Below are 57,671 nucleotides of genomic sequence, written 5' to 3'. Positions count from 1 at the left end.
TCGAAGCTGGTCAGCCGAGCGAGGATCGGTCCGCACGGCGTCTGCCGTGCCGCGCAGCAGCCACCGCAGTCCCCTGCGCGCCGCCGGGCATGCCCCGAGATCCGCGGCCGACCGACTAGCGTTCAGGACTATGAGCGAAAGCATCCTGCGGGTCGCCGTGATCGGTTACGGATTGGCCGGATCGGTCTTCCACGCACCGTTGATCGCCGCCGAACCACGGATGCGCGTCGCCACGGTGGTCACCTCGTCCGCAGAGCGCGTCGCGCAGGCCGAGCGGGAACACCCGGGCGTCCGGGTGCTCGCCACCGCCGACGAACTGTTCACCGACCCGGGCGAACTCGATCTGGTGGTCGTCGCCACGCCCAACCGGACGCACGCGCCCCTGGCCACCCGGGCCGTCGACGCGGGACTGCCGGTGGTGGTCGACAAACCCTTCGCGGTATCGGCCGCCGAAGCCGAGGCACTGGTGGAGCACGCGGCGCGGGCGCGGGTGCCGCTCACGGTGTTCCAGAACCGGCGCTGGGACGGGGATTTCCTGACGGTGCGCGCGCTCGTCGAGGCCGGCACGCTCGGCGCGGTGCGGCGGTTCGAGTCGCGGTTCGAGCGCTGGCGGCCGACACCGAAGGGCGGCTGGCGGGAGCTGGGCGGCCCGGCCGACGGCGCGGGACTGCTCTTCGACCTCGGCAGCCATCTCGTCGATCAAGCGCTCACCTTGTTCGGGCCCGCGGAATCGGTGTACTGCGAACTGGATCGGCGCCGCGCGGGCATCCAGACCGACGACGACGCCTTCCTCGCGCTGACCCATGCCGGCGGCGTCCGCTCGCACCTGTGGATGAGTGCCGTTGCGCCGCAACCGGGTCCGCGATTCCGGGTGCTCGGCGCGCGCGGCGGGTACGTCACCTACGGGCTCGATCCGCAAGAGGCCGCGCTCCGCGACGGACGCCGCCCGGGTGACGGCACCCCGTGGGGCACAGTCGAACCCGATCAGTGGGGCCTGCTCGGCGCCGCGCCCGATACCGCGCCCACACCTACCCACGCGGGCGACTATCCCGCCTTCTACACCGCGCTCGCCGACGCACTGCTCGACGGCGGCGAGCTACCCGTCGACCCGCGCGACGCGGTCGCCGTGTTGCGCGTGCTGGAACAAGCCCGCCGCTCGGCCGACGCGGGCGAGGCCGTCGCGGGCTGAGAATCCGGTTGGCCGGACGCCGCATCGATCGTTAACGTCGACACCCGTGCCGGTCGCGTTCGGACCGGTCGTTCGGTGGAGAGGAGATCCGGATGGGGTCGACGATTTTCGCGGTGTTCCTGCCGCTCGCCCTGGCCCTGGTGATGTTCGGGCTCGGATTGACCTTGACCGTGGACGATTTCGCCAGGGTGCTGCGCTATCCGAAGGCGGCGGTGATCGCGCTGGTCTGCCAGATGGTGCTGCTGCCCGCGGTGTGTTTCGGGCTGATCTATCTGTTCCGGCTCGAAGGCGCGCTCGCGGTCGGCATGCTGCTGCTCGCGGCCTCGCCCGGCGGGCCGTCGGCCAATCTGTTCAGCCACATCGCCGGCGGCAACGTGGCGTTGAACATCACGCTCACCGCGATCAATTCGGTGCTGGCGGTGTTCACCATGCCGCTGCTCGTCGCGCTGGCGTTCCATCAGTTCATGGACGGTGACGGGTCGTTCGGGCTGCGGCCGGACAAGTTCGCGCAGGTGTTCGCGATCGTGCTGATCCCCGTCGCGATCGGCATGCTGGTGCATCATCGGTTCACCGCGTGGTCGCAGCGGATGCGCGGCAACGTCAAGGTCCTCTCGATCGTGGTGCTCGCGCTGGTGGTGCTCGCCGCGGTGGCGAAGAACTTCGAGACGCTCACCGAGCACATCGGCAAGCTCGCCTCGCTGAGCCTGCTGTTCGCGGTGCTCAGCCTCGCCGTCGGCTATTTCGTGCCACGACTGTTCCAGGTGGACGCGGATCAGGCGATCGCCTCCGCGATGGAGATCGGCATCCACAACGGGGCGATCGCCATCGCCGTGGCGGGCTCGGTGCTGCACAACGACGCGATGGCCGTCCCCGGCGCGGTGTACGGCGTGCTGATGAACATCCCCGCCGCGATCGCCGCGTACCTGCTCGCCAAATACGTGCGCAAGGCCGAACCGGCCCCGGTGCCGAGCACCACTGGATAACGAAACCGCGCAACTGACCCGGACACCCGGCCCGCGGGTGGGTAGCCTTTCGCTGTTCGACTCTGGAAGGGAACAGCATCGCGATGCGACCGCTCGACGCGGACGATCCTGTGCGGATCGGTGAGTACCGGCTGCTCGGCGTGCTCGGTGCGGGCGGCATGGGCCGGGTGTATCTGGGCCGCAACGCCGGCGGCCGCACCGTCGCGGTCAAGGTGATCCGGCCGGACCTGGTCGGCGACAACGAGTTCCGGGTGCGGTTCGGGCGCGAGGTCGCCGCGGCGCGGCGGGTCGGCGGCAAGTTCACCGCGCCGGTGCTCGACGCCGACGTGCACGCGAACCCGCCGTGGCTGGCCACCGGCTACGTGGCCGGATTCTCGCTCACCGAGGCGGTCGAGACGTACGGGCCGTTCACCGAGAACCCACTGCTGGTGCTCGCGCACGGGCTGGCCGAGGCGTTGCTCGCGGTGCACGGGGCCGGGCTGGTGCACCGCGACCTCAAACCGTCCAACGTGCTGCTCGCGCTCGACGGACCCAAGGTGATCGATTTCGGCATCGCGCGCGCGATCGAGGACAGCAAGCTCACCACCACGGGCAAGGTCATCGGCTCCCCCGGCTTCATGTGCCCGGAGCAAGTGACGGGCGCGACGTTCGGCCCCGCGGGCGACGTGTTCGCGCTCGGCGGCGTGCTGGTGTTCGCGGCGACCGGCCAAGGGCCCTTCGGGGTCGGCGAAATGGTGCAAATGCTCTGGCGCGTGGTGTACGAAGAGCCGCATCTCGAGGGTGTGCCGGAGCGGCTGCGCCCGCTGATCGCGGCCTGCCTCACCAAGGATCCCGCCGCGCGCCCGACCCCCGAGCGACTCCTCGCGGAACTGACCGGCATCGGCTTGCCCGCGCGCGGCGGCTGGCTGCCCGGCCCCGCGCTGGAGGAGGTGAGCCGACGAGCCGTCGAACTGCTCGACCTCGATTCGGGCCCCTTCGACGTGCCGCACTCCCTCGCCGCACCCGCTACCGAGACCGCGCGGACCGCCGACACCCTCGTGCGTCCGGGCACCGGGCCGAACGCACGGACCGTCACCAGCGGTCCGGGCACCGAGCCACAGGAGGTCACGGCACGCTCCTGGTGGCAGGGCGCGCCGGACCCCGGGCCACCGCCACCGACGTACGCCCATGGGCCGCAGGACGACTCACGACTCCCCCACGCTCACCAGTCGGCCGTCGCCGCCTCGTCACCCGCTGCCCGGCGGCCTACCCGTCGCCGCATCGCGCTCGTTGCTGCGGCGGTCGCGGTATGCCTCGCGGTGGCGCTCGGCGCGTTCGCGATCACGACCTACGTCAACAAGGGCCCGGACGAGCCGAACGCCACCGCCACAGACGCACCGAGCGAGCCGGGCGCCGAACTGCCGGGCGACTACGTCGGCGAGTGGAAGGGCGTCGCGAAAGACACTCTGGGCACCTACGACATCGTCCTGACGTTGCAGGCGGGCGTGCTCGGCGATCAGGTCGGCAGTTCGTCCAACACGGGCCGGGTCGCCGGACTCACCTGTGGCCGCACCGAAACCCTCACGGCGGTGGAACCGGACAAGATCACCCTCACCGCGCAACTCGCCGCGGACAGCGGGCTCTGCAACGACGAAGGCGCCACCTCGGAGCTGACGGTACAGCCGGACGGGTCGCTGTCCTATCGCACCCGCGGCGTCCTCGGCGACATGGTGGGCAGCCTCACCCGAACGCCCTGACCGCGTTCGCGACTGTGAACCGCTGCGCCCGAGCCGGTCTCGACCAGCAGATATCGGCCGGATCCCGAGGGTATGAGACGTCATGTAGTGCCCGGATGGCAGACTGCGGTGCATGGAGGATGCTTCTGGCAGCAGTATGTCGACACCCACCATCACGTGTGCGGGACGCGTGCGAACACAGCCGGACGCGCACCAGCGCGCGGGGCGGCTCGCGGCAGCGCTCGTCGACGCGGGGGTGACGCCGGGGAGCCGGGTGGCGTTGATGCTGCGCAACGACATCGAGTTCCTCGAGGTGTCGCAGGCGGTCTCGGCGTGCGGGGCGAACGCGGTGCCGATCAACACCCGATGGCAGGTGCCCGAGGTCGCCCACGTGCTCGGCGACAGCGGCGCGCGACTGGTCGTCGCGCACACCGAGTTCCTCGATATCGTGGAGCAGGCTGCGCCGCACGAGGATACGACCTTCGTCGAGGTCGCCATGCCCGTCGAGTTGCTCGCCGCCCTCGGCCGCGACGCGGCCCTGGCGACGCCGACCGGCAGGCATCCCACCCTCGAGCAGTGGATCGACGCGCAGGCCGAGCCGCTGGGCCGGATCGAAGGCGCCCGCGACGACGCCACCGGCCTGATCTACACCTCCGGCACCACCGGCCGCCCCAAAGGCGTACTGCGCGAACGGATGACACCGCACCAGTGGCTGTCCATCGCGGGCAGCGCCGCGAAGCGGATGGGCCTCGCGCCGCGCGGGCAGGCCGTCATTCCCGGCCCGCTCTATCACGCCAGCCCGAACGGGATCGCGATGCTCGCGATGCGCATGGGCACCAACATCACGATCATGCCGCGCTGGGATGCCGAAAGCTTCCTGCGCCACGTGCACGAGCACCGCATCACCCAGGCAAAAGTGGTGCCCACCATGCTGTCTCGGCTGCTGTCGCTGCCCGAAGAGGTGCGCAAGCGCTACGACGTCTCCAGCCTGACCCACCTCATCCACTCCTCCGCGCCGTGCCCGCCCGCCGTGAAGCGCGCCGCGATCGAGTGGTTCGGCGACGCGGTGCTCGAGTTCTACGGGTGCGCGGAAGCGGGCACGATCACCTGGATTTCGGCGCAGGAGTGGCTGGCCCATCCGGGGAGCGTCGGGCGACCGGGCGACGGCGCCGCCGCCGTGGTGGTGGACGACGCGGGCGCGCCGCTGCCGGTGGGCGAGGTCGGGCGGGTCTTCGTGCGCGGCGCCGACTACTGGCCGAAGTTCCGCTACCTCAACACCGACGACGACCAGGCCCCCGTGCTGCCCGGCTTCTTCGAGGTCGGCGACCGCGGCTACCTCGACGAGGACGGATTCCTTTATCTCACCGGACGTTCCAGCGAGATCATCATCTCCGGCGGGGTGAACATCTATCCCGCCGAGGTGGAGAACGCGATCATGGCCCTCCCCGAGGTCGAGGACGTCGCGGTGTTCGGCGTGCCGCACCCCGGCGATCTCGGCGAAGCGGTGGCCGCGCAGGTACTACCGCGGCCGGGCACGAAGCTCACCGAAGACGATGTGCGCGCGGGGCTCGCCGGGCAACTGGCCGCCTACAAGGTGCCGAGCCTGCTGCGCATAGTGTCCGAACTCCCGCGCGACGATTCCGGCAAGATCTACAAACGCCGGCTCCGCGCGCAGATGACGCCGGGCGGTTAAGGTGCCCCGGTGGACAGAGCCGAATGGGTCGAGCGTGGCAGCTCCATCGCCGACCGCCTGACGACAACCCAAGCCCAGCCGCCGTGGTGGCTGGTCGCCGGCGCCGCCGTGGTGGCCCTGGTTCTGGTCGGCTACACGCCGCTATGGCGGTTCACCCGCAACATCGTCACCATCGCGCACGAGGGCGGGCACGCGCTCGTCGCGCTGCTCACCGGCCGCAAGCTGAACAGCATCCGATTGCATTCGGACACTTCGGGTCTCACCGTGTCCAGCGGAAAACCATACGGGCTCGGCATGATTCTGACGACGATGGCGGGCTATCCCGCGCCGCCGCTGCTCGGCCTCGGCTTCGCCGCGCTGCTCGGCGCCAGCCGGATCACCCTGATGCTGTGGACCGCGATCGTCCTGCTGGCCGGTGTGCTGATCATGACCCGCAACATCTACGGCATGCTCACCGTTTTCGCGGTGGGCGCCACCGTTTTCGCGGTGTCCTGGTTCGGAACCGACACGCTGCAAGCAGGTTTCGCATATCTCGGCGCGTGGTTCCTGTTGTTCGCCGGGGCGCGGCCGGTGCTCGAATTGCAGCGGGGCCGTTCGCGGCAGTTGCGCAGCCGGCATCAGCAGGACGTCGCCTCCGACGCCGACCAGCTCGCCCGGCTGACCCACCTGCCGGGGCTGCTGTGGGTGGGCTTGTTCGGGGTGATCGCGGTGGGCTCGCTGGTGCTCGGCGCGGGCCTGCTGATCTCCGACACCTCCGGCGTCTGCGTGCCGGTGCTGTCCGGCGGGACGTGTCCGGCGTCGCCGTAGCCGCCGTCCGATGTTTAGCTTTTCCGTTTCGCGGCACGCCTAGACGGGGGCCCGACGACGGAAGGAGTGTCAGATGCCGGACGACCTGAACGGAACGCGCGTACTGGTCATCACCTCGAACACCGGTGTGGAGCGGGACGAACTGCTCGTTCCGCTGGAGCAACTCAAAGGCAAGGGCGCGAGCGTGGTGCACGCGGCGCCGGAGACCGACGAGGTGCAGACCTTCCAGCACGACACGGAGAAGGACGAAACCGTGCGACCGGACGCCGCGCTGTCGGAGGTGTCGGCCGACGATTTCGATGTGCTGGTGGTGCCCGGCGGCACGGTCAACGCGGACAAACTGCGGGCCGAGGGCCGCGCGGTCGAACTGGCCAAGGAGTTCGCCGCGGCCGGCAAGCCGATCGCCGCGATCTGTCACGGGCCGTGGCTGCTCGTCGAGGCGGAACTCACGCCGGACAAAACGCTGACCTCGTACTCGTCCCTGCGCACCGATGTGACCAACGCGGGCGGCCGCTGGGTGGACGAGCCGGTGGTGCGCTCGCCGGAGAACGGCTGGCTGCTGATCACGTCGCGTAATCCGGGCGACCTCGATGATTTCTGCCGGGCGATCGCCGAGGAGCTCGTCGCGGTTTCCTGAGCGCGGCCCGTTCCGCTCCGCCGAACTGAAACATGTTCTACTTTGATGAGCATGGTCGGTTCGACGGATGGGACGGGGAGCGCCGTGGGGAAGGTACTGGAGCGCATCGAGCAGTACGCGGACGAGATCCGGGCGGCAGGCGCCGACGGCGACAAGCTCATGCGCTTGACCGATTCGTCGGCCAAGCGGCTGCGCGAGACCGGGGCGATCCGCATGCTGCAGCCGAAGCAGCACGGCGGACTGGAGGTGCACCCGCGCGAATTCGCCGAGACCACCATGGCGATCGGCGCGATGGACGGCGCGACCGGCTGGGTCACCGGCATCGTCGGTGTGCACCCGTGGGAACTCGCCTTCTTCGACCCCAAGGCGCAGGACGAGGTCTGGGCCAAGGATCCGGACACCTGGATGGCGTCGCCGTACGCGCCGATGGGGGTCGCGACGCCGACCGACGGCGGATACCGGCTCAGCGGCCGATGGTCGTTCTCCTCCGGCACCGATCACTGCCAGTGGGTGATGATCGGTGCCGCGGTCGGCGATCCGGACGGCAAGCGGGTGCTGCCGCCGCAGATACTGCACGTGCTGTTGCCCCGCAGCGATTACGACATCGACCAGGACAGTTGGGATGTCGTCGGGCTGCGCGGCACCGGCAGCAAAGACCTGATCGTCGAGGACGCGTTCGTCCCTGCCTACCGGACCATCGACGCCGCCAAGGTATTCGACGGCACCGCCCCCAAGGACGCGGGGCGCAGCGAGACGCTCTACAACTTCCCGTTCTCGTGCATTTTCCCGCTGGGCATCACCTCCTCGCTCATCGGCATCGCCGAGGGCGCGCTGGCCTGCCATATCGCCGCGCAGCAGTCTCGGGTGGCGATCACCGGCGTCCCGATCAAGGACGATCCGTACGTGCTGTACGCGATCGGCGACGCGGCCGCCGAGATCGCGGCGTCGCGGGCCGCGCTCCTGGAAACCGTGGACCGGTTCTGGGACATGGTCGAGCAGGGACGCGAGGTGAGCTTCGAACTGCGGGCGATCGGCCGCCGCACGCAGACCGCCGCGGCCTGGCGCGCGGTCCGGGCCGTCGACGAGATCTTCGCCCGCTCCGGCGGCGGTGCGCTACAGATGAAAACGCCCCTGCAACGTTTCTGGCGCGACGCGCACGCGGGCCTCGCCCACGCCATCCACGTCCCCGGCTCGATCTTCCACTCCTCCGCCCTCACCCAACTAGGCGGCGAACCCCAAGGCATCCACCGCGCCATGATCTGAGCCCACCCCATTCCCGCACCGATCCGGCGGAAAATTACTGTAGCCTTACCTAATATGAATGTGGGGTTTGCGCTGCAGGATCCGGGTCGTGCGGACCGAACCACGGTCTGGCACAACGCCATCGATCGGTTGATGGCGTTCGAGGTGCGCATGCTCGAGTCGCGGGTGGGCTTCGAGAATGCGAGCGTGGTCGCGGTGGAGCGGGTCGTGCGCGCGCTCGGGCTCGGCGCCGAGCCTGCCGTCACGGGACCGGCCGACCACGAATCCTCCAGTGCGCTCGGATATTTCGTGTCCAGTCAGGTTCAGGTGATCCGGGATATCGCGATCGCTCAGCACGACTACGCGAAGCGCTTGATGATCGCCGCACGCCCGCTGCTCACCGAGGAACTGTTCGCCGATCTCTGGCTCGGGTTCCGCAATTCCGGGAGAACGCCACGGGTGCGGGTCAGACGGGACAATCCGACCCGGGTGGAGCTGAGCGAACCCACTGAGCGGCAGGTCGCGAACCAAGACAGTTGATCGGCGGTCGCGGGGTGCCCACGCGGCATACCGGTCGGCTATGGTCGGACTCGATCTTGCCGACCACTCCCCTGCGACGGATCCCATGATTATCGAGCTCGTCCTCGCGGTTGTCGCCGCACTCGAAGCTGCCGGTCTGGTCGTGCTGTTCGTGCTGCTGCGGCGCAGGCAGCGCGAACTCGACGAACTGCACCGCAAGATCGAGGCCAGGCAGCTGCTGCGGATCAGCGGGCGCGAAGCCGTCAAGACGGTGTGGGACACGGCGAACCTGTTGCGCAAGAAGGGGTTCCGCGGCGCCGTCCTCACCTCGATCGAAGACCTGGCGGGGTGGGCGCAGGTCGAGCGACCGGATCTGGCGCGGCTGACGCCCGACGGGCACGTGGTGATCACCTTCTCCGATATCGAAGGATCCACCGCGCTCAACGAGCGCCTCGGCGACCAGGCGTGGGTGAAACTGCTCGACCGGCACGACCGGCTGATCCGCAAGTTCGTGAGCAAACACGACGGGCACATCGTGAAGAGCCAGGGCGACGGTTTCATGATCGCGTTCGCCGAGCCCGAACAAGCGGTGCGCTGCGGCTTGGACGTGCAGCACGCGCTCGGCAACGGCGGCAAACTCAGTGGGCGCGAACGTGTTCGAGTCCGCATCGGCATCCACATGGGCACCTCGGTGCGCCGCGGCGACGACCTCTTCGGCCGCAACGTCGCCATGGCGGCGCGCGTCGCCGGCCAAGCCGCCGGCGGCGAAATCCTCATCAGCGAACCCGTCCGCGACGCCGTCACCGACGAACCCGACATCACCGTCGTAGCCCACCGCGAAGTAGAACTGAAAGGCCTGCACGGCAAACACACCCTCTACGCCGTCGAACGCACGACCCCGTGAGCTCCCGCCCGCTCGCGGCCTGCGAAATATCCACGGACGCCTGATATCTGCTCGATTCTCCACCTCGGATACGAAAGGATGTCGATGTGCATCGGTCGGATATCTCGGAGCGGAAGTTCTTCGCCGAAGTCGCGAAACGACCTGGCATGTATGTCGGGCGCGTGACCGTGGAGGCGGTGTCGAACTTCCTCCTGGGATATGACCAGGGCGCGGTCCGACACGGCGGTCGCGGACTATCCGAGTGGCGGGACTGGCTGATCGCGAACTATCCGGTCGCACCGAACCTGGGTTGGAGCAGCCAGGTACGCCAAATCGCCCTCACTACAGAAGAATACGAGGCAACCCGAGCGACGGCCCGCACCGCGGACCAGGACGCCCGCGCCGTCAGAGTGCTGTTCGACCTGCTCGATCGTTACCTCGCTGAACGCGAAGGCGCGCAACCTGGTACGGAGTAGATGCGGACTGGGGCGCTTCAGGCGGACGTGTCGTCGCGCAGTGCTGCGGCACACGTTCGGGCCAGTTCGCCGGCGGGGCGGGTTGCGTCGACCACGGTGCCGCGCTCGTCGGCGCCCAAGGGTTCGAGGGTGGCGAGTTGGGAGTCGAGGAGGCTGGCGGGCATGAAATGTCCGCTGCGCTCGGTCATTCGGTGGGTGAGTTCCGCGCGGGAGGCGGACAGGTGCAGGAAGAATGCCGTGGGGGCGGCGGCGCGGAGGCGGTCGCGGTAGGCGCGTTTCAGGGCCGAGCAGGTGATGACGCCGCCGCGGTCGACATGCTCGGCCAGCCACGCCGCGACGGCGTCCAGCCACGGCGCTCGGTCCGCGTCGTCGAGCGGAATACCGGCCGCCATCTTGGCGACATTCGCGGCGGGATGGAATTCGTCGCCTTCGGCGTAGGGCACGTCCAGGGTCGCGGCGAGTTCCCGCCCGACGGTCGATTTGCCGGAACCCGACACCCCCATCACCACCACGATCGGCAATTCGGGTCGTTGCGGCACATCGGCTCCTCAGCGTCGAGTCCGCCGCCGTCGGCGCCGGAAATCCAGGCTCCGAGACTACCGTGGCCGCGGCGGCGGACTGCGCTTCACGGGTTGGCGGATTTGATGATCAGCACGTCGGAGTGCGCCCGGCGGGCGATCTCGGCGGGGAAGGCTCGCAGGAAACGCCCGAACGGCGAGGCGAAGTCGCCGCTGCCGACGACGATCAGGTCCGCGCTGACGTGGTTGGCGATCGAGAGCAGCGCCTCGGCCGGCCCGCCGCGCACCGCGTACTGGACGGCTGGTTCGCTGCCCTGGTCGTCGACGTGCGCGGCGGCGTGCTTCAGCAGTTCGTCGACGGCCGCGGCGGGCAGCACGCTGTAGCTGTCGGAGTCGAGCAGGTCGTTGATCATGGCCCGCTCGGTCGGCGGGAGTTCCGGGTAGGCGCAGGTCACCGTCAGGGTGGCGTGCGCGTCCCTGGCTAATCGGGCGGCGGTCTCCACGGTGCGTAAGGATCGTGGCGTGCCGTCGATGCCGACGATGATGGAACGGTAACTCGGGATCGAAGCGTATTCGGACACAACTGCTCCTCTGACGGGATCAATCGAGATCCCTGCGGACGAAACCGGCAGCGCCGAGCAGCGCGAGCAGTGCGCCGGCGGCTGTCAGCGCCAGCGACGATCGCGCATCGATCGACACTCCGGGAAGGTGCGAAACATGGTTGAACACAGAAACATTCATGGTTGACGCGGACAGCTTCATGGACGGACCGAGGATGGAGACCACCGCCGATTCGGCCAGCACCACCCAGGCGAGCCAGGTGATACGCGGCAGGAGCCCGACGAGGAACACGCCGAGTCCGGCCAGGAAAACACAGGCGGGCAGCTGCGCGAGCGCGGCGCCGAGCAGCCGGGACACCTGTCCCGGATCGCCGGTCCGCAGCGCGTGCGCGGCCCCGAGGCCCAGTCCGGTGACTGCCAGCAGCACGACCGCGGAGCCCAGCGCATAAGCCAGATGCATGGCGACGAAACGCCATTTCGGCAACGTGCCGGACAGCAGCAGGTCCGCGCGGCCCGCGAGCTCTTCGCTGCGGATCTGGAGCACGCCGACGACGGTCGATCCGGCGATCGCGAGGGTGAGCAGCAGCGTCGACATGGCGAGGAAGCCGTCGACGACGTCGACGTTGAATCCGGCGAGCAGGTTCAGCATGCCCTGCGTGCCCTGCGCCACCTCGCCGGCATCGTGTGCGGCCGCCCCGAAGCCGAGACCGAGGCCGAACAGCGCCGCGACCCACATGGCCAGCCCGGCCCGCTGGGCCCGCACCACCATGCCGAGCGCGGTGCGAGTCAGCGGACCGGCCGCGGGCGCACCGGGCGGCGCACGGAACAGTCCGGCGGCGTAGTCGCGGATCTGCTCGATCCGGATCGCCAGCAGGAACAGCGCACCGGAGACCAACGCGCACAACAGGATCGGCCACAGCTGCAGCTGACCGAACGGGTGGATGAACTGCGCCCAGCCCAGCGGGGACAGCAGCCGCAGCACATCGGAGTCGACGGTGTCGCCGAGAGCACGCAGCACGTAGGCCAGCCCCAGCACACCGCACGCGATACCGTAGGCGCCGCGGGCGTGCTCGGTCAGCTGGGCCGCGATGAGCGCGATCGCCGCGAAAACGATGCCGATACAGGCGAAAGCGACGCCGAACGCGACCGCTCCCCCGCTCGCGGCGCCGCCCGCGATCAGCGCGAGCGCGGAGCCGACGCCGACGATCAGGTTCGTGAGGACGGAAACAATCAGCACCGCAACGGAATTGGCGTGCGCACCGAATCGCCCCGCGCGCAACAACTCCAGCCGCCCCAGCGCCTCCTGCGCCCGGGTATTGCGCACGACCACGATGATGTTGACCAGCGCGACGGCGATCGACACGTACCAGCCAACCTCGAAGGCCGCGATACCGCCCAACGTGTTCAGCGCGGTCGGCGGGCCCTGCAGCGCTTGCTGCGAGGTGAGCGTGTTCGCGATCGAAGCGTAGGTCGCACGCTCCAGAGCCGTGGGATACATCTTGTCGAGCCCGCGCACGCCCGCGTACATGCAGCCGATCACGGCGACCATCGCGGCGAGCAGACCGCGATAGTTCAATCGTAGGTTCAGTCGCAGCGCGACGGTCAGGTTCGTCATTTCGCCGGCCCCACCTGCGCGGCGCCATAGTGGCGCAGGAACAAGTCCGCCAATTCCACTGCCTGCGCACCGGATTCGGCGCGCAACTCGGCCATGCCCACGGTCTGCACCGTCGATCCGCTGCGAATGATCGTCACCCGGGAGCAGAGCTTCTCGACCTCGCCGAGGATATGACTGGACAGCAGCACCGTTTTCCCGCTGTCGCGCGCCTCCTCGATGCAGTGGCTGAACTGCTGTTCCATCAGCGGATCCAGGCCGCTGGTCGGTTCGTCGAGGATGAACAGTTCGACGTCGGCGGCGAACGCCGCGATCAACGCGACCTTCTGCCGGTTGCCTTTCGAATACGTCGAGCAGCGCCGGCTCGGGTCGAGTTCGAACCGCTCGATCAGCGCGGCCCGGCGGGCGGGGTCGATGCCGCCGCGCAGCCTGCCGAGGATGTCGATCACCTCGCCACCGGTCAGGGACGGCCACAGATTGAGATCGCCGGGCACGTACGCGAGCCGGGCATGGATCGCCATCGCGTCCGCGCGCGGGTCCAACCCGAAGACCTTCGCCTCGCCCGCGTCGTGCCGGAGCAGACCGAGCAGCGTGCGGATGGTCGTCGTCTTGCCGGCGCCGTTCGGGCCGAGGAAGCCGTGTACCTCGCCCTCGGTCACCTCCAGATCGAGCCCCCGCAGCGCGGCCACTTTCCCATACCGCTTCACCAGCGACCGGACGTCGATAACTGCCGACATCGCAACCTCCCTCACTCGATAGCCCGTGCTACGGGTCGAGTGTGCGCGGGTCAGGGGTGGTGGCGCTTGCACAGATCGGCAGATCCGAAAAGATCTCGCGGGCCGGTGCCGAGGCCGCGGAGGTCATCGACGCGGCAGGTGGATCAGGCTAACCTAACTCCATGGAGACTACGTGGGCGGGCACGTGGAGCATTGCCCCGGACCGGCTCGTTCTCGCCGGCCGGTTCGGCACGACCAGCGCACACCACCACCCGGCCGTGCAGATCACCCTTGCGGTGCAGGGGGAGCTGATCGCCACGGGCGCGGGTGAAACGGTGCGTTGCCGCGGCGTCATCGTCCCCAGCGGCGTCTCCCATGCCCTGCAATCCGGCGGCGCCGATACCCGGGTGCTGTCGATCTACCTGCATCCGGCGAGCCGGGATGCCCGCGAGATCGCCGCCCGCGTGCCCAACGGGACCGGGCCGAACGATTGGGCGGCCGCCGCGGCACCGCTGACGTCCGTGGATGTCGAAGGATGTGCGGACTTGGACGCCGCCGCGGAACGGCTGCTCGCCACCGTGCGCGGCGAACCGGTCGCCGCCGACGGCGTGCACCCGAAACTGCGGGACGCCCTGGATCTGCTGACCGTGCTGATGCCGCGCAAACTGTATCTGCGCGACCTGGCCGAGGCGGTATCGATCTCGCAGCGCAGCCTCGGTCAGCTCTTCGTGAACGAGACCGGCGTGAACTTCCCCGGCGTAGTGCGGTGGGCACGACTGCAATACGCGCTGATCGAGACGCTGGCCGGGCGCAACATCACCGACGCGGCACACAGCGCCGGCTTCTCCGACAGCGCGCACGCGACCCGGGTATGCCGCGAGATGACCGGCGTGCCGCCGAGCGTGCTGCTGCGTGCCGTGCATTCCGGCTCCGAACCGCACTAGCGCGAAAGCGGCCCGGCGGCTTGCGGATTCGTACAAGCGACCACCGCATCGCCCGTGTCACGATCGCGGTATGGCAGCGCAACTGACGCCGGAGACCACCGAGGACGAGTTCAAAGAGTTCGTGCGCGACTCCAGCGACGCCGAGCTCGCGGCATTGATGAACGATCAGGAGCTGCGCCCGCAGATCGTGGCGCGCATCTTCGAAATCTGGTGTGCCGCAGTGCTCGAGCCGAAAACCAGGAAAACCGACGCGACGATCCACTGGCAGCTCGGCGACGGACCCGACCGGTGGGCCATGCACGTCTACCGCGGCACCTGCACCGCAACTCCCGGCCCATCCGAGAAACGCGCCGACGTCACCTTCACCCTCGGCGACGTCGCGTTCCTGCGCCTGGTCGCCCGCGAGGTCAGCGGCGTCCAACTCCTCGCGACCGGCAAACTCCGCCTCAAGGGCAACATGCTCACCGCCATGCGCATCGACAGCTGGTTCGACTAGACCTGCCTCGACGTCGAGGACAGCCACAGCCCGTCGTCCCTGACCGGGGCGAAGCACCCGCCGCGCACATCCCGTCGTCCCGCGCGCGTGTCAGTCGAGCAACACGCGCGCGGCGTACGAAACATCGCGCGGCGGCGACGGCTCCGCGCCGCCGCCACCGTTCACAATCTGTTGAGCACTCGGTCTACGAAGGCGGCGGCGGCACCGAGATAGGTTTCGGGGCGGAGCAATTCGGTGATCTCCTGCTCGGACAAGTGGGTGCGCACCGCGGAGTCCTCCGCCAGCACCTCGCTGAACGAACGGCCGCTCTGCTGAGCTTCGAAAGCCGCCACTTGCAAGACCTTCTTCGCGGCTTCCTTGCCGAGCAGTGGGGCGAGGCGCAGGGCGAGGCGTTCGGCGAGTACCTGCCCCTGGGTGGTGGCGAGGTTCGATTTCATCCGCGCGCCGTCCGCGGTAAGTCCCTCGGCCAGTTCCACGGCGGTGTGCGCGGACCCGCCGACCAGCAGCAGACATTCGCGCAGCGGCTGCCACTCGGCGTGCCACGCGCCCGCTGGTCGCTCGTCTTCGGCGAGCATCGCACCGAGCAGAATCGACGCAAGTGCGGGCACCTGTACCGCCGCGGAACGGATGAGTGTGGCCAGCACCGGGTTTCGCTTCTGCGGCATAGCGGAGGATTCGCCCCGGCCGGCCGCAGCAGGCTCGAACACTTCGGCTATCTCGGTGCGGGACTGGGTGATCACGTCGACCGCGAACTTGCCGAGGGCACCGGAGGTGACGGCCAGCGCCGTCGCCAGATCCGCGATCGGCGTGCGCACTGTTTGCCACGGCACGGGGGCGGCGGTCAAGGCGAGTTCGGTGGCGAACTCGGTGGTCAATCTCTCGTAGATCTCCTCGGATGCCGCCGTGGCCAGGTCCGAGTCGCTGATCCGCGCGCATTCGACATACGAAGCGTACGTTCCGGCCGCTCCGCCGAGTTGCACGGGCAGCCCGGAGGCCGCGACCTGATTCAGCCGATCCCGCGCATCGAGCAGGCCCTGCATCCACACCGCGACCTTGGCGCCGAAAGTGGTCGGCACCGCATGCATTCCGAGGGTCCGGCCTGCGATCGGGGTGTCGCGGTGCGCTCGGGCCAGCCGAGCCAGCGCATCGATGACGCCGTCCAGGTCGTCGATGATGGCGGTGACGGCCCGCGCGGCGATCAGCATGGTCGCGGTGTCCAGGATGTCTTGACTGGTCGAGCCACGGTGTACGTAGTCCGCCGCGGCCGGGTCGACGGCGGCGACCACACGGTGCAGTTCCGCGACGAAGACGACCACGGGATTCGCCGCGCCGCGCGCGGCCTGCGCGAGCGCGTCCGCGTCGAAGCGATACGTCCGTACAGCACGCGCGATGCCCTGTGCCGCCGACGCCGGGACGATGCCCAGCCGCGCTTGTGCCTGGACCAGCGCCAGCTCGACGTCGACCATGGCGGCTATCCAGGCGTCGTCGCTCACCAGTCGCCGCATCGGCACGCCGGCGCGCACCGGTGCCAGTAATCCATTGTCGTGCAAGGTGGTACACGTCCTCTCAACCGAGCGATAGTGTCGTGTGCGGCCGTCGAGGCCCAGTGCGGCGCGAGCGATCCGGTCGGCATCGGACAGGGTCACCGAGTTCACTTGCGGCCGCGGCCCGGCGGCGGTCACCCACCGCACCGATTCGGTCGGCACGCCGAGGGCATAGCGCCGCGGATGCGCGTGCCCGGCCGCCGAGCGCACGGCGTGCGACGCGGCTGCCACCTCGAGTCCGCCGGTCCGATAGCGGCCCCCGTCGGGGTCGCACAGGGTGTAGCTGCGCACCTCACCGCGACCCAACAGGTTGCGCAGCAACGGGTCCGCGGTGCTGCGCAGATCCGGGTCGGGCAGCCTGGCATCGATCATCCGGCCCGCGGTGGTCCGTGACGAGGCCACCCGCGGTGAATCCGCAACGAATCGGCCCGACCGCTCATCGATCCCGATCCGCGTGCCCGGTCCGACGATCCGGACGACGTCGGCCCGGATCAGGGCCGACAGCTCGGCAATTCGGCCGGCGGGTGGTCCGATGGACAGAAACGCGTTCAGCGGCGTGTACCAGCGGTCCAGGTCGTCGCGGTACGAACCGCCCGCGATACCGCCGTGGTCGACCACCAGCCGCACCTCGTTGCGGATGTCGCGCAGCACATCCAGTGCGGCCGGAACCGGCCCGGACACGTTGCCCTGCAACGCATCACCCACATCGCGGTCCAGGTGGCCGATCAGCCATTGCCGGAACTCACCGGGTGAACCGAAACGACAGCCGCGCGTCGGGTCGGCGACCGCGGCCCAATCCCACCGTTCGCCCGAGCCGATCTCGAGGCTGTCGAGGATCGCGGCGGCCGCGGGCTCGGTGGCCGCATGCAGGTAGCGCGCACGGAATCGGCGGAGTTCACGCGGGCTGACCCGCTCCGCGATGAGCGCCGAGTAATACACCGATTCCACTTCGCGGGCCACCAGCGGCCAGACGTCGCGCCGGAACGACACATCGCCGAATCGCTGGGCCCGCTTGCGCAATTCGCCGATCCGCGACAGGTCGAGCAGCACCGGCTCGTGCCTGCCCTCGACCCCTTTCTGGTTGGCGCCTCTGGCGCGATGTGGCACACCGCGCCTGCTGCCCGCGATGATCACCGGCTCGGTGCCCGAGGGCTGGTATTCGAGCCTGCCACCCACTTGCCCGAACGATCCACCGCGGCCGACGGTGAACAGCGCCAGGTAGTCGAAAAAGGTGAGGCCGAGACCGCGGAGGAATACCGGTTCGCCCGCCGGGATTTCCGCGGTGTCGACATCGGCGGCATTGGCGGGCGCCACGTATGTCAAGCCGAGCCGCCGCGCCTCGTGCGCCGGCGAGCGAGCATCGCTGTCCGCACCGATCAAGGCGAGATGCCCTTGCGTCAGCACGACCGCGTCCAGGTCACGGACGCGCACGCCGGTACTGAGTTCGACCTCTTGCAAGCCCGAGGGCTGATCGCGGACATCGAGCGCGGTGGCCGTGATCTCGTTGGCGCGCACCCTGTTCGCGTGCAGGTCCCTGATGTGCTCGTAGGCCCAGCGCAGATAGTGGCCGTACAGCGCCCTGGTCGGATAGGTGTCCGGGCCCAAGGCACGCGCCTCGGCGTACATCGGGTCCGGTAGCTCCGCGAAATTGCCCAGCTCGGTATGAAAGCCGGCCCATTCGTACAGGCTCGGCCCCTCGTCCACCGGTCCGTCCATCTCCACCGTGTCGTCGGTGAAGATGGTGACCTGGGCCGCCACCGTGTTCATCAGCAGGTGCGGCGATTGGTCGGTCCGCCAGACCGCCCCGGTGCCGACCCTGGTCGAGTCGATGAGATACACCTCCACGCCGACCGGATACGTGTCGTCGCCCGCGTTCGCGCAGATGCGTTCGAAAACGCTCAGCCCACGCGGGCCGACACCGACGATCGCGATCCGGAGCGCGGCTGCTGCCGCAGTGCCCGGCACCGCGTCATCCTCCCTGTGCACCGGTGTAGCGGTAGTGGTTCACCGGGGAGTACCGCCCGCCCCAGATGGCGCGGAGGAAGGAACCGGGGCGGATGTAGGCTACTTCGCCCTGGGTGTTGACGTAGTAGGTGCGGGTGCCGCCGTTGATCTCCTTGTAGTAGAGCTCGATGTTGCGGCCGTTGCGTTGCACCGCACGGTGATAGCGGTCGTGCGCGGCCTGGGTCACCTCGGCGACGTCGGCGCCGCGGCGCAGCGTCTCCTTGATGATCCGGACCGTGTGATCGGCGGCCAGTTCGGCGGCCGAATGCCAGCCCGTGCCGGTCCACGAGTACGGCCCGACGATCATCCAGCGGTTCGGGAAACCGGGCACGCTGAGCCCCTCGTAGGCTTGCATGCCGCGGGTGGCGAACAAGGTGCCGAGATCGGCGTCGTCACGGCCGACGATGGTGCCGGGCGGGTAGGCACGCGGATCGATGAATACGACGAATCCCGTTGCGAGCACGATCATGTCGTAGGTGCGGTCGACGCCGGCCGTGGTGCGGATGCCGGTGCGGGTCAGCCGTTCGATCGGTTCGGTGATCAGGTTGGTGTTCGCCCGGTTGAACGTCTGCAGGAACGAGTTCGACAGCACCGGGCGCTTCACCACCAACCCGAACCGCGGGCGCAGCAGCTGCCGCACCGCCGGGTCCTGCACCGCCCTCAGCAGCACAAGCGAATACGCTGCGCGCGCACTGAGATCGAAGCCGACCAGCAAGACCTTCGCCACCGGTTTCGGCAGCACCGCGGCCAGCCGCAACATCAGATCGAAGAATGCCAGTCCGATGCCGTGCAGGAATCCCACGAGCCTGCGCGAGCGCAACACCCTGGCGAGGCCGGAGGTCAGGTCGAAGTCCGGTTTCGGCAGGCACCACACCGGCGTGCGCTGATAGACGTCGACCACCGCGGCGTCGGGGGCGAGCGCGGGCACGATCTGCACCGCGCTCGCCCCCGTGCCGATCACCGCGACGCGCTTGCCCTCGTGCCGATGCGCGTGCTGCCAGGACGCGGTCCGCTGCACCACGCCCGCGAACTCGTCGAGACCGGCGATATCCGGCTCGGTCACCGGATCGACGAACACGCCGACCGCGGTGATCAAGAACCGTGCCGTGATCGTTTCGCCGTTTGCCAGTCGAAGATTCCAGAACCGTTGTGCCGCATCCCATTTCTGTCCCACGACGTGCTTGCCGAACTGGAGGTGCGGGTAGAGGCCGTACTGCCGGGCGGCCCGCACGTGGTAGTCGCGGACCTCGGCGCCCTTCGGAAAGAACCGAGTCCAGTTGCGGTTCTTCAAGAACGAGTACTGATAGGCGAGTCCGGGCGAGTCGGCACAGATCGCCGGATAGGTGTTGCTGTGCCAGCTGCCACCGACATCGTCGGCCCGCTCCAGGATGGTGAAATCCTGGATACCGGCCTGCTTCAGCTTGATTCCGGTGACGATCCCACTCGGACCCGCCCCGACCACCGCGACCGTGAAGTCGGGAGCTGTCATGTCCACCGGCCCTTTCCGATGGCCTCGGCGGCCCCGAACAGTTGTTTGCGCAGCGCGACCCGGCGGACCTTCCAGGTCGCGGTGCGCGGAAACTCCGACCACTTGACCTGGATCGGCTCCGCGAGTTCCGGCATGTCATGGGTCGCCGCGCGCCAGGCGTTCTTGTCCAGCTCGCGGTCACCGTCGATGCTGAGCACGGGCTGCGGCGGGCCGCCGGCGATGGCGAGCACGATGACCTCGGTGGTTTCGGGCAGCCGGTCGAGCAGCACGTCCTCGAGTTCGATGGTGCTCGATTCGGGCAGGCGATCGATCTCGCGGTCGATCATGCGCACGGTGCCCCAGCGGCTCACGATGCCGAGATCGCCGAGATCCCACCATTCGCCGTCCACCTTGTGGGTGTGCCGGTCCTGCTCGTTGACGTAGGCGAGGCAGCGTCCCGGCGCGGACAGCTGGATCAGGCCGACCTGACCGCGCGGCACCGGGCGCCCGGTCTCCGGGTCGACGCAGCGGACCTTGCCCCAGCGCGGCACCGCCCAGCCGAGCACCTGGGTGGGCGGCGGCCGATGCCCGACGCGGCGCACCGAATGCCGGACGTAGACGCGGACCGCCACCGGCCCCGCCTCCGACTGGCTCCACGACTGCAACCACAGCGGTTGCCGACGTTTGCTGGCGTTCAAGAACTTTCGCATCGTGCGGGTGTGGATGCCGTCGTAGGAGCTGACATACACGCGGACGTCGGCGAACGGACGGCCGGGATCGTCGATGTACTTCTCCCAGTAGAGGAATCCGTTCGGCACGGTCTCCATGAAGGTCGGCCGGTAGGCGACGAGCGCGTCGCGCACCGCGGGATCCATCGGATCCGACAGGCACAGCATGGTGGGTTGCACCGTCGCCATCGCCAGCAGGCCGGTGATCACCCGCTGGTGGCAGTAGGGCTCGCAGATCGCGAACCGGTCGGTGGCCCGCAGGCCGACCCCGGGCCAGCGCTCGGCCTCGCCCAGCGCCAGCGAGTACAGCGAATTCGCGGAATGCATCACGAGTTTCGGCGCGCCGGTGGTGCCGGAGGTGTGCGTGATGACCATCGGTTCGAACGGCTGGCGCATCGCGTTCTCCGGCACGACGCCTTCGTCCAGGGCGAACCAGTCGTCGAGGTCGGGCCGGTCGTCCGGGCGCCCGACGCAGGCCGTGCGCACGGTCTTGGCGACCAGTTCCGGGTCGATGCCCATCCGGTCCACCGCGCCGGCGTCGGTGACCAGGAACGGCGTCTCCAACCGGCCGATCAGGATGTCGAGCACCTCGCGGCTGTGGTTGTCCGAGATCAGCGCCGGGATGGCGCCCAGGCGGGCGATCGCACTGGCCAGGAACGCGGTGTCGAGATGGTTGCGCTTGACCACCGCGACGCGATCCCAGGGCCGTACCCCCCACGCGTTCAGTTTCGCGGCGAGGTGATCGACGATGGTCGCGCAGTTGCCGTAGTTCAGTATCGTGCCGAATTCCGGGGCCAGATCCGGTACGCGGTCCACGGTGATGGTGTTCAGCGAACCACGCTGCGCGGCCGCGTGCCACACCTCGCCGATCCGGCCGGTGGCCGGGATGCGCGAGACCGGGCTGATGCGCTTCTGGAAACGCGACGGGGCATACACCCGCAGGAAATCGGGGACCGGGCGCGCGGCGTGCGCGTCGGTGGCTGTGCTCATGTTCTCTCCGTAACGATAGGTGCTGCGTTGTCGGGTAGGGGCGGTCGAGCCGGGCCGGTCAGGCCGCGAAGAAGCCGTGCGTGCTCATCTCGCGGATGCTGCTGTCGAACGCCTCGGCGATGTCGCGGACGTCGTCCTCGGAGTGCGCGGCGTTCAACAGAATCGTGTGCAGCTCAGGCAGATACACGCCGCGGCCGCGCATGTAGTACGCGAGCGCGAGGCTGGCCTTGATGTCCGCGCCGGACAGGCGATCCCGGATCAGCGGGCCCTTCGCGTAGTCGAACGCGATGGAGAAGATCGAGTGCTTCGCCTTGATACCGCAAGGCACACCGAGTTCTTCGACGCTGGCCCGCATCAGCTCGTACAGCTGCTGGGTACGGTCCTCCAACCGCTGGTAGATCTCCGGTGCGCCGGACAGCTCGCGCAGCACCGCGACACCGGCCGCGGCGGTGATCGAGTTACCGCTCATCGTGCCGCCGACGAAGGCCCGCGAATCCACGTCGAGGAACGGATCCTCGCTGGTGCGTGCGACATTCACGACCTCGGTCCGGCCCACCACTGCGCCGCACGGCAGGCCGCCGCCGATGATCTTGCCGAGGCAGGTCAGGTCCGGGCGGACCTCGACCAGGTGCTGGACGCCGCCGTAGCAGGCCCGGAAGCCGGTGACCACCTCGTCGAAGATCAGCACGATGCCGTGCGCCGTGCAGACCTCGCGCAGTTCGCGCAGGAACTCCGCGTCGTAGGTCACCGTGGCCGAGGGCATCGGTTCGATGATCACCGCGGCCACGTCGGCGGACTGCTCGGCCAGCACGCGCAGCGAACTGCGGTCCCCGTATTGCAGCACCATCGTGTCCTCGACCACGACCTGGTGCACGCCGGCGGAATTCGCGATGGCCGTCGGCGCGGTGCGGTCGCCGCTGTAGCGGAACCACGAGCTGACCATGCCCTGATCGGAGAACCCGTGGTAGTGACCCTCGAACTTCGCCACCCGCTGGCGGCCGGTGTACGCCCGGCCCAGGCGCAGCGCCACCTGCACGGCTTCGGTACCCGAATTGGCAAGCACCACTTTGGCATCCGGGCCGAATGCCTCGGCGATCAGCTCCGCCAGCTCGAGCTCCGGCCGGTTGCCGAGCGAATTCACGGCACCGCTCGCGGCGGCCTCGCTGATCGCCGCGACCGCGCACTTGGGCGCATAGCCGAGAATGTGCGGACCGTAGCCGGAGGACAGGTCGATGTAACTGTTGCCGTCGATGTCGACGATGCGCGAGCCTTCCGCCTCCGCCACGATGAGCGGGAACGCGCTCGGCAGCGCGAACCGATCGAGGTGCGAGGGCGCGATCAGCGGCCGCTGCTGGTCGTTCTTCACCTGCATCGACAGCGGGATCCGGCGCCCGAGCCGATTCTCGAAGTCCTCCTTCAGCTCGTCGCTCATATAGGGCGAGAACCGGTCGGTGAACTTGCGGCCGTTGCGCCAGATATCGATCTCGGGATCGATCCGGCAGATGTAGCCCTCGCCGGTCAGGAACGCGAGCGCGAGCAGAGAGAACGACGTGGTGACGCGCGCACCATAACTGCGCAGCAGCCGGGTGCCCTCGTCGAAGAAGCCGACGGTGGACCACTTGTAGGACTCCGTCTCGAAATGCTTGCGCAGGATGACGGCCAGCTTGGCTTCGTACTCGTCGCGGGCCGGACCGAGCCGGCCGGGCTGTGCCACGAACGCGCGGGTGAACCGGTCCGAGGCCACCGACCATTCCTTGCGGACACAGGCGTAGAAGAACGACGCCAGGTTCCATTTGTCGTCTTCGCTCAGGTAGCCGACCAACCCGAAGTCGAGCGCGATGATGCCGCCCTCGTGGGTGAACATCATGTTCCCCGGATGCGGGTCGACGTGGAAGCACCCGTGGAAGAACGCCATCGTGTAGAAGACGTCCTGCAACCGGCGCGCCAGGTCCGGATGCGAGGCCTGTACCCGCTCGACCTCTTCGCCGGAGACGGCGTCGACGAACTCCATGACCAGGATCTCGGCGCGGCAGTGCTCCTCGTACACGGTCGGAATCGTCAGGTACGGGTGCGTCCGGAAGTTGTGCGCGACGGCCTGCTGGCGTTGCGCCTCGCCCAGCATGTCGCACTGGCCGATCAGGGCGGGACGCAGTTCACCGAAGTGCGCCGGGCCGTCCAGCGAACGCACCTGCGGGATGATCCGGTGACCGATGGCGAGCAGGATGCCGATCACCGTGGAGCTTGCGCGAATACGCTCGGCGACACCGGCTTTCACGATCTTCACCGCGACGGCCCGGCCGTCGCGCAGGGTCGCCCGGTGCACCTGCGCGACCGAGCCCACCGCGAGCGGCGCCCAGTCGAAATCCGCGAAGATCTCCTCCACGGCGACGCCGAAGCCTTCGCGCACCTTCTTGCGCAGTTTCCGGCGGCTCATCGGCGGCAGACCGGAGAAGAACTCACGGAAGTTGTCGGCGGCGTCCGGGGAGAACCATCCGGTCTGCGTGCCGAGGATCTGCCCCGCCTTGATGTAGAGCGGTCCCATGCGCAGCAGGTAGCGGCGCAGCATCGCGGTTTTGCGGACGTCGTCGGTGCGATTGCGCGGCACCAGCAGGTACTCGGCCGCGAGAATGCTTGTCCACCAGGCAAGTCGGACGGTTTCGGCGATCCCGACCACGAAGCCGGTGCCCGGCCGCCGTCCGGCGGCCGGCGTCTGTGCTGTCATCGGTGGTCCCCCTGTTCTGTGGAGCGTGCCGCGGGCCTGCGGTAGACCGAGGCCGCGGCGACCGGGCCCGCGCCCGCGGCGAGCAGCAGCAAATCCGTGGCCGGGCCGTCGGCGGTGGCCGCCGCGTACGCGACCAACGAGGCGGCGGTATGCGGATCGCGGCCGTACCCGGCCGGCGCGGCCACGACGAGCCCGAAGCCCAGTTCCGCGGCGACCCGCGCGCCGAAATCGGCCACCGGCTGCGTGGTGACCAAAGTCGTTGTGGCAGGGTCGATATGCTCGGCATCCAGGCAGTCGTGCGCGGCCCGGACCGCGGTCTTGAAGACCTCGTCCTCGTCGAACACCGACCCGAAGCTGAGGGTTTCCCGCCCGGTCGCGCCCATCTCGGCGAGATCGACGTACCCGTGCGGTTCGAACGTGCCGGTGGTCGCGGCGCCGTACACCTTGCCGAAACCTACTTGCTGTGCAACATGTTTCAGCACCGCGGCGGCACCGCTCGAGGCATAGGGAAAAGACCGTGCGGGGTCGGTGGACGGGTGGCCGTCACCCGCGACGACCAGACAGCGGCCGCTGCCGCGCGTCCGCAAGATCGCGTCACACACCTCCACCGCACCGAGAAATCCGCACGGGCCGTTCATCAAATCGAAGGACAGCACCGGCTCGATATCCGACGCGTACCGCAGGCCTATTTCGGCGCGTTTCTGGATCAATGCGGCCACGGCCGGTTCCACGATATTCCGGTCGCGATAGACGCCGGTATTGATGAAGGTATGGATACCGGCGTCGCCCACCTCGGCCACACAGGCACGCGCGGCCCGCACCGCGTGTTCGATGGCGCTTCCGGTATCCGCATCATTGCTCACCTGGACGGTTTCGACCACGATACCCATGGCTCACACACCTACTTCACGCAGAGATACGGAGATGGTCCCGTAGACCATTCCGGACGCGGACGGAACGATCAGCACCTTCGACCCGGGCGGTATCTCGCCGCGTTTCAGATGGTCGTGCAGCACCACGAAATGGGATGTCGACGCGGTGTTGCCGTATTTTTCCAGCGACGTGAGATGTTCCGGTTGCGGACTCTCGTATTCGCGCACCATCAGGCTGTTGACGTAATCGAGCGCGGGTTTGCTGAACTGGTGATGGATGACGAAGTCGAAGCCTTCGTGCTCGAACGAAGACCCACGGGTCGCCAGATAGTCCCGCAATCGACGAATACCTTGCAGATACCGTTCCTCGTTCTGCATGGCACGATTGTCGGTGTACATCGCGATACCCTGATTCCGATCGCTGGGCATACCGATGCAGAGGTCGGCGTATTCGGCCGAGGTCATCATGTCGATGAATTCGATCGAATCGCCGGGACTGCCTTCCGCGTCCAGGAGCACCGCGGCGCCCGCGTCGCCGACGGTGAGTGCGGCGAAATGCGGGTCGTACTTCTTGGAGATCTCCCGCACCGCGGTCTCCGCGATCGGGGTGATCTGCTCTCCGCTGACCACCAGACCGCGCCGGACCAGGCCGGCCCTGATCATGCTGTCCAGGATCAGCACGCCGGTGGACATGCCCGCGCACGCGTTCGTGATATCGAAGTATTTCGCGTCGTGCGCACCGATCGTGTTCCGGACGAGCAGCGCGAACGACGGTTCATAATAGAACTTGGTCCCGGCGACAGTTCGTGTTATCGACGTCGAGATCACGATGTCCAGGTCTTCGGCCGTATATCGGGAATTGTCCAGACACTGTTGTGCGGCCGTCGATGCCAGAACACAGGAATCCTCGACGATTCCGTCCGCGTTCCGATGCACCCGCCGCTCCCGAATTCCGGTGATCCGCTCCAGATCGAAGCGGAATTCCGGATCCAGCCGTCCCACCAATTCCTCGGTGGTGACCACCTTTTCCGGCACATAGGTGCCGATGGATTCGATACGAGATAGGACCATTAATCATCCTCCAGGGAAATCGACACAGCCCAGCACTACCGCACCGCACCAGGGCGGCGGGCAGTGTTGATTTTCGTGTGTCAGCCGAACAACGAAGTCGGCAACAATACCCAGTGACGGCACCGCACTACCGCCGTCACTCGCTGGTCAACGCTCCGAATTCCACGCCGTTGGGAGAATCGTGCGATCCACATCGTTGGGCCTCGCACGGACAGAGCAATCGACAGAACCACCGAATAATTGCAGCAGGAAACCCGATCCCGCTGACAATCAGGTCAGAAAGATTGACATCTCATTGGTTCGCATCACCACAACTAGACCCCCATTGCGTCGATACCGGCACGGACGATCCGACTATTTCGACTCGGTCTCATCTAGATCGTCTGGCAACTGAGGTTACCCGACCGGGTCAGGTCAGGCAATACTAAGAAACCGACTGCCCATGATCCCACGACCGCACTGCCATCGAGATGCGTTATGCCGCAGGATGTTAGACACCACGATCGTTGATCTTGCGAATTGTTGTGCACACCAACACCTTTCGCAGCACCGAATCCGACTCGGACACATGCGTTCTCGCTGCGGTGTGTGCCGCGGACCGCCGAGTGGCAGGAACTTGTCATTGACCCTCCCGCACGGGGCCGCCGGCCCGCCGAGACGGGCGTCACGACACCACACCCCCGGCCCGCGCCGGTGCCGCGGAGCTCGGGCACGATGGTGCTCATGGAATTGCGCATCTTCACCGAACCACAGCAGGGTGCGAGCTACGACACCCTGCTCACCGTTGCCAAGGCCACCGAGGATCTGGGATTCGACGCGTTCTTCCGGTCCGACCACTACCTCCCGATGGGCGCCGCCGACGGCCTGCCCGGCCCCACCGACGCGTGGATCACCCTCGCCGGACTGGCCAGGGAGACCAAGCGGATCCGGCTGGGCACCCTGGTCACCGCCGCCACCTTCCGGCTGCCCGGCCCGCTGGCCATCCAGGTCGCGCAGGTGGACCAGATGTCCGGCGGCCGGGTGGAGCTGGGTATCGGCAGCGGCTGGTTCGCCGAGGAGCACGCCGCCTACGGCATCCCCTTCCCCGCGGACAAGTTCGCGCGGTTCGAGGAGCAGCTCGCGATCATCACCGGGCTGTGGTCCACCAAGCCCGGCGACACCTTCTCCTACAGCGGCCAGCACTACCAGCTCACCGACTCCCCGGCCTTGCCGAAGCCGGTGCAGAGTCCGGTGCCGTTGCTGATCGGCGGCCTCGGCGCCAAACGCACGCCGCGCCTGGCCGCCGAGTACGCGACCGAGTTCAACATCCCGTTCGCCTCGATCGAGGACAGCGCCGCCCAGTTCGACCGGGTGCGGGCCGCCGCCGAGGCCCGTGGCCGCCGGAGCGAGGACCTCGTCTACTCGAACGGTCTCGTCGCCTGCGTCGGCGCGAACGACGCCGAGGTGGCCCGGCGCGCCGCCGCGATCGGCCGCGAGGTGGCCGAACTGAAGACGAACGGCCTGGCCGGCTCGCCCGCCGAAGTGGTCGACAAGATCGGACGCTACGCCGAGATCGGTACCCAGCGGATCTACTTGCAGATCCTCGATCTCGACGACCTCGACCACCTCGCGCTCATCGCGGACCAGGTGCAGGCCAAGCTCTGACCCGCGGACCGGCGGCGCCGCTCGGCTCAGTCGAGCGGCCTGCTGGTCGGCAGGTTGACGAAGCTCGGCGCGGCCGGATCCAGCAGCAGCGATTGCGGTTTCAGCTCGGTGTTGTTCAGCAGCGGCCGGAAAGCCAGTGCCTTCGGCGAGTTTCCGGCGAAGACGTCGACGCGCAGTCGATGACCCGGTTGCAGCACCGCCTGCACCGGGATGACGGCGATGTCCAGCGCCGTCGGCTCACCGGGCACCACGGGCAGCAGCCGATCCAGGGTGATCGGGTTGTACGGGGCCGTGAAATCACCGTTGGCCGAACGGGTGCTCTTCGCCTCGTCCACCGCGCGCATCGACGCGGTCAGCTGCCCGGTGCTCAGCACGGTGGAAGTACCGTCCGGCGCAACATCGTTCACGGTCACCGACCAATAACCGTCGGTCGCGTCGTGCACGGTGTTGAGATGGGCGTTGATCGGCCCGGAGATGACCGTCGGCTCGGTGACCGGTGCGCCGGTGAAGGTCAGCGCGTTCTGCTCGGCGATCCGGGAATCCTTGGCGCACATGTCCACTGCGGCGGTGAGACCCGCCGAACCCTGGGCGGCGTCGCGCGAACACACGGTGCTCAAGCCGGGGGCCACCGTCAGCGTCTTGGTTTCCGCCGGTCCCGCGGTGGACAGCGACCCGTCGTAGACGCTCGTCGCGGTGCCGCTCGGCGCAGCGGTCAGATACACCCGCCGATGGGTGACGTCGGTCTGCGGGAACTCTCCCAGCGTGATCCAGCCGCCGCCCTGCTCCCAGACGGTCACCGGGCCGAAGCCGCCGATCCCGTGGTCGATGTCCTTGAGCCACTTGTCGAACCACACCCGCTGCAACACCGGCAACCGCGGCGGCGCACCCGGGAAACCGGTGCCCGAACCCGGATTCGCGTGGTAAGTGTCGCCGACGATCAGTTGTTTCTGGTTCGGGGCCAACGGGATCGCGTTGTAGAGCTTGGTGGCGCTGTTGGCGAAGATATCGTGCCAGCCGCTGTAGACGAAGGTGGGCACGGTGATCCGCTCGGGGTGACCCAGAATGCCTTGGCGCAGTTCGCTGTTCTCGTCCAGCAGCTCGGCCAGAGCGGGCGGCACGGCGTCCAGCGACGGCGTGACCAGCGCCTGCACCAGCAGGTCGTAATTGGTGGACGGGTCGGCCATCCGGTCGTGGAACCACTGCCAGTCGAAGGTGCCGTCGAGCATCGAGCGCACGTCGGGCAGCACCTTCATCTGGTTCACGTTGCTCAGCCAGAGCGGCATGAAGGTGGTGCCGATGCCGCCGCCCGGCGCGACGACGTCGCGCATCAGGTCGCTGCCCGGCGTCACCGGGAAGATGGCTTTCAGTGCGGCCGGGGCGTTTTCGGCCGCACGGAGCTGATTGATGCCCGCGTAGGAGCCGCCGTTCATGCCGACCTTGCCGGTGGACCACGGCTGGGCTGCGGCCCACTCGATCACTTCCCGGGTGTCCAGCTGCTCACGCGCGCCGAGCGTGTCCCACATCCCCTGGGAGAAGCCGGTCCCCCGGACATCGGCGACCACCTGCGTGTAGCCGCTGCGGATGAGGTCGCGATCGATGCCGAGCACGGTGTGTACGGTGCCGCCGTCGAGTGCGTGCAGCAGATCCTCGAAACCGCTGACCGGGGTGCCGGACAGGTCCATCCGCCGGATCAGGTCCACCGCCATCGGTTGCAGATTCGGGATGGCCAGCGCCGAATCGACCAGATTGGACGCCAGTTTGCTGTACGGCGTGAGATTCACGATCGTCGGCAGCGGCTGCTGCTCGATCTGCCCGGCGGCGTCCATCGGGCGGTACACGTTGGCCTTCAACACGACACCGTCGCTCATCCGGATGGGGACGTCCCAGTCGATGTGCACATCGGCGTAGGGCTGCGGCCCGTCATGTAGTGCGGTCCAGCGCTCGCTGCGCTGACTGTCGGAGTCGCTGCTCGGTTCCGCGGCTGCGGCACCGGATAGGGAGTCGACCGCGGATAGACCGCCGACCACGAGCACGGCTGCCGCCGCTACCACTCGAGCCACACTGACAAACCGTTGTGCCACTTGACGCCCCGAACGCATCCGTCTCCTCGACTGAGTTCTCGCACGCTGATTGAGTTACGGTGTAGCGAGGAGACAACATAGCAATCGGTGCGCAAATTTCCTGGGAGGTACGGCCCGGTCGGGCATTCCGCCGAGTACGCGGACGGCCTGCTGAACCGTCACGACGCACTGCGCCGGCTCGGGCTGCCGGGATTCGGGGTACGGCCGCGTACGACAGCGGTACGCGCCGGGCGCGGCGAGGGAAGCCTGGCGGCGCGTATCGGATTGGTACGGCACACATCTGGGCTGAGTCACGAAGCCGGTCACGGACCCGGCCGGCCACACCGGTCCCGGGTCAGGACGCCCGGTCCTGGTCGCCCAGGTCTTCCTCATCCAGCCCGGCATCACCCAGCGCGACGTCCTTGCAGGCCTCCAGTAACGGCTGCAGGCGGTCCATCGCGCTGCTGCGCACGGCGAGCACCGTCGGCAAGGCGAGCACACCCGGTGTGCACAGCGGCAGGAACGCCACTCTGCTACTGCGCAACAGGCGGGCGTGCGGTGCGTACAGTACGGTCCAACCGGGTTCGCCCGCGCCGAGCACCGCCAGGGTGTCCTGGATGGAGATCTGCTCGGGGCCGAGCACCGGCTCGAAACCCGCGTTGTGGCAAGCGGTGAGCACCAGGTCGTCGAGTAACGCGTTGTTGAGCCGGTTCGTCAGATACAACGGCAGCTCGGCCAGTTCGGCCAGATCCACGCAGCGGTCACGCGCCGAGGGGTGATCGGCGGGCAGCGCGACCACCAACTCGTCGTACCAGACCGGGATCTGGCGCACGCCCTCCGGGGCCGCCACCTCACCGCGCAGAAACGCCGCGTCCCACTCGTATTCCGAGACCTTGCGCAGGCGCTGCCCCAGGGCGGCGGAGGTCAGTTCGACCTTCAGGCCCGGGGCGCGCTGTTTCAGCGCGACGAGCAATCTCTCCAGACGCTCACCCATGCCGCGGCTGGTCCCGATCCGCAATACCGAAGGCGGGGTGAGGAAATCGGCGACGCTGGACCGCGCGCGCCGCTCCGCCGCCAGTACCCGGCGGGCGGCAGGCAGGAACGCCGCCCCGGCCTCGGTGAGCCGGACGCTGCGGGGTGAACGTTCCAGCAGGACCACGCCGAGCTCACGCTCCAGCCTGCTGAGCTGCTGGCTGACCGACGACTGCACGATCATCAGCCGCTCGGCCGCCCTGCCGAAATGTAGTTCTTCGGCCACCGCGACGAAGTATCTCAGTTGACGAAGTTCCACATGACCTCTGCGGGGTTCGGGGACAAGACTTGGGTCAGGCTACCGCCCGGGCCGCGCGGGTCACCGATGCGGCTTGTTCCAGCGCGCCGCGCGGCCCGCTGGACGACAATGGACAGCTCGATGTCCACACGCGACGACAGCGGAGGTGCGCTCGTGCGCAAGGCGGCGATCAGGTCGGGCAGCGGTCGCTGGATGCGCGCCGGGACGGCGGCGATGCTGCTGGTCGGAGTCTTGTCCGCGTGTGCGGAGTCCGACGACCCGGCCACCGCGCCGACCGGCACCGCACCGGTGACCACCGCGCCCGTCACCGCGGCGAGCAACCCGGCGGGCACCCCCGCGCTCGACGCGGCCGAGGAGATCGCACAGGGCATCGAGGTGCCGTGGGGCCTGGCGCTCATCCCCGGCGGCGGAGCCCTGGTGGCCGAGCGCGACAGCGGGCGGATTCTGCGGATCATGCCGGGACAGGCGCCCGAGCAGGTGCATCAGGTGCCCGGCGTCGTCGCGCGCGGCGAAGGCGGGCTGTTGGGTATCGCGCTGTCCCCGCAGTATCTCGAAAACCGCCAGGTGTATGCCTATTTCACGGCGGAGAACGACAATCGGATCGTCCGGTTGCGGCCGGACGGGCCACCGGAGCTGATCTTCGCCGGAATCGCCAAGGCGGGCAACCACAATGGTGGACGGATCGCCTTCGGGCCGGACGGCATGCTGTATGTGGGGACCGGCGACGCTGGGCAGAGCGCGCTCTCGCAAGATCCCGCCGGCCCTAACGGGAAGATCCTCCGGCTCACCCCGGAAGGCCAACCGGCGCAAGGTAACCCGACGCCGGGATCGCCGGTCTACAGCCTGGGCCATCGCAATGTGCAGGGCTTGGCGTGGGACGGTTCGGGCCGCTTGTTCGCGGCGGAGTTCGGGCAGAACAGGTTCGACGAGATCAACCTGATCGAACCAGGGCGCAACTACGGGTGGCCGACCGTCGAGGGGAAAGGCGGCGCCGATCGCGGATTCACCGAGCCGCTGCTCACCTGGTCGACCGCCGAGGCGTCGCCCTCCGGCATCGCGATCGGCGGGGACACACTGTATGTCGCGGCGTTGCGCGGCGAGCGGCTGTGGGTGGTGCCCCTGCGCGACGGGGTACCCGGCGAGCCACGCGCCGAACTGCGCAACACCTACGGCCGCCTGCGCACCGTCATCGCGGCACTGGACGGCGCACTGTGGATCACCACCTCCAACACCGACGGACGCGGCGACGAGCGACCGAACGACGATCGCGTCGTACGCTTTCCAGCACGCTGAACCGATCAGTCGCGCACCGGCGCCACGACCGCCCGGCCCAACCGCCACACCGCGAACGTCAACGGCACGCCCGGTCGATAAGCCAGGTGCGTGACCGACGGCGCGTCCAGCACCTGGAGATCCGCGCGCGCACCGACCCGCAGCACGCCGACGTCGTCGCGGCGCAGCGCACGCGCGCCGCCCGCGGTCGCGGCGTACACCGCTTCGGCGACCGAAAGACCCATCTGCAGAACCGCGGTCGCCACGCAGAACGCCATCGAGGTGGTGTAGGAGCTGCCGGGGTTCGCGTTGGTGGCCAGCGCGACCGTCGCGCCCGCGTCCAGCAGCGCGCGGGCGGGGGCGAGTCGCTGCCGGGTGGACAGATCGCAGGCGGGCAGCACGGTGGCGACGGTGTCGGAGGCGGCGAGCGCTTCGATATCGGCGTCGGTCAGATAGGTGCAGTGATCCACGCTCGCCGCACCGTGTTTCACCGCCAATTGCACGCCGGGCCCCGCGCCGAGCTGGTTACCGTGCACGCGCAACCCGAGGCCGCGCGCAGCGGCCGCCCGGAGCACCCGGTCGGTCTGCGCTTCGTCGAACGCGCCGGTCTCACAGAACACGTCGGCCCACCGGACGTAGGGCGCGACCGCGTCGAGCATCGCGCCGCACACCAGGTCGACGTAGTGGTCGGCGGTCATCCCGGACGGCACGAGGTGCGCGCCGAGGAAGGTCACCTCGTCGGCGGCCGCGGCGGCGAGCCGGGCGGAGCGCAGCTCGTCGGCGACGCTGAGCCCGTAGCCCGTCTTGGTCTCGAGACAGGTGGTGCCCTGCCGCCGGGCCTCGGCGATGTGCCGGGCCAGATTGGCCGAAAGTTGTTCGTCCGATGCGGCTCTCGTGGCGGCGACGGTGGTCGCGATGCCGCCCGCGCGGTAGGGCCGTCCCGCCATCCGCGCCTCGAACTCGGCGGTGCGGTCCCCGGCGAAGACGAGGTGGGTGTGGCTGTCGACCCAGCCGGGCAGCACGGCGCGACCGCCGACGTCGACCCGTTCGTCGGCCGCGGGCGCCGCGGCGGCCGGGCCGACCCAGGCGATGCGCTGGCCGTCGAGCAGCACCGCCGCGTCGCGCAGCTGGCCCTCCTCGGTATTGGTGGTGAGTTCGCCGATACCGGTGATCAGGGTCGACACAGGGCCTCGATCTCCTCTCGCAATACGGTTGCCGGGTGGTCCACGTGCAGGTGGCGGTGGTCGGTCACGACCGGCCGCCCGGCGATCAGCACCGCGCGGACATCACTCGCGGCGGCGGCGAACAGCGCGGCGGCGGGCGCGGTGCCCGCGGTGCGGATCGAATCCAGGTCGACGGTGACCAGGTCGGCGGCCGCACCGGCGGCGATCCGCCCGGCTTCGGGCCAGCCGATGGACGCGTGATCGGTGGCGGCCCGGTACAACTCGGCCGGGGTGAAACGGCCGCGGGCCCGGCTGGCCAGACGTTCGTCGAGTTCGAGCGCCCGCCACTCCTCGAACGCGTCGATCACCGCGTGACTGTCGGTGCCGAGGCACAGTCCGACGCCGGCGTCGGACAGCGCACGCGCCGGGCCGATACCGTCACCGAGGTCCCGTTCGGTGGTGGGACAGAAGCACGCCCGGCTGGCGGAGTCGGCGAGCAGGCCGATGTCCAACGCGGTGAGGTGGGTCGCGTGGACCGCGACCGTCTGCGGCCCGAGCACCCCGGTCTTCGCCAGCAGCGCCGTCGGCGTGAGACCGTGCGCGGCAAGGCAATCGCTGTTCTCGGCGGGCTGCTCGGACAGGTGGACATGCAACGGCCGCCCGGCCGCCGCCGCCGCGATGACCGGCAGCGCGGCCGACGGCACGGCCCGCACCGAATGCGCGGCGACGCCGGTGCGCACCAGCTCCGAGGCCGGCGTGAACGCGGCGGCGCGGGCGGCCCACGCGTCCACGGTGCCGTCGCTGAAGCGCAGCTGATGCTCGCCCAGTTCGACCTCGAAACCGCCTGCGAGATAGCAGGTGTCGAGCAGGGTCAGCCGGATGCCCGCGTCCGTGGCGGCGGCGGCGAGGGCGGCGCTCATGGCGGTGGGATCGGCATAGGGCACGCCGCCCGGCGCGTGGTGCAGGTAGTGGAACTCGCCGACGCTGGTGTAGCCCGCCAGCACCATCTCCGCGTAGACGGCGCGGGCCAGCCGGTAGTACGAGTCCGGATCCAGCCGCGCCGCAACGGCGTACATGCGCTCCCGCCAGGTCCAGAACGTGCCCTGATCGTGCTGGGTGCGGCCGCGCAGCGCACGATGGAAGGCGTGCGAGTGCGCGTTGGCGAATCCCGGCACGGTCAGCCCGCGCAGCAACTCCCCGGCGGGTTCGGTGCCCGGGACCACCGCATGGACCGCCGTGCCGCGCACATCGATCGTCACCCCGGCCGCCAAACCATCTGGCAGCCAGGCGTATTCGGCCCAATACACGGTCACGGCCGTACCTCCGGGGCGGCGGTCTGCGTAATGCTGCCGAGGTGGTCGCGGCTCATCCGGCCAGCTCCTCCAGCACCCGCGCCAAACCGGCTGCGCCACTGGCCACATCGGCGGCCTCGGCATGTTCCTCGGGGGCGTGGCTGATACCGGTGGGATTGCGGACGTACAGCATGCCCGAGGGGACGTGGGCCGCGAGAATGCCCGCATCGTGTCCGGCGCCGGTCGGCAGCGCGGGGACGCCGCCGAGCACCTTGTCCATCCGCTGCCGCAGCGGCTCGTCGAAAACCACGTCGTCCGAATAGGACTCCTCGGTGACGGTCAGCTCGCAGCCCTCCGCCGCGGCGGCCGCGAACGCCGCCTCGGTGATGTCCTCGACCAGTGCCGCGGTGCGGCCGTCGCCTGCCGCGCGCGCGTCCAGCCACAGATCCACCGTGGAGGCGATCACGTTCGTGCCGCCCGGCGTGGGCACCAGCCTGCCCACGGTGGCGCGGGCGTCGGTCATCGCGGCCGCGGCGCGGCGGGCGGCGGCCACCACGGCGGCGGCGGGCAGCATCGGGTCGTGCCGGTCGCCGAGCCTGGTCGCACCCGCGTGATTGCCCTGCCCCGAGAAGGAGAATCGGTAGCGGCCGTGCGCGATGATGGTGCTGCCGGTGGCGATCGGGCTGTCCAGCTCGATCAGGCCGCGGCCCTGCTCGACGTGCAACTCCACGAAACACCCGATCTTCGACAGCAACTCGGGGTCGGGCCCGAACCGTTTCGGATCGTGCCCGGCCTTCACCGCCGCCTCGGCCAGGGTGATGCCTTCCGCGTCACGGAGATTGCGGGCGCGATCGGGGTCGAGGGCGCCGGTGAGCAGCCGGGAACCGAGGCAGGGTACGCCGAATCGCCCGCCTTCTTCCTCGGCGAAGACCAGCACGGCGAGCGGCCGCGCGGGCGTGAAACCCTTGTCCTGCAGCATCTCCACCGCCGCGAGGGCACTGGCGACGCCGAGCGGGCCGTCGAAGGCGCCGCCGCCGGGGACCGAATCGAGATGGCTGCCGGTGACCACCGCGCCGGCCTCCGGACTTCCCCACCAAGCCCAGATGTTCCCGTTGCGGTCGGTGTTCACGTCCAGTCCGATGTGCAGCGCCTGGTCGATATACCAGTCGCGCAGTTCGAAATCGGCGTAGTCGTACACATGGCGCGAATAGCCGCCGCGCCGCGCATCCCTTCCGACACCGGCGATTTCGGCCATCAGCTCGTTCACGCCCACGGCGTCGCTCCTGTCGTGCTCGGTCCCGGCCGGTGGTTCACGGCGCCTCGTGCATGGGGATACGGACGCCGCGCTCGGCGGCGATCTTGTTCGCGCGGTCGTACCCGGCGTCCACGTGCCGGATCACGCCCATGCCGGGGTCGTTGGTGAGCACCCGCTCGATCTTCTGCGCGGCCAGCGCGGTGCCGTCGGCGACGCACACCTGCCCGGCGTGAATCGAGCGGCCGATGCCGACGCCGCCGCCGTGATGAATGGAGACCCAGCTCGCGCCGGACGCGGTGTTGAGCATCGCGTTCAGTAGCGGCCAGTCCGCGATCGCGTCGGAGCCGTCGGCCATCGCCTCGGTCTCCCGGTACGGCGAGGCCACGCTGCCGGAGTCGAGGTGATCGCGCCCGATCACCACCGGCGCCTGCAGTTCCCCGCTGGCCACCATTTCGTTGAAGCGCAGTCCCGCGAGGTGGCGCTCACCGTAGCCGAGCCAGCAGATCCGCGCCGGAAGGCCTTGGAACGCAACGCGTTCGCTCGCCATCGTGATCCACCGGCGCAGGGACTCGTTCTCCGGGAACAGCTCCAGCATCGCGCGGTCGGTCGCCGCGATATCGGCCGGGTCGCCGGACAGCGCGGCCCACCGGAACGGGCCCTTGCCTTCGCAGAACAGCGGCCGGATGTAGGCGGGGACGAAGCCGGGGAAATCGAACGCCCGGTCGCAGCCGCCGAGCTGTGCCTCGCCCCGTAGCGAATTGCCGTAGTCGAACACCTCGGCGCCACGGTCGAGGAAGCCCAGCATCGCGCCGACATGCTCGGCCATCGATTCGCGGGCCCGCTCGGTGAACTCGTCCGGCTTCTTGGCCGCGTAGTCCGCCCAGTCCTCGACGGCGATGCCGCGCGGCAGGTAGGCCAGCGGGTCGTGCGCGGAGGTCTGGTCGGTGACGATCTCGGGACCCAGACCCAGCTCCAGCAGCCGCGGCAGCACCTCGGCGGCATTGCCGATCAGCCCTACGGACAAGGCTTTTCGCTGCTTACGGGCCTCGGTCACGCGGCGCACCGCGTCGTCCAGATCGGTGGCGACCTCGTCGAGGTAGCGCTCCTGCACGCGCCGGTGCGCGCGGGCCGGATCACATTCGATCACCAGGGCCACACCATCGTTCATGGTCACCGCGAGGGGTTGCGCGCCGCCCATGCCGCCCAGGCCCGCGGTCACGGTGAGCGTGCCGGCGAGGGTGCCGCCGAATCGCTTGTCGGCCACCGCCGCAAAGGTCTCGTAGGTGCCCTGCAGGATGCCCTGGGTGCCGATGTAGATCCACGAGCCCGCGGTCATCTGGCCGTACATGGTCAGGCCGAGCGATTCGAGCCTGCGGAACTCGGGCCAATTCGCCCAATCACCCACCAGATTGGAGTTCGCGATCAGCACCCGGGGCGCCCACTCGTGGGTACGGAACACACCGACCGGCTTGCCCGACTGCACCAGCAGCGTCTCGTCGGTTTCCAAGGTGGTCAGGCAGCGGGTGATCGCGTCGAAACTGGCCCAGTCGCGCGCGGCCTTGCCGGTGCCGCCGTACACCACCAGATCCTGCGGGCGCTCGGCCACCGCCGGGTCGAGGTTGTTGTGCAGCATCCGCATGGCGGCCTCGGCCTGCCAGTTCTTGGCGGTGAGCTGCGTCCCCCGCGCGGCCGTGATTACTCGAGTCATGAAATCTGCCCCTGCCTGTGCTCGTTCAGTAAAAGAGAAGTGGCTGTCGCAGCCGGGTCGACGGCCCGCCCGTTCATGCGCTCAGCTGCGATTCGACCGCACGGGCGAGCGCACCCGAGCGCACCAGGCGCTCGGCGGCGGCGATCTCGGGCGCCAAGTGCCGGTCCGGGCCGGGGCCGTCGACCTCGGCGCGCAACAACGCCACCGCGGCGGCGGTCGCCGGACCCGGGCGCAGCGGGGCGCGCAGGTCGAGTGCCCTTGCGGCCGTGAGATATTCGACGGCCAGGACGGTGGCCAGGCCGTCGACGGCGGTGCGCAGTTTGCGGGCGGCGGACCAGCCCATCGAAACGTGGTCTTCTTGCATCGCGCTGCTGGGGATCGAATCCACCGAGGCGGGCACGGCCAGCCGCTTCAGTTCGCTGACCACCGCGGCCTGGGTGTACTGGGCGATCATATGGCCGGAGTCGACGCCGGGGTCGGCCGCCAGGAACGCCGGAAGGCCATGGGAGCGTGCGACATCCAGCATCCGGTCGGTGCGGCGTTCGGCCATGCTCGCCACGTCGGCCACCGGGATCGCCAGGAAGTCGAGCACGTAGGCGACCGGGGCGCCGTGGAAGTTGCCGTTGGATTCCAGGCGTCCGTCGGCCAGCACCACCGGATTGTCGACGGCCGCGGCCAGTTCCCGGCTCGCAACCAGTTCGGCGTGCGTCACGGTGTCCCGGGCCGCGCCGTGCACCTGCGGCGCGCAGCGCAGCGAGTAGGCGTCCTGCACCCGATTGCAGTCCGGCCCACGGTGACTGGCCACGATGTCCGAGCCGGCCAGCGCGGCCGCGATCCGGGCGGCGGAGCGGCCCTGTCCCGGATGCGGGCGCAAGGCTTGCAGGTCGGCGGCGAAGACCCGGTCGGTGCCGAGCAACGCCTCCACGCTCATCGCCGCGGTGATGTCGGCGACGTCGAGCAGCATGGTCAGGTCGGCCACCGCGAGCACCAGCATGCCGAGCATGCCGTCGGTGCCGTTGGTCAGCGCCAGGCCCTCCTTCTCGGCGAGGACCACCGGCTGGATGCCGTTGAGACGCAGCGCTTTTCCGGCGTCCATCACGGTGCCCGCGGCGTCGGTGACCTCGCCCTCGCCCATGAGCGCCAGCGCGACGGCGGCCAGCGGGGCGAGGTCGCCGGAGCAACCGAGGGAGCCGTACTCGTGCACGACCGGGGTGATGTCGGCGTTGATCAACGCGGCGAGCGTGGCGGCCGTCTCGGGCCGCACGCCGGTGTGGCCGGTGGCCAGGGTGCGCAGCCGCAGTACCATCAGCGCGCGGACCACCTCACGCTCCACCGGGCGACCGGCGCCCGCGGCGTGCGAGCGGATCAGCGAGCGCTGCAACGCGACCCGGCTCTCGGCCGGGATGTGGCGGGTCGCCAGCGCACCGAACCCGGTGGAGACACCGTAGGTCGGCACCGCGGCCGCGGCCAGCGCGTCGACGTGGGCCCGCGCCGCGGCCAGCCGATCCTCGGTGGCCTGGCTGAGGTGGACCTTGGCGCCGTGCCGGGCGACGGCGACGACCTGCTCCCCGGTGAGGGGTGCGTCGAGGGCCACGGTGGGTAGCTGTGCGGTGTCGGGCATGGCCACTATTCCACCGTCGCGACGGGCGGCGGAGAACGTGGGCCGGTGCGATAGTGTCTGATATCCAAGACACGCCGAGGAGATGGCATGGGAACCAGCAGTGACGTCCCGGCGTTGCGTCGCGGGTTGGCGGTGTTGCGACTGCTGGCCGGACGAGCCGGACCCATCTCGGCCTCGACGATCGCGCGCGAGCTCGACCTGCCCAGATCCACCACCTATCACCTGCTCGGCGAGTTGGAGGCGGCCCGTTTCGTGACGCGGCTGCCGAGCGAGCGGCGCTACGGATTGGGCATCGCCGCGTTCGAACTCGGCTCGGCCTACCTGCGCCACGATCCGCTGGAGCGGCTGGCCGGGCCACTGCTGCGCGAGCTGGTCGAACTGGTGGGGCACAACGCGCACCTCGGCGTGCTGCACGGCAACGAGCTGCTCTATCTCATCAAGGAGCGCCCGGTTCGGCCGGAAACCCTGGTCACAGGCGTCGGCGTCCGGCTACCGGCCCATCTCACCGCGTGCGGCCGGGCCATCCTGGCCCATCTGCCGCCGGCGCAGATCCGCGCGCTGTTCCCGTCGGCCGCGGCGTTCGTGCGCCGCACCGAACGGGGACCGAACTCGTTGCAGGCGTTGCGCACCGTGCTGGCGACCGAGCGCCGGCGCGGCTGGGCCTGCGAGGACGGGCACGTCACTCCCGGTTTCGCGTCGGTGGCCTATCCGGTCTTCGATCACAACCACAGCCCGATCGCGGCGATCAGCGTCACGCTGCGGCACCACTGCGAGGTGTCGCCGTGCCCGGCGGACTGGGCGCCGTTGGCGGCCCGGGTGCGCGCCACCGCGGATCAGCTGACCCAGCGCATCGGCGGCCGGTGACCGCTCAGCGCTTGCGCCCGACGCCGCCCCAGGCGGCCGAGGGCTTTTCGATCGGCTCGGCCGCGTCGGGATGCCACTGGTTCACCGGCACCACGCCGGGCTCCACCAGTTCGAGATCGCGGAAGACCTCACGGATCTGGTCGACGCTGCGGACATAGTACGGAACCGCGCCGGTTTTCGCGTAGTAGTCCGATAGGCGGACCAGTCGCTGATCCTCCGTGGTGCCCTCGTACATAGCGAAATAACTACCGGATGGAATGGCGTCCTGTAGCGCACCGGTGATGCGGATAACGTCGTCCCAAGTGCGTGCGTGACCGAGTACGCCCATGAACATGACGGCAATTGGCTTGTTGAAGTTCAGAATATTGCGTGCTTCTTGCACAATCTGTTCAGGATTGTGGAAATCGGATTCCACGAGTGCGGTGACACCTTCGTCGGTGGTGTTGATCAGCAAGGCCCGCGCGTGCGCCAGCACGAGCGGATCGTTGTCCACGTAGACGATCTTGGATTCGGGCGCGACACTCTGCGCGACCTCGTGCGTGTTCTGCATCGTCGGCAGTCCGGTGCCGACGTCGAGGAACTGCCGGATGCCCGCCTCGGCGGCGAGATGACGCACCATGCGGATCAGGAATCGGCGCGATTGCCGGGCCATCGTGCCGATATCCGGGAATACCGATTCGCCGGACTCGCCGGCAATGCGGTCGACTTCGTAAAAGTCCTGTCCCCCGAGCCAATAATTCCAGATCCGTGCGGAATGCGGTACATCGGTGCGGATCAGCCGATCGTTTTCGCGGACCATGATGCGGCTCCTAGCGGGGTAAGGCGACGTGCGGCTGACTGTACAAGCGCCCACGAACGCGTGTCGGCAGATTCGGAGATAAACATCGAAGAGTCAGAATGGACACGAGTCGCCCGCGTCGCCGAACGAACGGGAATCGTTTGTGCACCGGTGCCATCGGCCCGACACTCTACCGCCGCCCGACCCGGGGCCACGGCTGTGGCCCGGAACACTCCACCAGATAGGTTGTGCACAACTTAGTTGTGGGCTACGTTGTTGGCATGGCCGATCCGCTACACCTCGACGAGCAGCTGTGCTTCTCGCTCTACGCGGCGTCGAGGGCGATGACGGCGGTCTACCGAACAAAGCTCGAAAAGCTCGGGGTCACCTACCCGCAATACCTCGTGCTGCTGGCGCTCTGGGAGCGCGACGGACGCAGCGTCGGCGAGCTCTGCCAGGTGCTGGCACTGGATTCCGGAACACTCTCACCGCTGTTGAAGCGACTGGCGGCCGCGGGACACATCGAGCGCAGGCGTTCGGCCGCGGACGAACGTCGCGTCGATATCCACCTCACCGAACACGGGCGGGCGCTGCGCGCCGAGGCCTGCGGCATCCCCGCGCAGATGTCGGCCGCCAGTGGGCTGTCCATGGACGAATACCTGATGCTGCGGGCCGGCCTGCGGCGACTGACCGAAGCACTGACATCGACCCTCGAACAAGGAGAATGACATGCAGATCCTGTACACCGCAGAGGCTTTGGCGACCGGCGACGGGCGCAACGGGCACGCCAGGACCACCGACGGCAAGGTGGACGTCGCCCTCGCCGCGCCCAAGGAGATGGGCGGCAGCGGCGAGGGCACCAACCCCGAACAGCTGTTCGCGGCGGGCTACGCGGCCTGCTTCCACGGCGCCCTGCGCCTGGTCGGCAAGCAGGCCAAGGCGAATATCGACGACTCGGCCGTCGGCGCGAAGGTCGGCATCGGCCCCAACGACGCGGGCGGGTTCGGGTTGACCGTCACCCTCGAGGTCTCGCTGCCGCACCTGTCCCGTGACGAAGCGCAGGCGCTCGCCGACAAGGCTCACCAGGTGTGCCCCTACTCCAACGCCACCCGCGGCAACATCGACGTCGACGTAGTCGTCGCCGAAGACTGAGCGGAGGGCCGACATGCGTGCTGTAGTCATCGAGCGCTTCGGAGATCCCCAAGACGTACTGACCACAGCGGAACGGCCGGTACCCGAGCCAGGCGCGGGCGAGATCAGGGTCGCGTTGATCCTGTCCCCCATCCACAATCACGACCTGGCCATCGTGCGCGGCGTGTACGGCTACCGGCCGCCGCTGCCCGCGATCCCCGGCACCGAAGGCGTCGGTATCGTCGACGCGCTCGGCCCCGGCGTCACCGGTTTGACTGTCGGCCAACGGGTCACCGTGTCCGGCGCACAGAACGTCTGGGCCGATTTCTTCCTCGCGAAGGCGGCCCAGGCGGTGCCGGTGCCGGACCAGGTGTCCGACGAGACCGCCGCGCAATTGCTCGCCATGCCGCTCAGCGCGTTGATGCTGCTCGAAGACCTCGAGCTGGCCGAGGGCGACTGGATCGCCGTCAACGCGGCCAACGGTGCGGTCGGCAGGCTCGTCAATGTGCTTGCGGGGCAACGTGGTATCCGGGTGCTCAACCTGGTGCGCGGGCCCAAGTCGGTGGCAGCACTGCACGCCGACGGCTTCGAGCCGGTGTTCGACACCGAGGCCGACGGCTGGCGCGACGCGGTCGCGGCCGCGACCGGCGGCGCACCGATCGTGCGGGCGGTCGATCAGGTGGGCGGCCGTGCGGCCGACGACCTGCTGGCCTTGCTCGGCCCCAAGGGCTGGCTGATCTCGTTCGGGGCGCTGTCCGGGCAGCCGTTGAGCTTGAACCCGGGCACGCTCATCTTCAAACAGGCCGTGGTGAAGGGCTTCTGGGGTTCGAAGCGGATCGAGGAAACACCGGCCGAAGACCGGCGGCGTTTGATCGGCGAGCTGCTGACCGCGGCCGCCGAAGGGGTGCTGCGCCTGGAAGTCGAAGCCACCTTCGGGTTGGACTCGGCGGCCGAAGCGGCGATCGCCACGGAAAGCCCCGGCCGACGCGCGAAAGTCGCCCTTTCACCGAAGGTTTGACGCTGCTCACGGGCGCGGTTCGAGGACGGCCATCGCGGCATTGTGACCGGCAATGCCGCTGACCCCGCCGCCACGAACCGCGCCCGCGCCGCACAGCAACACGTTGGCGTGCGCGGTGGCGACACCCCAGCGGGTGGCGGGGTCCACCGGGGAATCGTCCGCACGGTAGGGAAAAGCCAAGTCACGGTGGAAGATATGCCCACCCGGCAGCCCCACCTCGCGTTCCAGGTCCAGCGGCGTCTTCGCCTCCAGACAGGGCTCGCCGCGCTCGTCGACCGCGAGACAGTCCGCGATCGGTTCGGCCAGCACCGAATCCAGCTGAGCCAAGGTCGCTTCGACCAGTTCGGCCTTGACCCGGGCCGGGTCTTTCGCGAAAAGCTTTGCCGGGGTGTGCAGGCCGAACAGCGTCAGGGTGTGCATACCCTGCGCCGCCAACTCCGGCGACAGGATCGACGGGTCCGTCAAGGTGTGACAGTAGATCTCCGAGGGCGGCGCGGACGGGATCCGGCCGATCGCCGCCTCGCCGTAGGCCTGGTCGAGCTGTGCGTACGATTCGGCGATATGGAACGTGCCCGCGAACGCCTCGCGCGGGTCGACCGTGCTGTCCCGCAACTTCGGTAGGCGGCGCAGCAGCATGTTGATCTTCAGTTGTGCGCCTTCGGGTTTCGGGTCGGCCGGTGCGCCGAGCAGCCCGGCCAGGTCCTGGGGTGCGGCATTCACCAGTACGTAACCCGCGGCGACGGCACCGCCGGCGAAGCTCACCTCGGCGTCGTGCCCGTCGGTGGCGATGGCGGTAACCGCACAGTCGGTGACGATCTCCGCGCCGAACTCGTGTGCCGCGGTGACCAGCGCGTCGGTCAGCGCGCCCATACCGCCGATCGGCACATCCCAGTCGCCGGTGCCGCCGCCGATCACGTGATAGAGGAAGCAGCGGTTCTGGCGCAGGGTCGGATCGTGGGCGTGGGTGAACGTGCCGATCAACGCGTCGGTGAACACGACGCCGCGCACGGTGTCGTCGTGGAAGCTCGATTCGACGAGTTCGCCGAGGGGACGCTCGAACAGCGAATCCCACACGGCGGCATCGCCGATGAGCTGCCGCAGCTCGGTGCGAGTCGGCAGCGGCCGGGTCATGGTCGGGAAGACCCGCTCGGCCAGCCGGGCCGTCATCCCGTAGAACTGTTGCCACGCAACGAAATCCCGGTCCGACCCGGTCAGGCGCACGAAGCTGTCCCGGGTGCGCGCCGCGGAGCCGGTGTCCACCAGCAATCCGCCCGCGCCGACCGGCGTATAGGACGAGATCTGCCGACGGCGCGTCGCGAACGACAAACCGAGTTCCTCGACGATCTGTCGCGGCAGCAGACTCACCAGATACGAGTACCGGGACAACCGGGCGTCCACCCCGGCGAACACGCGCGCCGACACGGCCGCGCCGCCGGTGTGCGAGTGCCGTTCCAGCAGCAACACCGAGCGCCCGGCGCGCGCCAGATACGCGGCGGCCACCAACCCGTTGTGGCCACCGCCGACGATCACCACGTCATATCTCGATCGTGTCGGCTGCATCTGTCCTGGATAGCACGGGAACGCCCGGCCCGGCTGCCGGAACCGGGCAGGGCGCGGCGGTTACTCGGTGAAAGCGACCGCGCCCGAGGGACAGATGTCGACGGCCTCGCGGACGGCCGCCGCATTTTCCGCGCCGGGGTCGGCGGTGACCACTTCCACGAGTCCGTCGTCGTCGCCCTGGTCGAAGACGGCGGGTGCGGTCAGGGCACAGAGGCCCGCGCCTACGCATACGGAGCGGTCGGCGGTGACGTGCATGGGAACTCCTTTCACGGTTCGGGCTCGGTCACCAGGTGACCGGAAGCTCGTTCACGCCTTGGATCGTGGTGCCGGGCCGCAAGGTCAGCTGCTCGGTGGGCACGGCCAGGCGCAGGGTCGGAATACGCTCGAGCAGACTGCCGAGGATGATCTCGAGCTCCAGGCGGGCCAGGTTCTGGCCGAGGCACTGGTGCACTCCGTAACCGAACGCGATGTGCTGGCGGGCCGAGCGGTGCACATCGAAGGTATCGGGCTCGGCGAAGACCGAACCATCGCGATTGGCAATGGAATTCGAGACGAGCACGCCCTCGCCCTGCTTGATCACGTGGCCGTCGATTTCGATGTCGGCCTTGGCGAATCGGCCGCCCGCGATATCGGCGATGGCCAGGTAGCGCAACAGTTCTTCGACCGCGCCCGGAATCAGCGACGGGTCGGCGCGCAGGGCCGCATGCTGGTCCGGATGCTCGAGCAGCGTGATCACCGACAGCGACGTCATCGAGGCGGTGGTCTCGTGTCCCGCGACGAGCAGCAGGATCGACGACGAGACGAGGTCCTCGCGGTCGATCTCGCCGCGCGCCAGCTGCTCGGTGACCAGGCTCGACAGCAGCCCGGGGCCCGGCTCGGCCTGCGACCTGGTGATCAACCCGTCCAGGTAGACGGCGAGATCGCGCCGCGCGGCGATCGCGCCCTCCGCGGTGGTCGATTGCACCAATCGCCTGCTGGCGTCCTGGAAGAATTCGTGGTCCTCGTACGGCACGCCGAGCAGCCGGCAGATCACCATGGACGGCACCGGCAGCGCGAACTGGCCGACCAGGTCGGCGGGCGGCCCGGCGGCGAGCAGGTCGTCGATGAATCCGTGCACGATCTGCTCGATATCGGCGCGCATGCCCTTGACCCGCTTCAGGGTGAACTCGCTGATCATCATCCGCCGCTGGGTGCTGTGTTCCGGCGGGTCCAGGCTGATGAAAGCCGGCTTGCTCGCCTGAAAGACCCGGAAGCGGGGCGAAACGGCGGGGAAGTTCGCGTGCGTGCGGTCGGCCGATAAGCGCGGATCGGCGAGCAGGGCGCGGGCGGTTTCGTGTTTGGTGACCACCCAGGCTTGCGCGCCGTCGAAGAGAGTCACCTTGTGCAGCGAATCCTGCTCGTCGCGCAGCTTCGTGTACTGCTCGGGCAGACGATACGGGCAGGTGCGGTTACTCGGAAAGGCGGGCGGGTCGTCGGTTCGGGGTGTCACAACTGTGTCGTTCATCGGTCCCCTCGAGATCGTAAGATACTCTTAGTACTCTATTTTTAGATTAGAGTGTCTTCCCAAGCAACGCAACGCTTTTCAGGAGTCCAGCCGCCAGTGAAAGTCCAGCAATCCGTCGACGCGGCGGCCGGCTACCGGAAGAACACGCGCAGGCGCGGCGCGGAATTGGAACAAGCCATCCGCACCGCGACCCTCGACGAACTCGCCGAGGTGGGCTATTCCGCGCTCACCATGGACCGGATCGCCGCCCGGGCGCGCACCAGCAAAACCGTCATCTACCGACGCTGGGCGAGCCGTGCCGAACTGGTCGTCGACGCCTGCAAATCCGGTGGTGTCTCCGACGTCGATCTGCCCGACACCGGTGCGCTCCGCACCGACGTGATCGCCCTGCTGCGGCAGATGTCAGCGAAGATGGCCACGCCGTTCGGCGGCATCATGCGCGGTCTGCTCGCCGAAATGACCCGCGACGCCGAACTCGGCCGCCTCATCCGGGAACGCGTGCAGCGGGTCGGTTCGTCGGCGATCCACACCATCCTGGAACGGGCCGTCGACCGCGGCGAAGTGGACCGCGCAATCCTGACCTCCCGCCGCGCCACCGTCGCCCCCGACCTGCTCCGCCACCACTTCCTCCTCTTCGACACCCCGGTCCCCGACGACGTCATCCTCGACATCGTCGACGACGTCTACCTCCCCCTGGTCCTGCGCCCCCATTCCTGAACGCGACTTTCCAGCATCCGTGCGGTCGGCCTCGAAGTAGCAGCGGGGCACCGGAGTTAGCACAGCCATGACTCGCTGAAGTTCTGCTTCACGCACCAGGTGCGCCGGGTTACGAATCGGTGCCGAGGTTGAGATTCCGCTCACTGACGCGTGCGGAGACGGCGATCACAGGACATCCTGATCTTGCTGGATACGGGTTCGACCGACGGTGCGCAGCAGAATCGAAGGAGCAACAGGAACGTGCGACCGAAAAGGGCACTGACGTGGGTTTCCCTGACCGCGACCGCGGTGCTGCTGGCGGCGAGCTGCGGCTCGGCCGCCGACGACGCGGACCCGGACACCCCGCCGCGGCCGGGCACGCTGCTCGCCCAGCGGCCGCTCACCAACGGCGGTCCCACGATCGCCGCGGCGGCCGCTTCGGCCACCTACTTCCGCTACATCTCCACCGCACCGGACAAGTCACCCATCGAGGTGTCGGGCGCGGTGTATTTGCCGAAAGGCACGGCGCCGGAAGGCGGTTGGCCGTTGGTGGCGTACGCGCACGGCACGGCGGGCGTGGTCAGTGATTGCGCGCCCACGAACTCGCCCGCGCTGTACGGCAACGACGTCACCGTGGCCAACTTGCTCGACGCCCACAAGGCGGTGGTGATGACCAACTATCAGGGGCTCGACGGGCCGGGTGCGGCGCCTTACCTGCACGCCGAGTCGTCCGGGTACGACGTGCTCGACTCCGTCCGGGCGGTCCGGCAACTCGACCTGCCGTTGACGAAAAAGGTGGTCCTGGTGGGGCTTTCGCAGGGCGGGCGGGCGACCGAGTCCGCGGCGGAGACGGCCGCGACCTACGCACCGGAACTCGAGATCATCGGGGATGTGCTGTTGTCGCCGGCATTGCGCAGCGAACTGGCACAGGCCGCGGAGACGAAGACGCTGACGGTCGGGCAGTACATGATGCTGCCCTATCTGGTGTCGGCGGTCCGCTACAGCGACCCGGACTATTCGTTCGACAAGGTGCTGCACGGTCCGCTGCTCACGGCCGCACCGCGCTTGGAAGCGCTCTGCACCGGGCAGACAACGCTGAAGGACCTGGCCATCGGTCAGGCCGCCACGCCCGCTGCCGCGCAGTTCGTCGACGACGCGGCGCGGCGGGCACTCGCCGATTACGAAGCCGGCGGCAACCTGCCCAAGGCGGTCACCGACATTCCGACCTTCATCTCCCGCGGCGACAACGACGATCTGGTCAGCACCGCGTGGACCAACCAGGCCGTCGCCGACATGTGCTCGCTCGGCACGAATCTGGTGGACAACGTGCTGCCCGGCGGACACGAGGCGTGGCGGGCCCGCGGCGAGTCGGTGACCGCGTGGATCAACGACCGATTCGCGGGACAGCCCGCCCCGGCCACGACGTGTCGCCGATGAGGCGGCTGAAAGCCGGTGCGGCGCTGCTGATCCTGACGGTGTCCTACTACCTCGTGCAGGCGGTGGTGGCGGGGCGCTGGGCCGAGCCCGGGTACGGCTGGGCCGGCAACATGATCAGCGACCTCGGGGTGCCCGAATGCCTCGGCGACATGGGGCAATACGGGTTGGTGCCGTCGCGCTACATCTGCTCGCCGTGGCATGCGGTGATGTCGGCCGAGTTCGTGCTGCTCGGTGTGCTCGTCCTCGGGGCGGCGTGGTGCCTCACGCCGCTGTTACCGAAAACCCTTCTCGGACGGGCTGTTCCCCTCCTCGCCCTGGTCAATTGCGTCGCCATCGTGCTCGTCGGCCTCTTTCCGGGAAGCGCGGACGAGGTTCCCGGCGGCAGCCGGGCGCGCGCCGTGCTGCACCCCACCGGGGCGATCGTGGAGCTGGCGACGGGTCTGGCGATCATGATCATCATCGCCTGGCTCTATCGGCGGCATCGCGGGTTCGCGCTCGCCACCGTCGCGCTGATCGTCGTCACCGTGTTCGGTATGGTCGCCAGCCTCGCCGCCGATCATCTCGGTTTGGGCGCCGGTGCGGCCGAACGCCTGGCGATCGATCCGTTCGTGCTCTGGCGGATCCTGACCGGTGTCGTTGTCCTGGCCGCGCTCCCCCGGCTCGCCCAGCGGGCCGGCCGAGACTGACCCGTCTGCCGTACTCAGCCCGTACCCGGCGTCCGCACCGGGTACGGGTGTCGTGCCCGCTCAGACCACGGTGGTGGTCAATGGTGCCGAGTCACGTTTGGCGGCCTGGCGCGCGGCGATCCGGTCGCGGCGCTCCTCGAACTTCAGCATGTCGCTCTCGTACTTCGCGAGGAAAGCCGCGAGCTGCTCGCGCGTCTGCTCGCCGCGAGCGGTGAAGTCGTTGCGCTCGAATACTTTCCAGATCCGCAGCACCGGCATGATCACGTCTTCGAGATGCTGGCGCATGTCGTAGATGCCGTGTTTGGCCATCAGCGCGCCGTAGCGGCGGAAGTTCGGGTTCTCCGCGCCCGGCATCTGGAAGTTCATCAGCGTGAGCGTGATCGCCTCCAGCGCCTGATCCGGCACCAGATCCAGCGCCGCGCCGCACATGTTCCGGTAGAAGATCATGTGCAGGTTCTCGTCGGCAGCGATGCGCTGCAGCATCTTGTCCGCGATGGGGTCGTTGCACACCCGTCCGGTGTTGCGGTGGCTGAGCCGGGTCGCGAGTTCCTGGAACGTCACGTAGGCGACACCGAGCAGGAAGCCGGCGTTGGGCACCACATCCGGGTCGACCTCACGGCGTTCGGCGACGGCCAGCGGATCGAACCCGGTCGTCATCGCCGCCATCCTGGCGTGCTCCAGTTCGACCGGGTCCACGCCGCGGCTGACCACCAGGTAGTCCCGCATCACGATGCCGTGCCGGTTCTCCTCGGCGGTCCAGCGGCCCACCCAGGTGCCCCAGGCGCCGTCCTGGGAGAAGTTCTCGGCGATCACCCGGTGATACGAGGGCAGATTGTCCTCGGTGAGCAGGTTGGTGATCATGGCCGCCTTGGCCACGTCCGATAGGCGCGACTGCTCCGGATCCCAGTCGACACCGCCCAGCGCGGCGAAGTTGCGTCCTTCGTCCCACGGCACGTAGTCGTGGGGGTGCCAGTCCTTCGTCATCGACAGGTGCCGGTCGACATTCGCCGCGGCCACCGGCTCGAGCTCGATGAGCAGCTCCAGCTGGGTCAGATGACGCCCCATATGTGTTTCCCCTCAGACGTTTCGGCTCACCCGGGACGCGGACGGATCGCACCGTCCGCGCGACAACCTCCGCGAGCCTACGGATCCGTAGGTGCCAAATCAACCGCCGACCCCAGCTTGCCGGGTACCGCCGCGTACCCGCTGATCAGCGGCTTACGCCGGGGTCGTCCAGCCGTTGCACCCCGAGCCGCGAACACGGTGCCGAGCTCCGGTCGCCACGCGGTCGCGACCCGGCCGGTACCTGCCCCGATGGACCGCCGGGCCCGAGGTTCGCTCGGTATTCTCACAGACGACGCGCGGACGATGGCGCGTCGTGAGGAGTCCACCATGGCTGGGTTCGATCGGCCGCACGACTTTCCCGGTTCGCGATGACGGCGCTTCGCGTGCAGTTCAGCATGCTCGGCGCGGTGGAACTCTCGATCGACGGCGTACGCCAGCCGCTGGGCGGCCCGAAGCAGCGGGCGGTGCTGGCGTACCTGCTGATCAACGCGAATCGCCCGGTCGCGGTGGAGGCACTCGCGCAGGCGGTCTGGGCGGACAACCCGCCGCCCGATATCCGGGTCAGCCTGCACACCATCGTGTCCAATCTGCGCAAGCCGTTGCGGGACAACGGTATCGAAGCACGCTCGGTGCTGGCGCAGGTCGGTGCGGGCTACCGGGTCGCGGTGGCCGAGGGCGCCAGTGACGTGCAGCGCTTCCGGGTGCGGAAGGAGGCCGGGTTGCGCGCGCTGACCGCGGGCCGCTTCCGCACCGCGAGCGAACTGCTCTCCAGCGCGCTCGGCCAGTGGCGCGGTCCAGTGCTCGCGGACCTGCGTGGGCTCGCGTTCGCCGACGCCTACGCCGCCGTGCTCGACGACGACCGGCTGTGCGCGATCGAAGCCCGCGCCGAAGCCGATATCGCCCAGGGGCGGGCCGAAGCCGTGGTCTCCGAACTCGCGTTGCTCGTCGCCGACCATCCCCTGCGGGAACCGTTGTGGGAGCAGCTGATCACCGCGCTGTACGTGGACGGCCGCCAATCCGACGCGCTCGACGCCGCCCGCAGGCTGCGCGCGACCCTCGCCGACGAACTCGGCATCGACCCCAGCCCGCCGATCCGCGAACTCGAGGCGCGCATCCTGCGACAGGAGCCGGTCGAGCTCCGCGCCAAGGCGGCGGCGACCTCGTTCCGCGCCACCACCATCGTCGATCAGAGCGCGGGCGGCCCCACCGCTGTGCTGCGTGATCGCTCCGGCACCAGCTACGCCATCACCGGCACCATCACCCGGATCGGCCGGCTGTCCGACAACGACATCGTGCTCGAGCACGGCAAGGTCAGCCGCCATCACGCGGCGATCCTGCACAACGGACTCACCTACCTGATCAAGGACCTGCTCTCCTCCAACGGCGTCGCTGTGGACGGGATGCGCATCGTCGACAGCGAGGCACTCACCGACGGCGCCGAGATCCGGATCGGCGACTACGAACTGATCTTCACGCTGGTGCCGCCGGAACCGGAAGGGTGAGCGACGCCCCGGAATGGTTACCCGCGGCGACCTGAGTCGGACTGCGCAGCAGCAGCTTTCGTCGCAATGCCCCTGGCGGCTCAGCCGATGTGCTCGCGGAACCAGGCGAGCAGCTCGGCTTCGGTTTTCGGGCCGGTGTCCGGGTCGTCGGCGCGCAGCGTGCAGAAGTGCGCGGCCACCAGGAACTCGCCGTGCAGCGCGAAAATGCAGGTGCCCGTAGCGAATCCGGTGTCCGCGTAACAGAAGAAGCGCCCGACCGGTGCGGAGTCCTTGCGCCACAGGTCGTCCTGGCCCGCGGCGCCGCAGGCATGTCCACGGAACTGTCCTAGATTCGCCTGATAGAGCAGGTCGGCGGCGCGCCGGTCGGGGAATCCGAAGAATCCCGCCGACGGGAAGCCCAACCGTGTGCCGCAGCCGAGCATGGCGTTTACCGGGCCCGCGGGCGGATCGAGATGGCGGCAGTTGCGCGGGCCGAAATCGCCGTCCAGGTGATCGAGCACCGCTCGGTCTGCGGCAGTGAAGTAGTCCGGATCGACGGCCGTCGCCGCCGCTTTGAACTGAAACCCGTTGCGCAGACCCACATAATCCCGCAACGGCTGCTCCTGCGGCCCCGCCCAGAGGTAGACGGCCAGCGCCAGCGCCGCCTCGTCGGTGAGCACCAGCCCCGGCTTCGGTACCGCCGGATCGTCCACGAGACTGGTGAAACACGCCTTGCGGCCTACCTCCTTGCCGTCCACCATCGACGGACCATCCGGGCCGGGTGGATCGCCCGGACAGTTCGTCGAATGGAACACATCGAAGAACAGCCCGCGATAGTAAGCCCGCAGCTGCTCGACCGTCCGAAACCGCAGAAACCGCCCCGCCGGATCACTGGCCGCCGGATTCGCCGCGCAGTACACGATCGCGACGGTCGTAGCGTCCGGATCCTGATGAACACAGTTGGCCCGCTTGTAACCCGACGGCCCGACCACCGCGAGCAGATCGATATCCGGCCCGCGCACTGCGGACGAGTCGGCGGCGGGCACACCGGAGACACGGTTGCCCACCCACAGCCAGCTAGTCACAGCAATTGTCGCGCAAAGCATTACGGCCATAAATGCGACGACACCACGCAACACGCGCCTATCAATGCGCACCCGCGGGCCGGCGGAAACAGCCGCCGGTCCGGCGACATCCCCGGCCCCGCCCTCGCCCACAACACCGGCCGCCCCTTGGGGCGCGTCCTCCCGCTCCGAGACCTCCTGCCCGGCAAGAGCTTGCGCGCCCGCCGTCGAGCCGGCAGTCACCTGGCCTGTCGCTGAACCCGTAATTTCAAGTAGCGCAGCCACTTCCGTCGCGCCGCATTCGTCGGTGGCCGGCTCCGTAACTGCTTGGCCCGTGGCCGCGCCCGTAACCGGCCCCGCCGCAGCAACCTGACCGGCCGCCGCCTGGTCTGCGGCTGCTCGGCCTGGGGCCGCCTGACTTGCCGCTGTTCGGTCCGGAACCGCTTGTGCTTCGGCAGGTTTACCGAGGGCTGCTGCTACGGCCGAGGCCGACATCTCGTTCTCGGACACGGCGGCTGTTGTCGCCTGGACCCGCTGGGTCGGCGGTGGCTCAGCTCCCGGCTCGGTCCGAATTCCTGTGACCGTCGCGGTGCTGGTGAGGGCGGAGTGGGCTGCGGCGGCGAGATCTCCGGCGCAGGTGTAGCGCGCGTTGGGGTTCTTCGCCAGTCCGCGGGCGATCACCTCGTCGAAGGCTGCGGGCACCTCGCGGCGGATCATGCTGGGGCGCGGCGGGGGTTCGAAGAGGTGGGCGCGCATGATCTCGCCGTCCGTCTCGGCGGGGAACGGCCTTGCGCCCGTGAGGCATTCGTACAGCACGCAGGCGAGCGCATAGCTGTCGACCGCCGGTGTCACCAGCCGCGAGGTGAACCGCTCCGGCGCCATGTAGTGGAACGAGCCGATCGCCGACCCGTCCGCGGTCAGGCTCTCGCTGGTGCTGGACTGTGCGATGCCGAAGTCGACCAGGTAGGCGAAATCGTCCGTGGTGAGCAGGATGTTGTCGGGTTTGATATCCCGGTGCACCAGGCCGTCGGCGTGCGCGGCATCCAGCGCCGCGGCGATCTGCCGGATCACCGCGACCGCACGCTCGGGCGCCAGTGGTGCGTCGCGCCGCAGCACCGCGCGCAGGTTTTCCCCGTCGACCAGGCGCATGTCGATGTAGAGCTGCCCGTCGATCTCCCCGTAGTCGTGGATCGGGATGACGTGCGGTTCGGTCAACCGGGCGGCCGCGTGCGATTCCCGGCGGAACCGTTCCCGGAACACCGGGTCCTGGTTGAGCTTCTCGGCGAGCACCTTGACCGCGACGGTCCGGTCCTTCACGGTGTCGTAGGCCTCGAACACCTCGCCCATACCGCCGCGCCCGATCAGCCGATCCAGCCGGTACGGCCCGAACCGAGTGCCCACTGTGCGCGGCGGCCGTTCGGTCGTCATCTCGTCCTCCGTGCGACGGACCCGGCCGGTACGCGGCCCGCGGTCGTGTCAACTGTAGAGCGCGCACCAGGCTTTTCGCAGTCGTACCGGTGCAGCAGAGCCGGTTCGTTGGTCGGCCGTTAGTGCCTCGTTGGTCCCTGCGGCGACCGTGGTCCTCAGCCGAATCCGGCTGGTCGACACCTGAAAGGACCGCAGACATGTTCCGCACCTCCGTACCTCGCCCCCGGCGCGTACTGCCCATCGCGCTGGGCATCGCGGCGGTGGCCGGTTTCGGCGCCCTGCTTCCGGCACCCGCGCAGGCGCTGCCCTACGGCCCGTACACCTGTCAGCAAGGCTTCGTCTGGCGCGACGCCTACAACGGCGACACGGTCTGTGTGACGCCCGGCGACCGCGACACCGCGCACGCCGAGAACGCGCAGGCCGCCGCGCGCCGCTCCCCGAACGGCGGCCCCTACGGCCCCGACACCTGCAAGCAGGGATTCGTCTGGCGCGAGACCCGCCCCGCCGACCACGTCTGCGTGACGCCCGATCGCCGCGACCGCGCCCGCGCCCAGAACAGCGAGGGCGCAAGGCATTTCGCCGACGCGACGCAGCTGCCCACCGGCAACGCGCACGTCCGCACGCAGAAGCATCAGCTCGGCGGCTGGCTGTTCGTCGACAGCGCGTCGGGCCTGTCGCCCAACGCGCGCCTCGAGTTCTACGCCGCGGGCGTGAACGCCAATGGTCTGCGCGCCCTGGGCAACCGGCAGACCGACGGCAACGGCAGACTGCCGCGGGAGACCGCGGCGCTCGCCGACGTCCGCTGCCAGATCCCGCGGGATCGCGCGGCGACCGTCGTCGTCGTGGACACCCGCACCGGCATCGCGACCTCGGCAGGCACCACGTACGCGTTCAGCTGCTGACGAGAGCCGCCGGAGCAGCCTGCGATCAGGTAGCGCAGGCTGCTCCGGCGTTCGTGCGCCCCGGCACACCGGTCCGCATCGTGCTCAGGTCAACGACACCAACTCCCGATAGTCCTCGGTCCACAGGTCCTCGTACGCCTCGGGGAGCACCAGGACGCGGTCGGGCCGCAGCGCATCGATCGCGCCTTCGTCGTGGGTGACCATGACGATCGCGCCCGGATAGGTGTCGACCGCGGCGAGCACCTCGGTCCGGGAGGCCGGGTCGAGGTTGTTGGTCGGCTCGTCGAGCAGCAGCACATTCGCACCGGAGTGCACCAGACCGGCCAGCGCCAGGCGCGTCTTCTCGCCACCGGAGAGCACGCCCGCGGGTTTGTCGGCGTCGTCGGCGCCGGTGAACCCGAAGGCGCCCAGCACATGTCGCACCTGCCCGTCGGCCAGTTGCGGCGTCGCCGCGGCCAGGTTGTCCCGCACGCTCAGCGCCGGGTCCAGGGTGTCGTGCTCTTGCGCGAAGTAGCCGAGCCGCAGCCCGGCGCCGGGCACGACCCGGCCGCTGTCGGGCACCTCCCGCCCGGCCAGCAGCCGCAGCAGCGTGGTCTTGCCCGCGCCGTTGTGGCCGAGGATCACCAGCCGGCTCCCGCGATCCACCGCCAGGTCGACCGAATTCAGCACCCGTTGCCCACCATAGGATTTCACCAAGCTGATCGCGCCGAGCGGTATCCGCCCGCACGGGTGCGGTTCGGGCAGCCGGATCCGGGCAACTTTCGCCGCGCGCCGCCGCGGTTCCAGTTCGGCGAGCATCCGGTCGGCTCGCCGGACCATATTGCGCGCCGCAACCGCCGTCGCCACATGCGATTTCATCTTTTCCGCCTGTGCGTGCAGGGCCGCCGCTTTGCGTTCGGCGTTGGCGCGCTGCCGGGTCCGGCGGCGTTCCTCGGAATCCCGCTGGGCGAGATAGTGATTCCAGTCGGCGTTGTAGATGTCCAGTGCGCCGCGCTGCGGGTCCAGGTGGAACACCCGGTTGACGAACCCGGCCAGGAACTGCGCGTCGTGGCTGATCACCACCAGCCCACCGGTGTAGCCGTGCAAGAACCCGCGCAACCAGCCGATCGCGTCCGCGTCCAGGTGGTTGGTCGGCTCGTCGAGCAGCAGCGCTCCGTCGGTGCCGCCGAACAGGATGCGTGCCAGTTCGACCCGGCGCCGCTGCCCGCCCGAAAGCGCCGAAACCGGCTGTCCGAAGGCGTGATCCGGCACACCGAGCCCGGCCGCGATGCGGGCCGCCTCGGCTTCGGCGGCATATCCGCCACCGGCCTGGAAATCGGTCTCGGCCCGCGCGTACGCCCGCAACGCACGGTCGAGGTCGCGCTCCGCGACCGCGCCGGCCATCGCGGCTTCCGCCGCGCGCAGCTCCCGCACGGCCGCGTCGAGCCCGCGCGCGGACAGTATCCGGTCGGCGACCGTGACCCGCGGGTCCACCGCGCCGGGATCCTGCGCCAGCACGTCGACCGAGCCGGTGACGGTGACCGTCCCCGCGACCGGCACCTGCTGACCGGTCAGGCAGCGCAGCAGACTGGTCTTGCCCGCGCCGTTACGCCCGATCACACCGATCCGGTCGCCGGGAGAAATAGTGAAGGAGGTGTCCGAGAGCAGCACGCGGGCACCCACGCGCAGCTCGACACCGCGAACGGTGATCATGAGAATTACTCCGAGTTGTCGAAGGACAGACTTCTAGCCGGGAAACCAGGTCCTCAGCTAAGAAACTCGGGGTGTAGACACGCCGATCACTCTACCCGATGGCCCTGACCAGGAGATATGAACCAGGTCACGCCTTCGGGCACCGGACCGCCTCGACTCACGGGGTGACGATGGCGAAGTTCGGGTCGGGTTGGTCGAAGAAGTCTTTGAGTTGTTTCAGCGCCAGGACGTTGCCTTCGAGGGCGATATCGCCGTTGCGTACGGCGGCTTGGAAGTCTTGGCCGGCGAGCAGGGTACGAGCCAGGGCGGCGCGGGTCAGGGTGACCGTGGCGTCGGCGGCAGGTAGTCCGTCGTCCGGGCGGCGGTCGTAGTGGATGAGGACGCCGTTGCGGAGTTCGGCGCGGTGCACGCGGTTGTTGTCGTCGGGGAAGCGCCAATCCGAGATGATGGTGGCGTCCCAGGCTTTCGGGCCGTCGATACGCAACGACATCGCGTCGAACGCCTGGTCGACGGTGAGCGCGGCGAGCAGGCCCGCCGACGATCCCTGGGTGGGCGTGCCGAACGGACCGTTGCGGAGTTCGGCGGCACCGCTGAGGTAGAAGTTGCGCCAGGTGGCGTTCTCGGCGCCGTAGGCGAGTTGCTCGAAGATACCGGCTTGCAAGCGTTTCGC

General features: G+C 68.9%; 47 protein-coding genes and 1 pseudogene (1 of these 48 only partly in view). 23 read left to right on the top strand and 25 right to left on the bottom strand.

All coding sequences use genetic code 11. The annotated features are described in order from the left end of the window. Positions 1–130: 130 nt before the first annotated feature. From NVU01S_RS35210 to NVU01S_RS35165, 10 genes are all read left to right on the top strand, one after another. Entirely contained in the window at positions 131–1,189 is a 1,059-nt protein-coding gene (locus tag NVU01S_RS35210) for a Gfo/Idh/MocA family protein (RefSeq protein WP_043665437.1), read from the top strand. Between the two features lie 92 nt (positions 1,190–1,281). After that, positions 1,282–2,172 (top strand): bile acid:sodium symporter family protein, encoded by an 891-nt coding sequence (locus NVU01S_RS35205; RefSeq protein ID WP_043665440.1) that lies wholly within the window; start codon positions 1,282–1,284, stop codon positions 2,170–2,172. Between the two features lie 83 nt (positions 2,173–2,255). After that, entirely contained in the window at positions 2,256–3,908 is a 1,653-nt protein-coding gene (locus NVU01S_RS35200; protein WP_043665442.1) for a serine/threonine-protein kinase, read from the top strand. 112 nt (positions 3,909–4,020) lie between these two features. After that, complete coding sequence (locus NVU01S_RS35195; RefSeq protein ID WP_043665444.1) at positions 4,021–5,580, top strand: AMP-binding protein; 1,560 nt, start codon at positions 4,021–4,023, stop codon at positions 5,578–5,580. 9 nt (positions 5,581–5,589) lie between these two features. After that, a complete protein-coding gene (locus tag NVU01S_RS35190) occupies positions 5,590–6,387 on the top strand; it encodes a M50 family metallopeptidase (RefSeq protein WP_043665447.1) in 798 nt (265 codons plus the stop codon). A 73-nt stretch (positions 6,388–6,460) separates the two neighbouring features. After that, positions 6,461–7,024 (top strand): type 1 glutamine amidotransferase domain-containing protein, encoded by a 564-nt coding sequence (locus NVU01S_RS35185; protein ID WP_042255539.1) that lies wholly within the window; start codon positions 6,461–6,463, stop codon positions 7,022–7,024. An 84-nt stretch (positions 7,025–7,108) separates the two neighbouring features. Continuing rightward, complete coding sequence (locus NVU01S_RS35180; RefSeq protein WP_043665449.1) at positions 7,109–8,287, top strand: acyl-CoA dehydrogenase family protein; 1,179 nt, start codon at positions 7,109–7,111, stop codon at positions 8,285–8,287. Positions 8,288–8,341: 54 nt separating this feature from the next. Further along, complete coding sequence (locus NVU01S_RS35175) at positions 8,342–8,806, top strand: hypothetical protein (protein WP_043665452.1); 465 nt, start codon at positions 8,342–8,344, stop codon at positions 8,804–8,806. An 85-nt stretch (positions 8,807–8,891) separates the two neighbouring features. Continuing rightward, complete coding sequence (locus NVU01S_RS35170; RefSeq protein WP_043665454.1) at positions 8,892–9,689, top strand: adenylate/guanylate cyclase domain-containing protein; 798 nt, start codon at positions 8,892–8,894, stop codon at positions 9,687–9,689. 86 nt (positions 9,690–9,775) lie between these two features. After that, positions 9,776–10,144, top strand: a complete 369-nt coding sequence (locus NVU01S_RS35165) for a hypothetical protein (RefSeq protein ID WP_043665456.1) — start codon at positions 9,776–9,778, stop codon at positions 10,142–10,144. 17 nt (positions 10,145–10,161) lie between these two features. Here the strand turns inward: NVU01S_RS35165 and NVU01S_RS35160 are convergent, their stop codons facing one another. From NVU01S_RS35160 to NVU01S_RS35145, 4 genes and pseudogenes are all read right to left on the bottom strand, one after another. Beyond that, the gene (locus NVU01S_RS35160; protein ID WP_043665677.1) at positions 10,162–10,647 is read right to left on the bottom strand and encodes a gluconokinase; all 486 of its coding nucleotides are present in this window, start codon (positions 10,645–10,647) and stop codon (positions 10,162–10,164) included. A gap of 122 nt (positions 10,648–10,769) precedes the next feature. Beyond that, a complete protein-coding gene (locus NVU01S_RS35155) occupies positions 10,770–11,243 on the bottom strand; it encodes a universal stress protein (protein WP_052280253.1) in 474 nt (157 codons plus the stop codon). A gap of 19 nt (positions 11,244–11,262) precedes the next feature. After that, positions 11,263–12,837, bottom strand: a complete 1,575-nt coding sequence (locus NVU01S_RS35150; RefSeq protein WP_052280254.1) for an ABC transporter permease — start codon at positions 12,835–12,837, stop codon at positions 11,263–11,265. 80 nt (positions 12,838–12,917) lie between these two features. Continuing rightward, positions 12,918–13,571: pseudogene (locus tag NVU01S_RS35145) on the bottom strand (ABC transporter ATP-binding protein); the annotation flags it as partial. A gap of 161 nt (positions 13,572–13,732) precedes the next feature. On the opposite strand from NVU01S_RS35145, the gene NVU01S_RS35140 reads away from it, so the two are divergent. After that, on the top strand, positions 13,733–14,494 hold the full coding sequence (locus tag NVU01S_RS35140; protein ID WP_043665463.1) for a helix-turn-helix transcriptional regulator: 762 nt from the start codon (positions 13,733–13,735) through the stop codon (positions 14,492–14,494). Between the two features lie 70 nt (positions 14,495–14,564). After that, positions 14,565–14,990: an SCP2 sterol-binding domain-containing protein gene (locus tag NVU01S_RS35135; RefSeq protein WP_043665465.1), complete on the top strand. Its 426-nt coding sequence runs from the start codon at positions 14,565–14,567 to the stop codon at positions 14,988–14,990. Between the two features lie 161 nt (positions 14,991–15,151). On the opposite strand, the gene NVU01S_RS45095 is transcribed toward NVU01S_RS35135, so the two are convergent. The 6 genes from NVU01S_RS45095 to NVU01S_RS35105 are packed head-to-tail and all read right to left on the bottom strand — an operon-like array spanning position 15,152 to position 26,389. Beyond that, positions 15,152–18,520 carry a 3-carboxy-cis,cis-muconate cycloisomerase family FAD/NAD(P)-binding protein gene (locus tag NVU01S_RS45095; RefSeq protein ID WP_063775930.1) on the bottom strand — a complete coding sequence of 1,123 codons (3,369 nt, stop codon included), beginning with the start codon at positions 18,518–18,520 and terminating at the stop codon, positions 15,152–15,154. Beyond that, the gene (locus NVU01S_RS35125; RefSeq protein WP_043665468.1) at positions 18,504–20,027 is read right to left on the bottom strand and encodes a flavin-containing monooxygenase; all 1,524 of its coding nucleotides are present in this window, start codon (positions 20,025–20,027) and stop codon (positions 18,504–18,506) included. Before NVU01S_RS35125 ends, NVU01S_RS45095 begins: the two co-directional genes overlap by 17 nt. After that, positions 20,024–21,724, bottom strand: coding sequence for a class I adenylate-forming enzyme family protein (locus NVU01S_RS35120; RefSeq protein ID WP_052280255.1), 1,701 nt, complete (start codon positions 21,722–21,724; stop codon positions 20,024–20,026). The genes NVU01S_RS35125 and NVU01S_RS35120 overlap by 4 nt, the downstream gene beginning before the upstream one ends. Before the next feature lie 58 nt (positions 21,725–21,782). Then, the gene (locus NVU01S_RS35115; protein ID WP_043665471.1) at positions 21,783–24,446 is read right to left on the bottom strand and encodes an aminotransferase class III-fold pyridoxal phosphate-dependent enzyme; all 2,664 of its coding nucleotides are present in this window, start codon (positions 24,444–24,446) and stop codon (positions 21,783–21,785) included. Then, entirely contained in the window at positions 24,443–25,336 is an 894-nt protein-coding gene (locus tag NVU01S_RS35110; protein ID WP_043665474.1) for a hypothetical protein, read from the bottom strand. The genes NVU01S_RS35115 and NVU01S_RS35110 overlap by 4 nt, the downstream gene beginning before the upstream one ends. Positions 25,337–25,339: 3 nt before the next feature. Next, positions 25,340–26,389 (bottom strand): 3-oxoacyl-ACP synthase III family protein, encoded by a 1,050-nt coding sequence (locus tag NVU01S_RS35105; protein ID WP_043665475.1) that lies wholly within the window; start codon positions 26,387–26,389, stop codon positions 25,340–25,342. Between the two features lie 723 nt (positions 26,390–27,112). On the opposite strand from NVU01S_RS35105, the gene NVU01S_RS35100 reads away from it, so the two are divergent. Continuing rightward, positions 27,113–28,033 (top strand): LLM class F420-dependent oxidoreductase, encoded by a 921-nt coding sequence (locus NVU01S_RS35100; protein ID WP_043665698.1) that lies wholly within the window; start codon positions 27,113–27,115, stop codon positions 28,031–28,033. Between the two features lie 26 nt (positions 28,034–28,059). On the opposite strand, the gene NVU01S_RS35095 is transcribed toward NVU01S_RS35100, so the two are convergent. Continuing rightward, positions 28,060–30,132 carry a CocE/NonD family hydrolase gene (locus tag NVU01S_RS35095; RefSeq protein WP_043665478.1) on the bottom strand — a complete coding sequence of 691 codons (2,073 nt, stop codon included), beginning with the start codon at positions 30,130–30,132 and terminating at the stop codon, positions 28,060–28,062. A gap of 316 nt (positions 30,133–30,448) precedes the next feature. After that, entirely contained in the window at positions 30,449–31,384 is a 936-nt protein-coding gene (locus tag NVU01S_RS35090) for a LysR family transcriptional regulator (RefSeq protein WP_052280256.1), read from the bottom strand. Between the two features lie 192 nt (positions 31,385–31,576). Between NVU01S_RS35090 and NVU01S_RS35085 the strand changes: the two genes are divergently transcribed. Continuing rightward, positions 31,577–32,677 carry a PQQ-dependent sugar dehydrogenase gene (locus tag NVU01S_RS35085; RefSeq protein WP_373864237.1) on the top strand — a complete coding sequence of 367 codons (1,101 nt, stop codon included), beginning with the start codon at positions 31,577–31,579 and terminating at the stop codon, positions 32,675–32,677. Between the two features lie 5 nt (positions 32,678–32,682). Here NVU01S_RS35085 and hutI read toward each other — a convergent pair whose 3' ends face one another. From hutI to hutH, 5 genes are all read right to left on the bottom strand, one after another. Next, on the bottom strand, positions 32,683–33,840 hold the full coding sequence (gene hutI / locus NVU01S_RS35080) for an imidazolonepropionase (RefSeq protein ID WP_043665483.1): 1,158 nt from the start codon (positions 33,838–33,840) through the stop codon (positions 32,683–32,685). Further along, a complete protein-coding gene (locus tag NVU01S_RS35075) occupies positions 33,828–35,132 on the bottom strand; it encodes a formimidoylglutamate deiminase (protein WP_052280257.1) in 1,305 nt (434 codons plus the stop codon). Before NVU01S_RS35075 ends, hutI begins: the two co-directional genes overlap by 13 nt. 52 nt (positions 35,133–35,184) lie before the next feature. Further along, the gene (locus NVU01S_RS35070; protein ID WP_156161443.1) at positions 35,185–36,384 is read right to left on the bottom strand and encodes an allantoate amidohydrolase; all 1,200 of its coding nucleotides are present in this window, start codon (positions 36,382–36,384) and stop codon (positions 35,185–35,187) included. 37 nt (positions 36,385–36,421) lie between these two features. Next, on the bottom strand, positions 36,422–38,074 hold the full coding sequence (hutU, locus tag NVU01S_RS35065; protein WP_043665486.1) for a urocanate hydratase: 1,653 nt from the start codon (positions 38,072–38,074) through the stop codon (positions 36,422–36,424). Between the two features lie 73 nt (positions 38,075–38,147). Beyond that, positions 38,148–39,695: a histidine ammonia-lyase gene (gene hutH / locus NVU01S_RS35060; RefSeq protein ID WP_043665488.1), complete on the bottom strand. Its 1,548-nt coding sequence runs from the start codon at positions 39,693–39,695 to the stop codon at positions 38,148–38,150. A gap of 87 nt (positions 39,696–39,782) precedes the next feature. On the opposite strand from hutH, the gene NVU01S_RS35055 reads away from it, so the two are divergent. Then, on the top strand, positions 39,783–40,559 hold the full coding sequence (locus NVU01S_RS35055) for an IclR family transcriptional regulator (RefSeq protein ID WP_043665490.1): 777 nt from the start codon (positions 39,783–39,785) through the stop codon (positions 40,557–40,559). Positions 40,560–40,563: 4 nt separating this feature from the next. Here NVU01S_RS35055 and NVU01S_RS35050 read toward each other — a convergent pair whose 3' ends face one another. Continuing rightward, positions 40,564–41,412 (bottom strand): SAM-dependent methyltransferase, encoded by an 849-nt coding sequence (locus NVU01S_RS35050; RefSeq protein ID WP_244467130.1) that lies wholly within the window; start codon positions 41,410–41,412, stop codon positions 40,564–40,566. Between the two features lie 206 nt (positions 41,413–41,618). Between NVU01S_RS35050 and NVU01S_RS35045 the strand changes: the two genes are divergently transcribed. From NVU01S_RS35045 to NVU01S_RS35035, 3 genes are read left to right on the top strand one after another with little or no spacing between them, the layout of a single operon-like run. Next, a complete protein-coding gene (locus tag NVU01S_RS35045) occupies positions 41,619–42,065 on the top strand; it encodes a MarR family winged helix-turn-helix transcriptional regulator (RefSeq protein ID WP_043665495.1) in 447 nt (148 codons plus the stop codon). Between the two features lies 1 nt (position 42,066). After that, positions 42,067–42,489, top strand: coding sequence for an organic hydroperoxide resistance protein (locus NVU01S_RS35040; RefSeq protein WP_014984153.1), 423 nt, complete (start codon positions 42,067–42,069; stop codon positions 42,487–42,489). Between the two features lie 13 nt (positions 42,490–42,502). Next, a complete protein-coding gene (locus tag NVU01S_RS35035) occupies positions 42,503–43,486 on the top strand; it encodes a zinc-binding dehydrogenase (protein ID WP_043665499.1) in 984 nt (327 codons plus the stop codon). A 6-nt stretch (positions 43,487–43,492) separates the two neighbouring features. On the opposite strand, the gene NVU01S_RS35030 is transcribed toward NVU01S_RS35035, so the two are convergent. From NVU01S_RS35030 to NVU01S_RS35020, 3 genes are read right to left on the bottom strand one after another with little or no spacing between them, the layout of a single operon-like run. Further along, entirely contained in the window at positions 43,493–45,046 is a 1,554-nt protein-coding gene (locus NVU01S_RS35030; protein WP_043665501.1) for a phytoene desaturase family protein, read from the bottom strand. A 60-nt stretch (positions 45,047–45,106) separates the two neighbouring features. Further along, positions 45,107–45,301: a ferredoxin gene (locus NVU01S_RS35025; RefSeq protein WP_029898038.1), complete on the bottom strand. Its 195-nt coding sequence runs from the start codon at positions 45,299–45,301 to the stop codon at positions 45,107–45,109. A 28-nt stretch (positions 45,302–45,329) separates the two neighbouring features. Beyond that, entirely contained in the window at positions 45,330–46,550 is a 1,221-nt protein-coding gene (locus NVU01S_RS35020) for a cytochrome P450 (RefSeq protein WP_043665505.1), read from the bottom strand. A gap of 96 nt (positions 46,551–46,646) precedes the next feature. Here NVU01S_RS35020 and NVU01S_RS35015 point away from each other — a divergent pair, with 96 nt between their 5' ends. The 3 genes from NVU01S_RS35015 to NVU01S_RS35005 all read left to right on the top strand — a co-directional run bounded on the left by NVU01S_RS35015 (position 46,647) and on the right by NVU01S_RS35005 (position 49,369). Then, complete coding sequence (locus NVU01S_RS35015; RefSeq protein ID WP_043665507.1) at positions 46,647–47,267, top strand: TetR/AcrR family transcriptional regulator; 621 nt, start codon at positions 46,647–46,649, stop codon at positions 47,265–47,267. Positions 47,268–47,507: 240 nt separating this feature from the next. Then, entirely contained in the window at positions 47,508–48,683 is a 1,176-nt protein-coding gene (locus tag NVU01S_RS35010) for a lipase family protein (protein WP_244467131.1), read from the top strand. After that, entirely contained in the window at positions 48,680–49,369 is a 690-nt protein-coding gene (locus NVU01S_RS35005; RefSeq protein ID WP_156161444.1) for a DUF998 domain-containing protein, read from the top strand. Before NVU01S_RS35010 ends, NVU01S_RS35005 begins: the two co-directional genes overlap by 4 nt. A 60-nt stretch (positions 49,370–49,429) precedes the next feature. On the opposite strand, the gene NVU01S_RS35000 is transcribed toward NVU01S_RS35005, so the two are convergent. After that, positions 49,430–50,434 carry an acyl-ACP desaturase gene (locus NVU01S_RS35000; protein ID WP_014984134.1) on the bottom strand — a complete coding sequence of 335 codons (1,005 nt, stop codon included), beginning with the start codon at positions 50,432–50,434 and terminating at the stop codon, positions 49,430–49,432. 368 nt (positions 50,435–50,802) lie between these two features. On the opposite strand from NVU01S_RS35000, the gene NVU01S_RS34995 reads away from it, so the two are divergent. Continuing rightward, positions 50,803–51,936 (top strand): BTAD domain-containing putative transcriptional regulator, encoded by a 1,134-nt coding sequence (locus NVU01S_RS34995; RefSeq protein WP_043665511.1) that lies wholly within the window; start codon positions 50,803–50,805, stop codon positions 51,934–51,936. 80 nt (positions 51,937–52,016) lie between these two features. On the opposite strand, the gene NVU01S_RS45505 is transcribed toward NVU01S_RS34995, so the two are convergent. Next, a complete protein-coding gene (locus tag NVU01S_RS45505) occupies positions 52,017–54,407 on the bottom strand; it encodes a serine/threonine-protein kinase (RefSeq protein ID WP_052280258.1) in 2,391 nt (796 codons plus the stop codon). Positions 54,408–54,604: 197 nt separating this feature from the next. Here NVU01S_RS45505 and NVU01S_RS34985 point away from each other — a divergent pair, with 197 nt between their 5' ends. Next, positions 54,605–55,309, top strand: a complete 705-nt coding sequence (locus NVU01S_RS34985; protein WP_052280259.1) for a hypothetical protein — start codon at positions 54,605–54,607, stop codon at positions 55,307–55,309. Positions 55,310–55,393: 84 nt separating this feature from the next. On the opposite strand, the gene NVU01S_RS34980 is transcribed toward NVU01S_RS34985, so the two are convergent. Next, positions 55,394–57,001 (bottom strand): ABC-F family ATP-binding cassette domain-containing protein, encoded by a 1,608-nt coding sequence (locus NVU01S_RS34980; RefSeq protein WP_043665513.1) that lies wholly within the window; start codon positions 56,999–57,001, stop codon positions 55,394–55,396. Between the two features lie 157 nt (positions 57,002–57,158). Then, on the bottom strand, positions 57,159–57,671 hold the 3' portion of the coding sequence (locus NVU01S_RS34975) for an alkyl/aryl-sulfatase (protein WP_244467135.1). Its footprint extends 1,329 nt past the window's final position; 513 of the gene's 1,842 nt are visible here — the last part of the coding sequence; the start codon falls outside the window, past its right edge — the gene reads right to left on this strand; it ends in the stop codon at positions 57,159–57,161.

Source organism: Nocardia vulneris (assembly GCF_001613425.1).
GTDB lineage: Bacteria > Actinomycetota > Actinomycetes > Mycobacteriales > Mycobacteriaceae > Nocardia > Nocardia vulneris.
This window is presented reverse-complemented; position numbering and strand designations above follow the sequence as displayed.

Coding starts and splice junctions, on each gene's coding strand:
- NVU01S_RS35095 (WP_043665478.1), bottom strand. CDS start 30,132: ATGCGTTCGGGGCGTCAAGTGGCACAACGGTTTGTCAGTGTGGCTCGA.
- NVU01S_RS35185 (WP_042255539.1), top strand. CDS start 6,461: ATGCCGGACGACCTGAACGGAACGCGCGTACTGGTCATCACCTCGAAC.
- NVU01S_RS35085 (WP_373864237.1), top strand. CDS start 31,577: ATGCGCGCCGGGACGGCGGCGATGCTGCTGGTCGGAGTCTTGTCCGCG.
- NVU01S_RS35005 (WP_156161444.1), top strand. CDS start 48,680: ATGAGGCGGCTGAAAGCCGGTGCGGCGCTGCTGATCCTGACGGTGTCC.
- NVU01S_RS35210 (WP_043665437.1), top strand. CDS start 131: ATGAGCGAAAGCATCCTGCGGGTCGCCGTGATCGGTTACGGATTGGCC.
- NVU01S_RS34980 (WP_043665513.1), bottom strand. CDS start 57,001: ATGATCACCGTTCGCGGTGTCGAGCTGCGCGTGGGTGCCCGCGTGCTG.
- NVU01S_RS35115 (WP_043665471.1), bottom strand. CDS start 24,446: ATGACAGCACAGACGCCGGCCGCCGGACGGCGGCCGGGCACCGGCTTC.
- NVU01S_RS35020 (WP_043665505.1), bottom strand. CDS start 46,550: ATGAACGACACAGTTGTGACACCCCGAACCGACGACCCGCCCGCCTTT.
- NVU01S_RS35040 (WP_014984153.1), top strand. CDS start 42,067: ATGCAGATCCTGTACACCGCAGAGGCTTTGGCGACCGGCGACGGGCGC.
- NVU01S_RS35195 (WP_043665444.1), top strand. CDS start 4,021: ATGGAGGATGCTTCTGGCAGCAGTATGTCGACACCCACCATCACGTGT.
- NVU01S_RS35000 (WP_014984134.1), bottom strand. CDS start 50,434: ATGGGGCGTCATCTGACCCAGCTGGAGCTGCTCATCGAGCTCGAGCCG.
- hutH (WP_043665488.1), bottom strand. CDS start 39,695: ATGCCCGACACCGCACAGCTACCCACCGTGGCCCTCGACGCACCCCTC.
- NVU01S_RS35175 (WP_043665452.1), top strand. CDS start 8,342: ATGAATGTGGGGTTTGCGCTGCAGGATCCGGGTCGTGCGGACCGAACC.
- NVU01S_RS35205 (WP_043665440.1), top strand. CDS start 1,282: ATGGGGTCGACGATTTTCGCGGTGTTCCTGCCGCTCGCCCTGGCCCTG.
- hutU (WP_043665486.1), bottom strand. CDS start 38,074: ATGACTCGAGTAATCACGGCCGCGCGGGGGACGCAGCTCACCGCCAAG.
- NVU01S_RS35120 (WP_052280255.1), bottom strand. CDS start 21,724: ATGAGCACAGCCACCGACGCGCACGCCGCGCGCCCGGTCCCCGATTTC.
- NVU01S_RS35105 (WP_043665475.1), bottom strand. CDS start 26,389: ATGGTCCTATCTCGTATCGAATCCATCGGCACCTATGTGCCGGAAAAG.
- NVU01S_RS35170 (WP_043665454.1), top strand. CDS start 8,892: ATGATTATCGAGCTCGTCCTCGCGGTTGTCGCCGCACTCGAAGCTGCC.
- NVU01S_RS35150 (WP_052280254.1), bottom strand. CDS start 12,837: ATGACGAACCTGACCGTCGCGCTGCGACTGAACCTACGATTGAACTAT.
- NVU01S_RS35030 (WP_043665501.1), bottom strand. CDS start 45,046: ATGCAGCCGACACGATCGAGATATGACGTGGTGATCGTCGGCGGTGGC.
- NVU01S_RS35200 (WP_043665442.1), top strand. CDS start 2,256: ATGCGACCGCTCGACGCGGACGATCCTGTGCGGATCGGTGAGTACCGG.
- NVU01S_RS35035 (WP_043665499.1), top strand. CDS start 42,503: ATGCGTGCTGTAGTCATCGAGCGCTTCGGAGATCCCCAAGACGTACTG.
- NVU01S_RS35160 (WP_043665677.1), bottom strand. CDS start 10,647: ATGGGGGTGTCGGGTTCCGGCAAATCGACCGTCGGGCGGGAACTCGCC.
- NVU01S_RS35045 (WP_043665495.1), top strand. CDS start 41,619: ATGGCCGATCCGCTACACCTCGACGAGCAGCTGTGCTTCTCGCTCTAC.
- NVU01S_RS35125 (WP_043665468.1), bottom strand. CDS start 20,027: ATGACAGCTCCCGACTTCACGGTCGCGGTGGTCGGGGCGGGTCCGAGT.
- NVU01S_RS35025 (WP_029898038.1), bottom strand. CDS start 45,301: ATGCACGTCACCGCCGACCGCTCCGTATGCGTAGGCGCGGGCCTCTGT.
- NVU01S_RS45505 (WP_052280258.1), bottom strand. CDS start 54,407: ATGACGACCGAACGGCCGCCGCGCACAGTGGGCACTCGGTTCGGGCCG.
- NVU01S_RS35100 (WP_043665698.1), top strand. CDS start 27,113: ATGGAATTGCGCATCTTCACCGAACCACAGCAGGGTGCGAGCTACGAC.
- NVU01S_RS35140 (WP_043665463.1), top strand. CDS start 13,733: ATGGAGACTACGTGGGCGGGCACGTGGAGCATTGCCCCGGACCGGCTC.
- NVU01S_RS35055 (WP_043665490.1), top strand. CDS start 39,783: ATGGGAACCAGCAGTGACGTCCCGGCGTTGCGTCGCGGGTTGGCGGTG.
- NVU01S_RS35110 (WP_043665474.1), bottom strand. CDS start 25,336: ATGGGTATCGTGGTCGAAACCGTCCAGGTGAGCAATGATGCGGATACC.
- NVU01S_RS35135 (WP_043665465.1), top strand. CDS start 14,565: ATGGCAGCGCAACTGACGCCGGAGACCACCGAGGACGAGTTCAAAGAG.
- NVU01S_RS34985 (WP_052280259.1), top strand. CDS start 54,605: ATGTTCCGCACCTCCGTACCTCGCCCCCGGCGCGTACTGCCCATCGCG.
- NVU01S_RS34995 (WP_043665511.1), top strand. CDS start 50,803: ATGACGGCGCTTCGCGTGCAGTTCAGCATGCTCGGCGCGGTGGAACTC.